This is a genomic window from Halobacillus aidingensis (assembly GCF_900104185.1).
GTDB classification, from domain to species: Bacteria; Bacillota; Bacilli; order Bacillales; family Halobacillaceae; genus Halobacillus; species Halobacillus aidingensis.
In genome coordinates this window covers 1-51,005 of sequence record NZ_FNIZ01000027.1, presented here as the reverse complement: position 1 = coordinate 51,005, position 51,005 = coordinate 1, and the positions used below count along the sequence as shown (strand labels likewise).

General features: G+C 44.8%; 50 protein-coding genes, 2 tRNA genes and 3 rRNA genes. 52 read left to right on the top strand and 3 right to left on the bottom strand.

From position 1 onward, the window contains the following. The 13 genes from BLS23_RS19160 to rsmI form a co-directional block, all read left to right on the top strand. A 23S ribosomal RNA gene (locus BLS23_RS19160) occupies positions 1 to 132 on the top strand; the annotation flags it as partial. A gap of 91 nt (positions 133 to 223) precedes the next feature. After that, positions 224 to 337 (top strand): 5S ribosomal RNA (gene rrf, locus BLS23_RS19155). A 176-nt stretch (positions 338 to 513) separates the two neighbouring features. After that, the gene (locus BLS23_RS19150; protein ID WP_089654619.1) at positions 514 to 696 is read left to right on the top strand and encodes a sigma factor G inhibitor Gin; all 183 of its coding nucleotides are present in this window, start codon (positions 514 to 516) and stop codon (positions 694 to 696) included. Positions 697 to 967: 271 nt separating this feature from the next. After that, positions 968 to 2,383 carry an aminotransferase class I/II-fold pyridoxal phosphate-dependent enzyme gene (locus tag BLS23_RS19145; protein WP_089654618.1) on the top strand — a complete coding sequence of 472 codons (1,416 nt, stop codon included), beginning with the start codon at positions 968 to 970 and terminating at the stop codon, positions 2,381 to 2,383. Between the two features lie 2 nt (positions 2,384 to 2,385). Continuing rightward, complete coding sequence (gene tmk / locus BLS23_RS19140) at positions 2,386 to 3,015, top strand: dTMP kinase (protein WP_089654617.1); 630 nt, start codon at positions 2,386 to 2,388, stop codon at positions 3,013 to 3,015. Between the two features lie 54 nt (positions 3,016 to 3,069). Then, positions 3,070 to 3,399: a cyclic-di-AMP receptor gene (locus BLS23_RS19135; RefSeq protein ID WP_089654616.1), complete on the top strand. Its 330-nt coding sequence runs from the start codon at positions 3,070 to 3,072 to the stop codon at positions 3,397 to 3,399. Between the two features lie 18 nt (positions 3,400 to 3,417). Further along, the gene (locus BLS23_RS19130) at positions 3,418 to 3,858 is read left to right on the top strand and encodes a YaaR family protein (protein WP_089654615.1); all 441 of its coding nucleotides are present in this window, start codon (positions 3,418 to 3,420) and stop codon (positions 3,856 to 3,858) included. 13 nt (positions 3,859 to 3,871) lie between these two features. Next, positions 3,872 to 4,858: a DNA polymerase III subunit delta' gene (gene holB, locus BLS23_RS19125; RefSeq protein WP_089654614.1), complete on the top strand. Its 987-nt coding sequence runs from the start codon at positions 3,872 to 3,874 to the stop codon at positions 4,856 to 4,858. A gap of 7 nt (positions 4,859 to 4,865) precedes the next feature. After that, positions 4,866 to 5,693: a PSP1 domain-containing protein gene (locus BLS23_RS19120; RefSeq protein WP_089654613.1), complete on the top strand. Its 828-nt coding sequence runs from the start codon at positions 4,866 to 4,868 to the stop codon at positions 5,691 to 5,693. Positions 5,694 to 5,708: 15 nt separating this feature from the next. Further along, a complete protein-coding gene (yabA, locus tag BLS23_RS19115) occupies positions 5,709 to 6,053 on the top strand; it encodes a DNA replication initiation control protein YabA (protein ID WP_089654612.1) in 345 nt (114 codons plus the stop codon). A gap of 673 nt (positions 6,054 to 6,726) precedes the next feature. After that, positions 6,727 to 7,470, top strand: coding sequence for a tRNA1(Val) (adenine(37)-N6)-methyltransferase (locus BLS23_RS19110; protein ID WP_089654611.1), 744 nt, complete (start codon positions 6,727 to 6,729; stop codon positions 7,468 to 7,470). Next, on the top strand, positions 7,460 to 7,717 hold the full coding sequence (locus BLS23_RS19105) for a GIY-YIG nuclease family protein (protein WP_089654610.1): 258 nt from the start codon (positions 7,460 to 7,462) through the stop codon (positions 7,715 to 7,717). The genes BLS23_RS19110 and BLS23_RS19105 overlap by 11 nt, the downstream gene beginning before the upstream one ends. 6 nt (positions 7,718 to 7,723) lie before the next feature. After that, positions 7,724 to 8,599 (top strand): 16S rRNA (cytidine(1402)-2'-O)-methyltransferase, encoded by an 876-nt coding sequence (gene rsmI / locus BLS23_RS19100; protein WP_089654609.1) that lies wholly within the window; start codon positions 7,724 to 7,726, stop codon positions 8,597 to 8,599. Positions 8,600 to 8,721: 122 nt separating this feature from the next. Here the strand turns inward: rsmI and BLS23_RS19095 are convergent, their stop codons facing one another. Further along, the gene (locus BLS23_RS19095) at positions 8,722 to 8,997 is read right to left on the bottom strand and encodes an AbrB/MazE/SpoVT family DNA-binding domain-containing protein (protein WP_075038313.1); all 276 of its coding nucleotides are present in this window, start codon (positions 8,995 to 8,997) and stop codon (positions 8,722 to 8,724) included. Positions 8,998 to 9,412: 415 nt separating this feature from the next. Here BLS23_RS19095 and metG point away from each other — a divergent pair, with 415 nt between their 5' ends. From metG to BLS23_RS18970, 25 genes are all read left to right on the top strand, one after another. After that, positions 9,413 to 11,368, top strand: coding sequence for a methionine--tRNA ligase (metG, locus tag BLS23_RS19090; protein ID WP_089654608.1), 1,956 nt, complete (start codon positions 9,413 to 9,415; stop codon positions 11,366 to 11,368). Between the two features lie 81 nt (positions 11,369 to 11,449). Continuing rightward, a complete protein-coding gene (locus BLS23_RS19085; RefSeq protein ID WP_089654607.1) occupies positions 11,450 to 12,223 on the top strand; it encodes a TatD family hydrolase in 774 nt (257 codons plus the stop codon). 210 nt (positions 12,224 to 12,433) lie between these two features. Further along, positions 12,434 to 13,693 carry a G5 and 3D domain-containing protein gene (locus BLS23_RS19080; protein ID WP_089654606.1) on the top strand — a complete coding sequence of 420 codons (1,260 nt, stop codon included), beginning with the start codon at positions 12,434 to 12,436 and terminating at the stop codon, positions 13,691 to 13,693. A 99-nt stretch (positions 13,694 to 13,792) separates the two neighbouring features. Further along, the gene (rnmV, locus tag BLS23_RS19075; RefSeq protein WP_089654605.1) at positions 13,793 to 14,356 is read left to right on the top strand and encodes a ribonuclease M5; all 564 of its coding nucleotides are present in this window, start codon (positions 13,793 to 13,795) and stop codon (positions 14,354 to 14,356) included. Then, positions 14,346 to 15,215 carry a 16S rRNA (adenine(1518)-N(6)/adenine(1519)-N(6))-dimethyltransferase RsmA gene (rsmA, locus tag BLS23_RS19070; protein WP_089654604.1) on the top strand — a complete coding sequence of 290 codons (870 nt, stop codon included), beginning with the start codon at positions 14,346 to 14,348 and terminating at the stop codon, positions 15,213 to 15,215. The genes rnmV and rsmA overlap by 11 nt, the downstream gene beginning before the upstream one ends. A gap of 69 nt (positions 15,216 to 15,284) precedes the next feature. Then, on the top strand, positions 15,285 to 16,169 hold the full coding sequence (gene yabG, locus BLS23_RS19065; RefSeq protein ID WP_208599195.1) for a sporulation peptidase YabG: 885 nt from the start codon (positions 15,285 to 15,287) through the stop codon (positions 16,167 to 16,169). Positions 16,170 to 16,841: 672 nt separating this feature from the next. Further along, a complete protein-coding gene (veg, locus tag BLS23_RS19060; protein WP_035511778.1) occupies positions 16,842 to 17,102 on the top strand; it encodes a biofilm formation stimulator Veg in 261 nt (86 codons plus the stop codon). 168 nt (positions 17,103 to 17,270) lie between these two features. Continuing rightward, positions 17,271 to 17,450, top strand: coding sequence for a small, acid-soluble spore protein, alpha/beta type (locus BLS23_RS19055; RefSeq protein WP_089654602.1), 180 nt, complete (start codon positions 17,271 to 17,273; stop codon positions 17,448 to 17,450). A 113-nt stretch (positions 17,451 to 17,563) separates the two neighbouring features. Next, a complete protein-coding gene (ispE, locus tag BLS23_RS19050; protein ID WP_089654601.1) occupies positions 17,564 to 18,436 on the top strand; it encodes a 4-(cytidine 5'-diphospho)-2-C-methyl-D-erythritol kinase in 873 nt (290 codons plus the stop codon). Between the two features lie 53 nt (positions 18,437 to 18,489). Further along, positions 18,490 to 19,308: a pur operon repressor gene (purR, locus tag BLS23_RS19045; RefSeq protein ID WP_089654600.1), complete on the top strand. Its 819-nt coding sequence runs from the start codon at positions 18,490 to 18,492 to the stop codon at positions 19,306 to 19,308. 169 nt (positions 19,309 to 19,477) lie between these two features. Then, the gene (gene spoVG, locus BLS23_RS19040) at positions 19,478 to 19,777 is read left to right on the top strand and encodes a septation regulator SpoVG (protein WP_075038302.1); all 300 of its coding nucleotides are present in this window, start codon (positions 19,478 to 19,480) and stop codon (positions 19,775 to 19,777) included. A gap of 157 nt (positions 19,778 to 19,934) precedes the next feature. After that, positions 19,935 to 21,314, top strand: coding sequence for a bifunctional UDP-N-acetylglucosamine diphosphorylase/glucosamine-1-phosphate N-acetyltransferase GlmU (glmU, locus tag BLS23_RS19035; protein ID WP_089654599.1), 1,380 nt, complete (start codon positions 19,935 to 19,937; stop codon positions 21,312 to 21,314). 15 nt (positions 21,315 to 21,329) lie between these two features. Continuing rightward, the gene (locus BLS23_RS19030; RefSeq protein ID WP_089654598.1) at positions 21,330 to 22,283 is read left to right on the top strand and encodes a ribose-phosphate diphosphokinase; all 954 of its coding nucleotides are present in this window, start codon (positions 21,330 to 21,332) and stop codon (positions 22,281 to 22,283) included. A gap of 79 nt (positions 22,284 to 22,362) precedes the next feature. After that, entirely contained in the window at positions 22,363 to 23,016 is a 654-nt protein-coding gene (locus tag BLS23_RS19025) for a 50S ribosomal protein L25/general stress protein Ctc (RefSeq protein ID WP_089654597.1), read from the top strand. 305 nt (positions 23,017 to 23,321) lie between these two features. After that, on the top strand, positions 23,322 to 23,885 hold the full coding sequence (gene pth / locus BLS23_RS19020; protein WP_089654596.1) for an aminoacyl-tRNA hydrolase: 564 nt from the start codon (positions 23,322 to 23,324) through the stop codon (positions 23,883 to 23,885). A gap of 76 nt (positions 23,886 to 23,961) precedes the next feature. Then, entirely contained in the window at positions 23,962 to 24,192 is a 231-nt protein-coding gene (fin, locus tag BLS23_RS19015) for an anti-sigma-F factor Fin (RefSeq protein WP_089654595.1), read from the top strand. Positions 24,193 to 24,241: 49 nt separating this feature from the next. Beyond that, positions 24,242 to 27,778 carry a transcription-repair coupling factor gene (gene mfd / locus BLS23_RS19010; RefSeq protein ID WP_089654594.1) on the top strand — a complete coding sequence of 1,179 codons (3,537 nt, stop codon included), beginning with the start codon at positions 24,242 to 24,244 and terminating at the stop codon, positions 27,776 to 27,778. Between the two features lie 808 nt (positions 27,779 to 28,586). After that, on the top strand, positions 28,587 to 29,123 hold the full coding sequence (spoVT, locus tag BLS23_RS19005) for a stage V sporulation protein T (protein ID WP_089654593.1): 537 nt from the start codon (positions 28,587 to 28,589) through the stop codon (positions 29,121 to 29,123). Between the two features lie 93 nt (positions 29,124 to 29,216). Beyond that, positions 29,217 to 30,803: a putative polysaccharide biosynthesis protein gene (locus tag BLS23_RS19000; protein ID WP_089654592.1), complete on the top strand. Its 1,587-nt coding sequence runs from the start codon at positions 29,217 to 29,219 to the stop codon at positions 30,801 to 30,803. Continuing rightward, positions 30,800 to 32,266: a bifunctional methyltransferase/pyrophosphohydrolase YabN gene (gene yabN / locus BLS23_RS18995; RefSeq protein WP_089654591.1), complete on the top strand. Its 1,467-nt coding sequence runs from the start codon at positions 30,800 to 30,802 to the stop codon at positions 32,264 to 32,266. The genes BLS23_RS19000 and yabN overlap by 4 nt, the downstream gene beginning before the upstream one ends. A 3-nt stretch (positions 32,267 to 32,269) precedes the next feature. Continuing rightward, positions 32,270 to 32,533, top strand: coding sequence for an RNA-binding S4 domain-containing protein (locus BLS23_RS18990; protein ID WP_089654590.1), 264 nt, complete (start codon positions 32,270 to 32,272; stop codon positions 32,531 to 32,533). Between the two features lie 277 nt (positions 32,534 to 32,810). After that, on the top strand, positions 32,811 to 33,116 hold the full coding sequence (gene yabP, locus BLS23_RS18985; protein WP_089654589.1) for a sporulation protein YabP: 306 nt from the start codon (positions 32,811 to 32,813) through the stop codon (positions 33,114 to 33,116). Further along, positions 33,113 to 33,700, top strand: coding sequence for a spore cortex biosynthesis protein YabQ (gene yabQ, locus BLS23_RS18980; protein WP_089654588.1), 588 nt, complete (start codon positions 33,113 to 33,115; stop codon positions 33,698 to 33,700). The genes yabP and yabQ overlap by 4 nt, the downstream gene beginning before the upstream one ends. 15 nt (positions 33,701 to 33,715) lie before the next feature. Next, on the top strand, positions 33,716 to 34,099 hold the full coding sequence (locus tag BLS23_RS18975) for an FtsB family cell division protein (RefSeq protein WP_089654587.1): 384 nt from the start codon (positions 33,716 to 33,718) through the stop codon (positions 34,097 to 34,099). 78 nt (positions 34,100 to 34,177) lie between these two features. Continuing rightward, on the top strand, positions 34,178 to 34,564 hold the full coding sequence (locus BLS23_RS18970; protein ID WP_089654586.1) for a S1 domain-containing RNA-binding protein: 387 nt from the start codon (positions 34,178 to 34,180) through the stop codon (positions 34,562 to 34,564). 743 nt (positions 34,565 to 35,307) lie between these two features. Here the strand turns inward: BLS23_RS18970 and BLS23_RS18965 are convergent. Both BLS23_RS18965 and BLS23_RS18960 read right to left on the bottom strand, forming a co-directional pair. Then, positions 35,308 to 35,379 (bottom strand) — tRNA-Glu (locus BLS23_RS18965). A gap of 21 nt (positions 35,380 to 35,400) precedes the next feature. Beyond that, positions 35,401 to 35,477: transfer RNA gene (locus BLS23_RS18960), tRNA-Met, on the bottom strand. 277 nt (positions 35,478 to 35,754) lie between these two features. Between BLS23_RS18960 and spoIIE the strand changes: the two genes are divergently transcribed. The 14 genes from spoIIE to BLS23_RS18890 all read left to right on the top strand — a co-directional run. Continuing rightward, on the top strand, positions 35,755 to 38,202 hold the full coding sequence (gene spoIIE, locus BLS23_RS18955) for a stage II sporulation protein E (protein ID WP_089654585.1): 2,448 nt from the start codon (positions 35,755 to 35,757) through the stop codon (positions 38,200 to 38,202). Between the two features lie 64 nt (positions 38,203 to 38,266). Next, on the top strand, positions 38,267 to 39,004 hold the full coding sequence (locus BLS23_RS18950; protein WP_089654584.1) for a vWA domain-containing protein: 738 nt from the start codon (positions 38,267 to 38,269) through the stop codon (positions 39,002 to 39,004). Further along, the gene (locus BLS23_RS18945) at positions 38,985 to 39,905 is read left to right on the top strand and encodes a protein kinase domain-containing protein (RefSeq protein WP_089654583.1); all 921 of its coding nucleotides are present in this window, start codon (positions 38,985 to 38,987) and stop codon (positions 39,903 to 39,905) included. The genes BLS23_RS18950 and BLS23_RS18945 overlap by 20 nt, the downstream gene beginning before the upstream one ends. Before the next feature lie 158 nt (positions 39,906 to 40,063). Continuing rightward, a complete protein-coding gene (gene tilS, locus BLS23_RS18940) occupies positions 40,064 to 41,458 on the top strand; it encodes a tRNA lysidine(34) synthetase TilS (RefSeq protein ID WP_089654582.1) in 1,395 nt (464 codons plus the stop codon). 11 nt (positions 41,459 to 41,469) lie between these two features. Continuing rightward, a complete protein-coding gene (hpt, locus tag BLS23_RS18935; RefSeq protein ID WP_089654581.1) occupies positions 41,470 to 42,009 on the top strand; it encodes a hypoxanthine phosphoribosyltransferase in 540 nt (179 codons plus the stop codon). Between the two features lie 117 nt (positions 42,010 to 42,126). Next, the gene (gene ftsH, locus BLS23_RS18930; protein ID WP_089654580.1) at positions 42,127 to 44,151 is read left to right on the top strand and encodes an ATP-dependent zinc metalloprotease FtsH; all 2,025 of its coding nucleotides are present in this window, start codon (positions 42,127 to 42,129) and stop codon (positions 44,149 to 44,151) included. 129 nt (positions 44,152 to 44,280) lie between these two features. Further along, on the top strand, positions 44,281 to 45,072 hold the full coding sequence (locus tag BLS23_RS18925) for a type III pantothenate kinase (RefSeq protein ID WP_089654579.1): 792 nt from the start codon (positions 44,281 to 44,283) through the stop codon (positions 45,070 to 45,072). Between the two features lie 5 nt (positions 45,073 to 45,077). Beyond that, the gene (gene hslO / locus BLS23_RS18920) at positions 45,078 to 45,968 is read left to right on the top strand and encodes an Hsp33 family molecular chaperone HslO (protein WP_089654578.1); all 891 of its coding nucleotides are present in this window, start codon (positions 45,078 to 45,080) and stop codon (positions 45,966 to 45,968) included. A gap of 150 nt (positions 45,969 to 46,118) precedes the next feature. Continuing rightward, positions 46,119 to 47,045 (top strand): cysteine synthase A, encoded by a 927-nt coding sequence (gene cysK, locus BLS23_RS18915; RefSeq protein ID WP_181898744.1) that lies wholly within the window; start codon positions 46,119 to 46,121, stop codon positions 47,043 to 47,045. A 122-nt stretch (positions 47,046 to 47,167) separates the two neighbouring features. Then, positions 47,168 to 48,001, top strand: a complete 834-nt coding sequence (folP, locus tag BLS23_RS18910) for a dihydropteroate synthase (RefSeq protein ID WP_089654577.1) — start codon at positions 47,168 to 47,170, stop codon at positions 47,999 to 48,001. Next, entirely contained in the window at positions 47,994 to 48,359 is a 366-nt protein-coding gene (gene folB / locus BLS23_RS18905) for a dihydroneopterin aldolase (RefSeq protein ID WP_089654576.1), read from the top strand. The genes folP and folB overlap by 8 nt, the downstream gene beginning before the upstream one ends. Continuing rightward, complete coding sequence (folK, locus tag BLS23_RS18900; protein ID WP_089654575.1) at positions 48,356 to 48,853, top strand: 2-amino-4-hydroxy-6-hydroxymethyldihydropteridine diphosphokinase; 498 nt, start codon at positions 48,356 to 48,358, stop codon at positions 48,851 to 48,853. The genes folB and folK overlap by 4 nt, the downstream gene beginning before the upstream one ends. A 211-nt stretch (positions 48,854 to 49,064) precedes the next feature. Beyond that, on the top strand, positions 49,065 to 50,555 hold the full coding sequence (gene lysS / locus BLS23_RS18895; protein ID WP_089654574.1) for a lysine--tRNA ligase: 1,491 nt from the start codon (positions 49,065 to 49,067) through the stop codon (positions 50,553 to 50,555). Positions 50,556 to 50,930: 375 nt separating this feature from the next. Further along, positions 50,931 to 51,005 (top strand): 16S ribosomal RNA (locus tag BLS23_RS18890); the annotation flags it as partial.

Genomic DNA, 51,005 nt, shown 5'->3' with positions numbered 1-51,005 from the left:
CCCCTTGAGATGAGATTTCCCTTTGCTTTAAGCAAATAAGATCCCTCAGAGACGATGAGGTTGATAGGTCCGAGGTGGAAGCGTGGTGACACGTGGAGCTGACGGATACTAATGGATCGATGACTTATCTATCTGATGAAAATCATTCGTGAAAAGATCGTACTTTTTCAAACAAGATGTTTCCTTATCCAGTTTTGAGGGTTCACCTCAAACTTTATATTGATGTGGTGGTGAAGGCGAAGAGGTCACACCTGTTCCCATGCCGAACACAGCAGTTAAGCTCTTCAGCGCCGATGGTAGTCGGGTTTACCCCCGTGAGAGTAGGACGCCGCCACGTCATTTAGAAAACCTTCAGGATTGATTCCTGAAGGTTTTTTTGTACTTTAATATTAAAACTCATCCATTCTCTTCTGTTCCATGAAAATCTACTTTCTTTAAATTTAATGTATAAGGTTGATAGATTCGGAGATACTAAGTGTAAAGACGTAGTGATTAAAGGGAGGGGGAGAACGAGTGAGTCGTAAAGATCATTGCAGTATATGTGAAAAAGAAACAGAAAAGGGAATTTATCTATTAAGGGTTTTTATTTGTGAAGATTGTGAGGAAGAAATGATCGACACACCTGCCGATGACCCAAAGTATGATTACTTTGTGAAGCGTATGGCCAAAGCCCATCGGTCTATGATTCCGTCTTAATATAAATGAGCGTAGCAGCTATGAAGAAGAATACACATCCATCCTTGTATGTAGGATGGATTTTTTTATTGGCGCGGGAACCCGTATACGGATATCCAACGTCAGACACTAGCGCCAAAAGCTATGCGTCTTGCGGAAGGGCACCTATATCCAGCCGTTATATATACATTTCGTATCTACCAGGGGCTCTGAGCCTTTGTTCTATGCCGAAGGGTGTATTGCTTGTCTGAGGCTATTTATGTAAGCTTGAACATGGAAGAAGGTGATTCATATGGATTCTACATATATACCGCTGTACGAAGCGCTTAAACGGAATATAGAACAAAAACCTTTATCTTTCCATGTGCCTGGCCATAAGTATGGAAAAGTGTTTGAGAAGCAGGCCTATGAAAAGTTTCAATCAATCCTGCAGTTGGATGCTACTGAAGTAGAAGGACTAGATGATCTGCATGCTCCAGAAGGTGTGATCCAAGAAGCTCAGCAGTTAGCGAGTGAATTTTTTCATAGTGATCATACCTTTTTCTTGATAAATGGTACGACGGTCGGCAATATGGCTATGATCTTATCTGTTTGTCATCCTGGGGATGAAATTATTGTACAGAGAAATTGTCATAAGTCCGTACTGAATGCTCTCGAACTTTCGGGTGCATCTCCTGTATTTATCTCTCCAAGGTATGAAAGGGAAACAGGGCGACATAGTCACGTTTCTGCAGAGGACGTCGAGCAAGCTTTGAAGGACCACGCTGACAGTAAAGCCGTATTTTTGACTTACCCGGATTACTTCGGAAGGACGTATGATTTGAAAAAAATCGCAGAAGTCGTTCATCGCTACCGTGTACCCTTACTGATTGATGAGGCCCATGGGGTTCACTTTCAACTCGGCCCCCCCTTCCCGCAGGCTGCCTTAACTGCAGGCGCAGATGGTGTGGCCCAGTCTGCGCACAAAATGGCTCCTGCGATGACCATGGCTTCGTTCCTTCACGTACAAGGAAACAGAATTGACCTGAACCGGGTCCGTCATTATTTGCAAATGCTGCAGTCGAGCAGTCCTTCCTATCCACTGATGGCGAGTTTAGATGTGGCAAGGGCTTATTTAGCTTCATGGAATGCCTCTGATAAGGAGTATCTATTTTCTTTCTTAGAACAAGTGAAGTCCTTGTTCAGGTCGTATAATTATTGGGATGTGAAAGCTACGGATGATCCGTTGAAGCTTACGTTGGAGGTTCTAAGCGGTACAGGGTTTGAATGGGCGGATGCCCTGGATGCCGTGGGAATCGTACCGGAACTTGCAACAACGAATCAAGTTTTACTCGTGTTTGGACTCGCTCCGAGTGTGGATTTGCTGCTATTGGAAGAACGGCTCAAGACCTTGGATTCCCAATTAAAAAAGCAAACAAACCGTGCTACAATAATAGAGAATCAAATCCAATTTCCAGCGGTTCAAAAGCTGGAATACAGCTATTCGCTCATGCAAAGAATGGACGTGGTGAGAGTGGGTTGGCAGGAAGCTGCAGGGTATGTCGCAGCAGAAGCGATTATCCCCTATCCACCCGGCATTCCTTTAGTCATGAAGGGGGAGCGGTTGGATGAGCAACACATAGCTCAGGTGCATGCCTTGCTAAGTCAGGGTGCACGCTTTCAAAATACAGGTATGGAACAAGGCGTTCTTGTTTTTAAAGGAGAATAGATGTGAAAGGATTGTTTGTAACATTCGAAGGTGGCGATGGGGCTGGTAAAACTTCCATCCTGCGTGAGATTGGAAAAGAATTGAGAGAGCAAGGGTATTCCGTGCTCGAAACGAGAGAGCCTGGCGGGATCCGCATCGCAGAAAAGATAAGAGAAGTGATCCTTGATCCTTCTCACACAGAAATGGATGGTCGTACAGAAGCTCTGCTTTATGCAGCTGCGCGCAGGCAGCATCTCGTGGAAAAAGTCATACCAGCATTAAACGAAGGGAGAATTGTGCTTTGTGACCGGTTTGTGGATTCCAGTCTTGCCTATCAGGGAGTGGCCCGAGACCTGGGTATGGATGAAGTTTTTAAAATTAACGAATTCGCAATCGATGATCATATGCCGGACTTGACTTTGTTGTTTGATATTAAGCCTGAACGAGGGTTGGAGAGGATTGCTGCAAACCAGGGAAGAGAGAAAAACCGTCTTGACCTTGAACATATCGATTTTCACGAAAAAGTTTATGATGCCTACCAACGACTGGCTGCGCAAAGTAAGGACCGCATCAAGGTGATTGATGCTGATCAGCAGTTCGAGTCGGTGAAAAAAGATGCGTACCACGTTTTAAGTGGTCACTTGCCATCATAATTTCCAGCCATTTGTTATAATAGGAGAAAACACCCAACAGGAGGGTATGATTGCATGAAGATGATCATTGCGGTCGTTCAGGACAAGGATAGCAATCGTTTGACGGATGCCTTAGCGGAGAATGATTTTAAAACGACCAAACTATCAACGACAGGTGGATTTTTACGAGAGGGAAATACAACGTTCATGATCGGTTGTAATGATGATGAAGTGGATGATGCTTTAGATATTATTAAAGATAATTGCAGCCAGCGTGAACAGATGGTTGCACCGATTTCACCGATGGGGGGGAATGCGGACTCTTACATTCCAAAACCAGTAAAGGTCGAGGTAGGAGGAGCCACTGTATTTATTTTGCCGGTCGATTCCTTTTTTCAGTTTTAACTTAGAAGGGGTACAAGAATGAAGATCAATCAAGAGATACGGACACAGATGGATGCGGCAAAAAAACATTCCTCTCATCAGACGAACGGGAAGCCTAGTTTTGATGCGATGGTGCAGTCCCAATCACGGCAGCTTCAAGAAGCCCAATTGAACCGGCTGATGAATAGTATAACGGCACAGGGGGAACGGGTGGCAAGGGCTCGGTCCTTTCGTGATTTGGCTAAATATAAGCGTCTCATCAAAGAATTCATGAAAGAATCCGTTCAATATGGGATGAATCTGAAGCATTCTCACAGTTGGAATGCACATGGGCAGACCCGTAAGTTGACGATTGTAGAATCAGTCGATGAGAAGCTTTCTGAACTGACAGAGGCAGTCATGGATCAAGAAAAGCGTACGGTTGATCTGCTTGGGCTGATCGGTGAAATCAAAGGTTTGCTCATTAATTTATATACGTAAGGACGGAAGTAGTATGCAGACTTGGACACAAATGAAAGACATCCAGCCTCTAGCTGCCCAAATGCTTATGAACAGTTTCAAAAAGGATCGGATTTCACATGCTTACTTATTCCAGGGGAATCGCGGAACCGGTAAACGGGAGTTAAGCATCCTTTTTGCGAAAAGCATTTTTTGCAAAAACAGAGAAGGGGCGGAACCTTGCCAGAGTTGTCGGGACTGCCACCGAATCGATTCAGGGAACCATCCTGACTTACATTGGATAGAGCCTGAGGGGCAATCCATTAAAAAAGAACAAATTCTTCACTTGCAAAAAGAATTTACGTACACAGGTCTGGAATCAAATCGGAAAGTCTATATCATCGTCGATGCAGAAAAAATGACGGTCAACGCTTCGAACCGGTTATTGAAATTTTTAGAGGAACCGAACCAGCAGACGACAGCGATGCTACTCACAGAGAGCGGCCCGACCATTCTCGATACCATCAGGTCCCGCTGTCAATTGCTCGCCTTTCAGCCTCTGAATCCCTTGCTTGTTCGGGAGAAACTGGTCGAAGAAGGCGTCTCTGAATCGAATGCGAGACTTTTGTCATCGTTAACGAATAACTTGACAGAAGCCCTCGAGATGAATGAAGATGAGTGGTTTGCGAATGTGCGAAAACTAGTGATACAATTAATTGAAGTGCTTCAAAATAAACCAAATGAAGGACTTTTGTTTATCAACCATCAGTGGATGCCTCATTTCAAAGAGCGAACGCAGCTGCAGCGTGGTCTGGATGTATTGATGCTCTGGTTCCAAGATGTGATCAACCAACTTTTGGACCGGGAAGAATCGATCATTTTTACGACAGAGAGAGAAAATTTGAACCAGGCAGCGATGCGTTGGTCACGTCAGTCAGCAGCGCGGAGCTTAACGGATATTCTTGAGGCGAAACGAAAGATAAATCAAAATGTCCATCCTAATTTAGTGATGGAACAACTTACCCTTCAACTACAGAGGTGATGATCGAATGATCGAAGTTGTAGGTGTCCGATTTAAGCAGGCGGGTAAGGTATATTATTTCGATCCGGGGGGACTGCGGATGACGACGGATGATTATGTCATCGTCGAAACCGTACGCGGTATCGAATTCGGAAAAGTTGTCATTGCTAATAAATCCATAGATGAAGAAGACGTTGTTTTACCTCTTAAAAAAGTCATCCGTATGGCAGATGATAAAGATAAAGTGACGGTGGATGAAAACAAAGACAACGCCGCAGAAGCTTACCGGGTTTGCGAAAAGAAAATCCGTGAACATAAATTGGACATGAATCTTGTGGATGTCGAATACACGTTTGATCGTAACAAAGTCATTTTTTACTTTACGGCTGATGGCCGTGTGGACTTCCGTACATTAGTCAAAGATCTTGCGTCGGTCTTCAAGACGAGGATCGAACTGCGCCAAATCGGTGTCAGGGATGAAGCGAAAATGCTCGGAGGGATCGGTCCATGTGGACGGATGCTTTGTTGCTCAACGTTTTTAGGTGATTTCGAACCTGTTTCTATAAAAATGGCCAAGGACCAGAATTTATCCTTGAATCCAGCGAAAATTTCTGGGCTTTGCGGCCGCTTGATGTGTTGTCTCAAGTACGAAAATGATGATTACGAAAATGCGAAGAAAGAGCTTCCTGACCTCGGTGAAAGCATTGCGACTTCCTTCGGTAAAGGAAAAGTCGTCGGGCTTAATATGCTGGAGCGTATGGTGCAGATTGAATTCCGCGACAAAGAGCGCGTCCTTGAATACTCTCTGCAAGAGCTGATCGATGAAGGAGTTCTTCAAACCGAAGCCTCAGAATAAAGGGTGGAGTCGAGCGTGAAGAAGAAAGCCATATTTGAACAAGTATCCCATTTTGAAAGTCAAATCGGTGAGCTCTATGAACAGCTCGGCGATTTAAAAAAACAGCTGGCCTATCTCTTAGAAGAAAACCAGCATTTATCGCTTGAAAATCATCACTTGCGACAACGGTTAGAGAAAGAGAATGAAAAAGAACAATCTTCCTCAGGATTCAAACAGGACAAGGGTGCGGTCGTCGGGGAAGGCTATGATAACCTCGCGAGGCTATACGAAGAAGGCTTTCATATTTGTAATCTTCATTTTGGCAGCCCGAGAGACGAAGATTGTCTGTTTTGCTTATCTTTCTTGAACAAAAAGAAATAATTCCAGGTCCAAGCCTTTCCTTGCTCGTTCGAGGAAGGGCTCTCTTTATATCATGGCTGAGTTCGGTTGATTTTTTCATAAGAGCATTATTAAATAATCTGGCAGGATTGTGGAAGACTCAGTTTCGAGACTTTTGTTGAGTGGAGGGGGGCTGCGGGGAATGGCTCGCTTTCCGCGGGAGCGCGGTGAGCCTCCTCGGACTTCGTCCTGCGGGGTCTCACCATGCACTTTTTTCCCGCAGGAGTCTCTCCCTTCCCCTCCGCCCCTTTGCCATGTAATTGTCTCGAAACGATTTCTGGAAACGCTGCAAGCAAATATAATACTCTACCCAGTAGTCATTCCAAGTTCGAAAGCCTGATATAGAGCCCCTTATGCCTGCTTCTGAGTAGGGTGTGGAAGACGCATCATCTTAGTATAGGGGTTCGTTTCTCTTCCACATGGAATGGGGTTGTTGGGAAGCTGCGAGACTCCCGTGGGAGAAGGAGATAGACGAGATCCCGCAGGACGAAGTCCGAGGAAGCTCGGCGCTCCCCCACAGGAAAGCGAGTAGCTTCCCAACCACCCCTGCCTCCTAATACGGCTAACGAACCCCGGTTATCTTGAAACTGAGTCTTCCAGAATAGGGAGCTAATAGTGATAGAAAATAAAGCGAGAAATAGAAAGGAAAGCGGAAATGGTTCAATTATATGGAGATGAAAGAATTGACTTTTTATTAGCAAAAGAAAACATGCGGATTATACAAAGCCCGAGCGTATTCGCTTTTTCGTTGGATGCGGTGTTACTCGCTGACTTTACTTACGTACCAAAAACGCGCGGGAAAATCCTTGATTTATGTACAGGGAATGGGGTCGTTCCTCTTTTTCTTTCCACCCGCTCAAATGTTCCGATTACCGGGGTGGAAATTCAGGAGCGGCTCTATGACATGGCCCTCCGTAATATAGAGCTGAATGACCTCGGAGATCAACTTGATATGATTCATGGGGATTTAAAGGACATGCCCGGCCATTACGGCAATGACAAATTCGATCTTGTCACATGCAATCCTCCTTATTTTCCTACTCCAAAAGCAGATGAACAGAACTTGAATGAGCATTTGGCGATTGCCAGGCATGAAATCCATTGCAGTTTAGAAGACGTTGTAGAGGCTTGCAGCAGGCTTGCCAAGTCCGGGGGAAAAGTATCTATGGTTCATCGCCCTGAGCGCATGGTAGAAATTATTCAACTATTCAAGAAGTACAAGTTGGAACCGAAACGGATGCGGCTCGTATATCCGAAAGAAGGAAAAGAGGCGAACATTCTGCTGGTTGAAGGAGTCCGGGACGGAAAGCCAGGACTGAAATTTTTACCTCCATTGTACGCCCTTACGAATGATGACGAATATACCCAGGAACTAAGGGAAATTCTTTATGGAGAATAGTCATTTCGTCTATATGCTCAAATGTAAAGATGGGACCCTTTATACCGGTTACACCAACAATTTGGAAGCTAGACTAGATAAGCATCAGAGAGGCAAAGGAGCCAAGTACACGAGAGGAAGGGGCCCACTAGTATTAGAAGCGTATGAGGTGTATGAAACGAAGTCAGAAGCCTTACAACAAGAATATCGGCTGAAACGGATGACAAGGAAAGAGAAAGAATACTGGATTGAACAAAGAAAGGGGTGAGCGTGGATGAATGTACAAAAAAGTTTCATGGATCATGAACAAGGGACGCTTTATATTGTCCCCACTCCCATTGGGAACCTGGAAGATATGACCTTCCGTGCCGTCCACACTTTAAAAGAAGTGGATATGATTGGCGCTGAGGATACGAGAAATTCTAGAAAATTGCTCAATCACTTTGAGATCTCTACAACACTTGTTAGTTACCATGAACATAACAAACATACGAAAGGGCCGGAGTTGATGGAGAGACTTCGCGATGGCCAAAATATCGCCATCGTCAGTGATGCCGGCATGCCGGGAATATCAGATCCTGGAACAGACCTCGTCCAAAGAGCAGTGGAAGCAGATGTGCCAGTTGTTGTTCTACCTGGAGCGAATGCCGCCTTGCCTGCCCTCGCCGGATCAGGGCTTTCCACAGAAGGATTTTATTTTCATGGATTTCTTCCTAGGAAAAAGAAAGATCGCGCTGCCGTTTTAGAGCAGCTTCAATCCATTCAAGCTACTCTGATCTTTTATGAATCCCCCCACCGATTAAAAGAGATGTTGAGCCATGTCCATGAAGTGCTTGGGGATAGAAAGGCCTCGTTAGTCCGGGAACTGACGAAACGGTATGAAGAATATGTCCGTGGGGATTTGGGAGAATTAGTCGATTGGTCTCATTCTGAACAAGTTCGTGGGGAATTTTGTGTAGTGATTGAAGGGGCCGACGATGTAGAACCTGCGGATGGCCAGTGGTGGGCCAGCTTATCGGTCGTCGATCACGTCGAGCACTATATCAAAAACGATGGAATGAGGAATAAAGAAGCGATCAAGCAGACGGCTTTAGACCGGAAGCTCCCGAAACGGGAGGTCTATCAGGCTTATCATGTAGAAGAAAAATAAAAAAAGCATCAAAAAACCCCTTACTGTCAGGCCTGTGAACAGTAAGGGGTTGCTTTAACATATGTCTTTTTTCTCTCTGTTACCAGTCAATCGTCTCTTTTCTATTTATCTCTAAATCTAATTTATTTTAGGTTGTCTTGTAGTTCTGAAAGGAGCATTTGCGCGCCTTCCTTGCTTAGGACTAGGTTGCCGTTTGCCAGTTTCATATTTTCATCTGAAACTTCCCCTGTGACATGGCAAGTCATGTTGGGCTTATATTTTTTTAGAACGATGCGGTCATCGTCCACATAAATCTCCAACGCGTCCTTTTCGTTAATTCCTAGTGTGCGGCGAAGTTCGATCGGAATAACCACGCGACCGAGCTCGTCGACTTTACGTACAATACCTGTAGATTTCATATTTCTGTCTCCCCTCAATCAAAAGTTTAGCTGTCATGTTTCGACATATGTCTCGACAATATAGTACCAACCATTCCCAGACGTGTCAATTACTTAAAAAGGGATAAGAATTTCCAACTCCAAATACTGGTGAAGGTATTGAAAATGGGTGAGTGTAGCGTTTCATCCAGGCCTCTTTCCAACTCAACCCATCCCTTTCATCCCATATCTGGTTGGTTTATCCAACCTGTCTATATACATTTTATTTTACCAGAGTATTTACAGATGTGAAATTATAATGTTTGGTTCTTTTGACAGTTTTACGTAAAATTCGGTATATTTTAATGTTAGGAATGGAAATAAAGGAGATAAATCGATAGAATGATACCATGACCTTTTATGACTTATGGTATGAAGATTTTGAGGAGGGAACAGGATGCCTGAGGAAAACAAGACGTTTTATATAACGACACCTATTTATTACCCTAGTGGTAATTTGCATATTGGACATGCCTACACGACCGTAGCGGGTGATGCTATGGCACGCTACAAACGTTTGCGGGGCTATGATGTCATGTATTTGACCGGAACGGATGAGCATGGACAGAAGATCCAGCGGAAGGCAGAGGAAAAAGGAGTGTCCCCACAAGCTTACGTTGATGATATTGTGAGCGGAATTAAGCAATTATGGGATAAACTCGATATTTCCTATGATGACTTCATTCGTACAACGCAGGATCGCCACAAAGTAGTGGTAGAGAAAATTTTCGATTACTTAATGAAAAAGGGCGACATTTATTTGGATGAGTACGAAGGTTGGTATTGTACTCCTTGTGAATCCTTTTTCACAGAGCGTCAGCTGGAAGACGGCCGCTGCCCGGATTGTGGCGGGGAGGTAGAAAAAGTAAAAGAAGAATCCTACTTTTTCAAGATGAGCAACTATGTGGATCAATTGCTTGAGTTCTACGATAAGAACCCTACATTCATCCAGCCGGAAAGCCGGAAGAATGAAATGATCAACAACTTTATTAAGCCAGGCCTTGAAGACTTGGCGGTATCCCGGACCACATTCGATTGGGGAGTTGGTGTACCAGGAAATGAAAAGCACGTCATTTACGTTTGGATCGATGCTTTGAGTAACTACATTTCAGCGCTCGGTTACGATAGTGGTGATGATTCTAAATACCGAAAATACTGGCCGGCAGATGTCCAGCTTGTCGGGAAGGAAATTGTACGTTTCCATACGATCTATTGGCCGATCATGCTGATGGCTCTGGATCTCCCTTTACCAAAGCAGGTATTTGCCCATGGTTGGATTTTGATGAAAGACGGAAAAATGTCCAAATCCAAGGGAAACGTCGTGGATCCGGTCCAACTGAGTGATCGTTATGGTCTGGATGCGCTGCGTTACTACTTGCTTCGTGAAGTACCGTTCGGTTCTGATGGAGTCTTTACACCAGAAGCATTCGTTGAGCGCACGAACTATGACCTTGCGAATGATCTAGGGAACCTGTTGAACCGTACGGTCGCGATGATCAGTAAATATTTCGATGGTGAAATTCCAGCACTGACATTAGGTGAAGATGAATTTGACCAAAGTCTTGAAAAACTTGCCCAGGAGACGAGAATATCTGTAGAAGATTCTCTCGAAAACATGGAGTTTTCTGTGGCTCTTGCAGATCTTTGGAAATTCGTCAGCCGTACGAATAAATATATTGATGAAACACAGCCTTGGGTGCTGGCTAAAGATGAAAACCACAAAGAACGCCTTGGTAATGTGATGGCTCACCTGGCTGAATCTCTTCGTCAAATCGCCGTCATGCTTCAGCCGTTCTTGACGCAGACGCCTGAGCGCATCTTCCAGCAGCTTGGTGTCACAGCAGATGAGCATAAAGCATGGGAGAGCCTCAGCGAATTCGGCATCCTGCCAGCAGGAACGAAGGTTCAAAAAGACCAGCCGATCTTCCCGCGTCTTGATGCGGAAGAAGAGACTCAAATCATTAAAGACATGATGAAAAAATCAGGTCCTCAAAAAGAAGAGAAGAAAGAGGAGAAAAAGGATGAAGCGGAAGAAGTAACGATTGATGATTTCATGAAGCTTGATTTCCGTGTCGCAGAAGTCCTGAAAGTCGACAAGGTGAAAAAAGCAGATAAGCTGCTGAAAATCCAACTGGATCTCGGATATGAGCAGCGCCAAGTCGTTTCTGGCATCGCTGAACATTACACTCCGGAAGATCTTGTGGGAAGAAAAGTCATTTGTGTAGCCAACTTGAAGCCGGTCAAACTCCGTGGAGAATTGTCTGAAGGGATGATTCTTGCGGGTGAAGATGACAATGGCCTATCTTTAGCATCCGTGGACCAGACGTTGAAGAATGGCACGAAAGTGAAATAACACACCAATAAAAAGGGAAAGCTCTCCATAGTGCTTTCCCTTTTTTTACATGATGATTACTTGATGAAGGTGGGAGAATGAATGTTGTTTGATACGCACGTCCATTTGAATGCAGATCAGTTCGAGGAGGACATGGAAGAAACAATTGAAAGAGCACAAGAAGCTGGTGTCCAGTATATGACCGTTGTAGGCTTCGACAGGAAAACGATTCCGAAAGCTATGGAAATTGCCGAGCGGTATGAGAACATCTATGCCGCTGTAGGCTGGCATCCAGTCGATGCCATTGATATGACGGATGAGGATCTTCAATGGATCGAGGAATTGTCTCAGCACCCTAAAGTCGTCGCGATCGGGGAAATGGGACTGGATTATCATTGGGATAAATCACCGAAAGACGTCCAAAAAGAAGTGTTCCGTAAACAGATCCGTCTGGCAAAGAAAGTGAAGATGCCGATTGTCATCCACAATCGTGAGGCAACCGATGATATCGTTGAAATTCTTAAGGAAGAGAATGCGGCGGAAGTCGGCGGCATCATGCACTGTTACAGTGGGCCTGTCGAAACGGCGCAGGAATGCATTGATATGAACTTTATGATTTCCTTAGGAGGTCCTGTCACTTTCAAGAATGCAAAATTACCAAAAGAAGTGGCCAAAGCGGTGAACCTTGAGCATTTGTTAGTAGAAACGGACTGCCCGTTCCTTGCTCCGCATCCGAACCGCGGGAAGCGAAATGAACCTGCATATGTGAAGCTCGTTGCGGAACAAATCGCTGAATTGAAGGGGATTTCCTATGAAGAGGTCAGCGAAACCACGACCTCGAATGCCCTCGAATTCTTTGGAATCCAGTCGCAATAAAGGGGACCTTGGAAGGTATATTACAAAACTCATCCAATTGTATGGGAACTGTAACATGTTTGTTATGTTAATCGTCTAGGTAAAATAGCATAATAGAGGAGTCAGTGATGGTCACGCTGGCTCCTCTATTTTTGTGTAAAGAGGGTCCGTTTGACATGTGTTTGTCACTTGACTACAATAAAACGCGTGCTTTAGAAAGGAGGCCAAAGGATGAAAATAGGAAACCTGTTAAAATCAGCCATTAGTCACATGATGGTATGGGCAACTGTGATTGCCGTCCTATGCATCGCCTTTTTAGTAACCGTTTCGTATGAAGCTACTAAAGCTTCTGTTCAAGTGACACAAAATGGGCAAAAAGAACTGATACGCACTCATGCTGATACAATCGATGAATTATTATCAGAGCTCGATGTCACTGTCCAACCACATGATGAATTATCGCATAACTTATCCGATCCGGTTGAATATGGAATGGATGTCACGTACATAGCATCTAAGTCTATCAATCTAGCCATCGATCGTAATCATACAGAAGAATACTATACAACAGCCTCGACGGTGGAGGAATTCTTTGAGCAGGAGGGTCTGGAGTTCAACAAGCGGGATGAAGTTTCCCATAATCCTGATGCTCTCATTAAAGAAGGCATGAACATCGAAGTCCAGCAGGCCTTCCAAGTGACCGTCAATGATGGCGGGGAATCCGGAAGAATCTGGACGACCGCATCCACGGTTGACGAATTGCTTCAAGAAGAGGGAATCACCCTGAACGAACTGGATGAGTTGAATCTAAGTGAAGAAGAAGATCTCTCCTCTGATAAAAAGGTCATGATTACCAGAGTTGAAAAAGTGACCGACATTGTGGAAGAGGAAGTGGACTTTACAGTGGAAACGAAGAAAGACGACTCCCTTCCAAAAGGAGAAAAGAAAGTCGTTTCCAGTGGTGAAAAAGGGTTGATTACGAAGGAATACGAAGTGATTTTGAAAAACGGCGAGGAAGCAAGCCGTGAACTGATCAAAGAAACGGTGGAACAAGAGAGTAAGACAGAAGTGGTTGCTCTTGGAACGAAAGTAGAGAAAAAAGCGACAGCTGCTGCTTCAAGTTCATCCAACTCGTCCAGCTCTTCCCGTTCTACTTCCAGTCAAGCTTCTACGACGGTTTCGCGTAACGATACAAGTGAAGCGAAGACTTTATATATGCATGCCACGGCCTACACCGCTAACTGCGCAGGATGTTCCGGTATTACGGCTACAGGCATCAACTTGAAAGCGAATCCTAATCAAAAAGTCGTAGCGGTCGACCCGAGCGTCATTCCACTTGGAAGTCGCGTCTGGGTAGAGGGATATGGGTATGCCGTTGCCGGAGACACAGGCGGAGCCATAAACGGAAACCGAATCGATCTATTCGTTCCTTCCAGGAGTGAGGCTCTTAAATTCGGGTCTCGTAATGTAAAAGTAAAAATATTAGATTAATGGAGATAGCAGAGGAATCGTTCCTCTGCTTTTTTCCGTGTATAGACTCATGGTATGCTATGGAAAGATGATGAAGGGAATGCAACAGGAGGAAAGACAGTGAAAATTAAAGAAGTGATTGTTGTGGAAGGGAAAGATGATACCGCCCGAATTAAATCGGCCGTGGATGCAGATACCATTGAGACGAATGGGTCTGCGATTGATGAGAGCGTTCTTGAGCAAATCCAACATGCCCAGGATAAAAGAGGGGTCATCATTTTTACTGATCCAGATTATCCCGGAGAACGGATCAGGCATATCGTAAGCCAACACATTCCTGCGTGCAAGCATGCCTTCTTACCAAAACATCGTGCGCGAGCTAAGCATGACAAGGGGATTGGGATCGAGCATGCGACGATTGCTGATATCCAGGAGGCACTTTCTGCGGTTTATGAATTAGTGGATATCCAAGAAGGCGAAATAGCAAAAGCTGATCTCGTCAACTACGGGCTCATCGGAGGGCCAAAAGCTGCCAAGCGCCGAGAAAAATTGGGACTCGCCCTCAGAATAGGCAAGACGAACGGAAAACAGTTGCTGAAGCGATTGAATATGTTCCACATTACATCCCACCAGCTAAATGAAGTGATGGATCAGATCATACAGGAGGAAAGAGATGAACAGTAAAGCAGTAGCCACACCGACAAGAACGAAAGAAATTTTACAGACCTACGGGTTCTCATTTAAGAAAAGCTTGGGGCAGAACTTCTTAATTGATGTCAATATCTTAAAAAATATCATTGCAGAGGCGGGAATCGACCGTTCAGCGAATGCGATAGAGATTGGACCAGGAATCGGGGCTTTAACAGAGCAGCTGGCTCAGCACGCTGACCGTGTGGTTGCCTTTGAAATCGACCAGCGCCTCCTTCCGATTTTGGAAGAAACCCTTGGGAGCTACGACAATGTCGAAGTCATCAACCAGGATATTCTCAAAGCGGATGTCGCGCGTGTCATCGCTGACCATTTCAAGCCTGGTCAACCGGTTCGTGTCGTAGCTAACCTTCCTTATTATATTACGACGCCTATTCTGATGAAACTTCTGATGGACCAATTACCTATCGACAGCATTACGGTCATGATCCAGAAAGAAGTAGCGGATCGTATGGCTGCTGAACCCAATACAAAAAGTTATGGTTCCCTTTCCATTGCCGTCCAGTATTATACAGAAGCAAGTGTCGTCTTGAATGTACCTAAGACCGTCTTTATGCCCCAACCAAACGTTGATTCTTCCGTTCTGCATTTAGAAATGAGGGAAAAACCACCCGTGGAAGTTGAGGATGAAGAGTTCTTCTTCGACGTCGTAAAAGCGACGTTCGGTCAACGCAGAAAAACGTTAATGAACAACTTAGCCCGTCATTTTAAAGGGGAAATGGATAAGGAAGAGCTCAGAAGCCGTCTGGAAAAGATCAATATCGAACCGTCTCGGCGTGGGGAATCTTTGTCGATGAAGGAATTTGCTGACCTAGCCAACGTTTTATATAAGTAGCGGTAAAGAGACACAAAGCCCATGCTCACACATACACTACAGTAGTGTATAGAGTGAGGTGGGGAAGTGATGATATCAAGTGGAGACCTTGTAACACGGAAATCCTATCAGCACGACATCATTTTTCGAGTAAAGTCAGAGAAGGGACCGCTCTTAAAATTGATGGGCGAGCATGTACGACTCGAGGCCGACGCCCCTCTCGATGATCTTGAAAAAGTAACCGGAGCTGAGTATCACCGTAGAAAAAGTGAAGTCGATGAGAAAGAAGCCTATTCCTACCGATTGTTTCGTCAGGATTACAGGCTCCTCAAAGAAAAAAGAGAAGCAGAAGCGGGGAGCGGGTATGCAGAAAAGAAAGAAACCAATTACTTTCAAATACCACCCCGCATTCTTCATATAGATGGAGATCCATTGTTTTTGAAGAAATGTATTGCTTTATATGAACAACTTGGTTTGCAAGTCCATGGGCAATACCTTCATGAAAAAGAAATGCCGAACCAAGTCCTGTCTCTAATCGAAAAAGTGCACCCGGAAATTGTCGTTTTGACGGGACACGACTCTTACTCCAAAGCGAAAGGAACCGTCAGGGAGTTAGAGTCCTATCGTCATTCCAAATACTTTGTAGAAGCTGTCCGGAACATAAGGAGGAAATATCCGAACTTCGATCAAATGGTCGTCTTTGCGGGTGCCTGCCAATCCCATTTTGAGTCAATCATACGGGCAGGAGCGAACTTTGCGAGCTCCCCCGCCCGAGTTAACATTCACGCCATCGACCCGGTCTACGTCGCTGCTCGTGTGGCGTACACTTCGTTTATGGACCATATCAACATATGGGAAGTCATTCGTAATACCATCAGTGGAGAAGATGGCCTTGGCGGGATTGAAACTAAAGGATTGCTCCGGATCGGTATGCCCTACACTGAAAACCAAACAGAAGAGACTGAAGAACCATAAAAAAGCCGTCATCTCCCCATGACGGCTTTTTTATATTCATCTTCAACTAACTGGCAGGTTTGTGGAAGACTCAGTTTCGAGATGTTTATTGAGTGAATGGGGCTGCGGGGAATAGCTCGCTTTCCGCGGGAGCGCGGTGAGCCTCCTCGGACTGCGTCCTGCGGGGTCTCACCATGCACTTTTTTCCCGCAGGAGTCTCCCCATTCCCCTCCGCCCCTTTACCATATCAGTGTCTCGAAACCACTCCTTGGATAAGTTAGCTATCCAGCTTGATGGGAGTGTAAGATTAAACTCCCATGTTCAGGTCCATGAAAGCTTGATACAGAGCGAATTATGCTTCTAAACAGCGGGGTAGTGGAAGACAATCCAACTTGGCAAAGGGGTTCGTTTTCTCATATTCAACCACCCCTGACTCTCAATATGGCAAACGTCCCCCGGTTATTTTGAAACTGAGTCTTCCACAATAGGGAGCTTTAGTGGAAGTAGTATATGTAAGGGAACTGGAGAAAATGAAAAAAGGTTACATACTTTTCCTTGAAATGGATAAGCTAACCAGGACCGATTATTTATATCATTCTGTTGCATTGTGAATGCTCAGTTGGTATAATTAATAATTTTATTTGACTTTGTCCCAAGTCTGTGATAAACTAATTTACAGTGAGGTGGAGTGCAGTGGCTAAAACGTTAGTAGAAATCAAGCAATCCCTTGAAGGGCAAATTGGTAAACGCCTAACTTTGAAAGCAAACGGCGGACGCCGTAAAACAATCGAGCGATCCGGTGTATTGGCAGAGACATATCCTGCTGTTTTCATTGTAGAGCTGGATCAAGAAGAAAATGCTTTTGAACGTGTATCTTACAGCTATGCAGATGTACTTACAGAGACAGTCGAATTGAACTTCGACGACCTACAGACTATGGCACTTGAGCAGTGAACCAACCGTTTGCTGCTTTTTTATTTTGTCTGCAAAATGGAATATCATTCACAAAGATAAAGAAGGAATCATTACCATCCTTACATACAACTCCCTTGCTTGTCCGTTACATGTTCCGCACATACTAACATTGTCGTAGCTGAGTGAAAGCGAAAGGAGCTGAAGACGATGGGACGTAAGCGTAGCATGATGTCCGATTCGTTGAAAGAAGAGATCGCGAAAGAACTTGGGTTTTACGACAAGGTAGAAAAAGACGGATGGGGCGGCATTTCTGGGCGGGATGCCGGCAATATGGTAAAACGAGCAATTCAAATGGCAGAAGAACAAATGGTGAACAACCAACAGTAAGCTTTTCCCCTGGCGCTTGATGCTCCAGGGGCTTTTTCCTTTCTCGTGCCCCTCACCAACCCATCAAGTATGGTACAATGCTTTCAGAATCAAATGGAAGATGAGGTGTTTGCATGCAAATACTTGAAAAAGCTCCTGCGAAAATTAATTTGTCTCTTGATGCTTTACATAAACGTGCAGACGGGTTTCATGAAGTAGAGATGGTCATGACAACTGTCGATCTTGCGGATCGCATTGAATTGACCCTCCTCTCTGACGATGAAATCAAAGTGGAATCGGAAAGCCGTTTTGTCCCGAATGATGAGCGTAACTTAGCCTACCGTGCGGCCCAATTGTTGAAAGATCGTTTCCGCGTGACTCAGGGGGTAAAAATCTTTATTGAAAAGAACATCCCTGTAGCTGCTGGGCTTGCAGGAGGCAGCAGTGATGCTGCAGCTGTCCTACGAGGTGTGAACCGGATGTGGGGGTTAGGTTTGAGCATGGATGAATTAGCTGAACTAGGATCGGAAATTGGTTCAGATGTGTCCTTCTGTGTGTATGGAGGAACGGCACTTGCGACCGGCCGCGGAGAAAAAATCCAACACCTTCCTGCCCCTCCTCCATGTTGGGTGGTCCTTTCCAAACCTACGCTTGGTGTATCGACCCAGTCGGTCTATAAGAACCTTGATTTGAGTGCTGCTCAGCATCCGAATACGGAAGCCATGGTAGAAGCTTTGAAAAAAGGAGACTACTACGGCATTTGTAAGAACGTCGGCAATACACTTGAGGGTGTGACGCTTCAGATGCATGAGGAAGTCGGTCAAATCAAAGAGCAGATGAAACAAGCAGGAGCTGATGCGGTTCTCATGAGTGGAAGTGGCCCCACCGTCTTTTCCCTCGTTGAACACGATGCACGGGCCCAAAGGATCTATAACAGTTTAAAGGGCTTTTGTACGGAAGTTTTCATGGTTCGTATGCTCGGATACAGAGAACCACTTGATAAATAACGTACGAATTTGTTATATTTAATGAAAACATTCGGATTTAGAGGTGTCTTTGTATGAAAAGAAGCGAAAGACTTGTCGCTATGACTCATTATATTCTAGATCGACCACGAGAGCTTATTTCTCTTCCTTTTTTCTCAGAAAAGTATGATGCTGCGAAATCATCTATCAGTGAAGATTTAGGAATCGTCAACAAAATGTTCCAACATGAGGGAATCGGCTATTTAGAGACGGTTTCTGGAGCAGCAGGGGGAGTGAAATATATCCCTGCTTTCTCAAAAGAAGAAAGCCAACGTTTCGTTGAAGAGTTATGTGAGAAGCTGGAGGATCCTGCGAGACTCCTCCCGGGTGGCTATTTATTTATGAGTGACTTGCTCGGTGATCCGGAAACGACGCGTAACATCGGCAAACTGTTCGCTTCTGCTTTTCGTGATAAAGACATCGATGTGGTGATGACGGTAGCAACGAAAGGGATTCCTCTCGCTTACGCTGTCGCTTCCTACTTGAACGTTCCCGTAGTGATTGCGAGAAGAGATCCGAAAATTTCCGAAGGATCAACGGTGAGCATTAATTACGTTTCCGGTTCGACACGGAAGATCCAAACGATGGTTTTAACGAAGAGATCTCTTCCTCAAGGATCAAGGGTATGCATCATTGATGATTTCATGAAAGCTGGTGGAACCATTAATGGAATGCGGAACTTATTAATGGAATTTGATGCTGAATTGGCAGGAATCGGTGTACTTGCTGAAGCAGAAGACGAAGAGGAAGATCGTGTTGTGGATGATTATTTATCGGTTGTGCAGATCATTAATGCAGATGAACGTAAATCCTCCATCGAAGTCCGACCAGGAAACTTGTTAGAAAATATATAAAAAATATGTTTTGAAAAGAGCCCTCATCCTTTTGTATGAGGGCTTTTTTCATGGTTTCACACTCGAATATACAGAATCAAAAAATTTTTTAGAAAAATTAGCAGGATTTTTTCCCGTTTTGTGGAATTTGTCTTACATAAGTTCTTTTGTATAAAAGGTGGTGAATCTAATGGAAGTAACTGACGTAAGACTGCGACGCGTGAATACTGATGGAAGAATGCGAGCAATTGCTTCTATTACCTTGGACCAGGAGTTTGTTGTCCATGACATACGGGTGATTGATGGCAACAATGGACTGTTCGTGGCGATGCCGAGCAAACGCACTCCGGATGGGGAGTTTCGTGACATTGCACACCCGATTAATTCAGGTACTCGTGGAAAGATCCAGGACGCTGTACTTGAAGCTTATCACCGTGCTGGTGATGAGGAAGAAGCTGAGGTGGAATTCGAAGAAGCCGGCGCTTCCTAATACTTACGCACAACACGAGTCTAACCGAACCAGGTTAGACTCTTTTTTTGATGCTAGAGCTTGGTGGGATTTCCGTCCGTGTTCCTCCTCTAAATGTTGAAATACGTGTTGTATTGAGATATGATTCAAAGTGGATATTTAGGATGGAGGTACGTTCATGACTAATAGATATGCTGTCGTTCTAGCCGCTGGCCAAGGTACACGTATGAAGTCTAAACTTTATAAGGTTTTGCATCCCGTATGTGGAAAGCCGATGGTTCAGCACGTTGTCGACCAGTTGAATACATTAGATTTGCAAGAGTTGATCACCGTTGTAGGTTTTGGCGCTGAAAAAGTCCAGGAACAGCTTGGTGAGGATAGTCATTATGTCATCCAGGAGGAGCAGTTGGGAACAGGCCACGCTGTTTTGCAAGCGGATGATATTTTGGCTGATAAAGAAGGGACGACCGTGGTTGTCTGTGGCGATACGCCGTTATTGACAGGGGAAACGCTTCAAAAGCTCCTGGATCATCATGATGCAGAAGGAGCGAAGGCGACGGTTCTGACGGCACATGCCGAAGATCCGCATGGGTACGGACGTGTCATCCGTGGCGGAAATGGCCAGGTGGAACGAATCGTTGAGCAAAAAGATGCCTCTGATGAAGAACAGGCGATTCAAGAAATCAATACAGGTACGTATTGTTTTGATAATGCTATGTTGTTTGATGCACTTAAAAACGTCTCCAATGATAATGTTCAGGGCGAATATTACCTGCCAGATGTCATTGAAATCCTGAAAGGTCAGGGCGAAACAATCAGTGCTTATCAAACACCGGAGTTTTCGGAATCTCTTGGCGTTAACGATCGTGTGGCGTTGTCAAAAGCAGAAAAGCTAATGAAACAACGGATTAACGAGCAACATATGAGAAATGGGGTTACGCTTGTCGATCCTGAACAAACGTATATCGGTCCAGATGTGACCATAGGAAGAGATGTTGTCATCTATCCTGGAAGCGTTTTGGAAGGGGCAACGACTATTGAAGATGATGCTCTTATCGGGCCACATACGACGATTACAAACAGTTACGTAGGTAGTGAGACGACCATTAAACAGAGTGTCGCTGCTGATAGTAAAATCGGCTCCCGTGTCCAGATTGGGCCTTTTGCTCACATTCGTCCGCAATCTTCTTTAGGCGATGATGTGAAAGTCGGAAACTTTGTGGAAGTGAAAAAAGCCTCCTTCGGCGATGGAAGCAAAGCTTCTCACTTAAGTTATATCGGGGATGCTGAGGTTGGAAGTGGTGTCAACATCGGTTGTGGAACCATCACGGTGAACTACGATGGAGAGAACAAGCATCTGACGACGATTGAAGATGATGCATTCATCGGATGCAATTCCAACTTGATTGCTCCTGTCACCGTAGGAAAAGGTGCTTATGTAGCTGCGGGCTCTACAATTAACCAGGATGTCCCGTCCGAGGCTTTGTCGATTGCCCGTTCCCGTCAGACGAACAAAGAAGGCTATGCAAGTAAAATGAAATCGATCAAAAAAGATTAACGGAGGGTTCCATCCATGGCAACTGGATATAAGGATTCAAAACTGAAAGTATTCTCACTCAACTCAAATCCTGAGTTAGCGAAAGAGATTGCTGATAACATCGGAGTCGAGCTAGGTAAATGTACAGTCACGAGCTTTAGTGACGGAGAGATTCAAATCAACATTGAAGAAAGTATCCGTGGGTGTGATGTATATGTTGTCCAATCCACATGTGAGCCTGTCAACCAACACATCATGGAACTCCTAATCATGATCGATGCTTTGAAACGTGCGTCAGCAAAATCAATCAATATTGTCATGCCTTATTATGGCTATGCACGACAAGACAGAAAAGCGCGTGCCCGTGAGCCGATTACAGCGAAATTGATTGCTGATCTGCTTGAAACGGCAGGAGCTTCCCGCGTATTGATGCTTGATCTGCACGCACCGCAAATTCAAGGATTCTTCAACTTGCCGATCGATCACCTTGTCGGTGTTCCAATTCTATCCGACTATTTTGAGGAGAAGAACTTTGAGGATGTTGTCATCGTTTCTCCTGACCATGGAGGCGTAACACGTGCGCGTAAGATGGCGGATCGTCTAAAAGCCCCTATAGCTATCATTGATAAGCGCCGTCCACGTCCAAACGTTGCCGAAGTCATGAACATCGTCGGTAACATCGAAGGCAAGACCGCGATTTTAATCGATGATATTATTGATACGGCGGGTACCATTACACTGGCGGCCAACGCTCTTGTCGAGAACGGCGCCAAAGAAGTGTTTGCTTGTTGTACGCACCCTGTCTTATCTGGACCTGCTATCGAGCGTATCGATAATTCAAAAATTAAAGAGCTTGTGGTTACAAACACGATTCCACTTGGCGAAGAGAAATCAAGCGAGAAAATTACAGAGTTGTCTGTAGCTGGCTTGATCAGTGAAGCCATTGTCCGTGTCCATGAACGTCAATCCATTAGTATTTTATTTGATTAATTTTGAATAATTAGGTTTAACTCTTGTTTTTAACGGGAAACTGGAATAATGATTGGTAAATTACTGGAGGTTGATTAATTTGGCTATTACATTAAAAGCAAATCAAAGACAAAATCTCAAGCAATCTGTAACCCGTGAACTTCGCCTGGAAGGTAACATTCCTAGTGTCGTATACGGGAAGGATAAAGAACCGATCACGGTTGCTGTTAACAGCATAGAGTTACTTAAAACCGTTCGTGATGAAGGTAAGAACGCAATTATCTCCCTTGATATTGATGGAAAAGACACCGTAGATGTCATGTTGCATGAATATCAAGTCGATCCATTGAAAGATGAATTGATCCACGCAGACTTCTATGTTGTAAACATGTCTGAGGAAATGGATGTCGAAGTTCCTGTCCATTTAGAAGGTGAAGCGGCAGGAAGTAAAGAGGGCGGCGTCGTCCAGCAGCCGCTTTACGATTTGGCTGTCCGTGCGAAGCCACGCGATATTCCTGAGGAAATCGTTGTTGACATTTCAGAATTGAATATCGGTGACAGCATCATGGTTGGTGACTTGAAAGAGTCCCGAAACTATGAGATTACCGAAGATGAAAATACGACGATTGTATCCGTTACTCCTCCGGAAGAAATGCCGGAAGACGAGCCGGATACAGATTCTGATGCTGAACCTGAAGTCATTAATGAGAAATCAGAGGATGCAGAAGAAGATTCCGAAGAAAAAGAACAGTAATGGAAAACACACAAAGGGCGTGGCCGAGCAGGCGCGCCCTTTTTAATCGTTCATTCTTTATATTCCTTTCCTGTAGGCATAAGCCAATCAATGGTGTTAAAGAAGCTTTAAACTGTTGATGGGCTTATGCTATTGTTGTACCAGTTTCGCTGTCCTGCGGTTAAGAATCCGGGTTATGGGGATTGTATAAACGGACGACAGATTAGGAGTAAGTTTTTGCATGGATGGAACGCATTTTGACATCTTTCCGCGTTTCCTTTTGATATAATGAATCAATAGTATAAAGACAGAAAAGGAAGTTATGTATGAAGTGTATTGTAGGACTTGGAAATCCAGGGAAAAAGTACGAAGAGACCCGTCACAATATCGGGTTTATGATTATAGATGAATTGGCTTCACGAAATCAGTGGTCCTTGAGTCAGAAAAAATTTAACGGTTTATTCACGATGGAGCGTTTCAACGGGGAGAAAATTATTCTTTTGAAACCCCAAACGTACATGAATTTATCCGGTGAAGCACTACGGCCTTTGATGGAATTTTATGATATCGATATTGAAGATGTATTGGTGATCTATGATGACTTGGATTTGCCACCAGGGAAGATTCGTTTACGGAAAAAAGGCGGCCATGGCGGGCATAATGGCATTCGCAATATTATCGACCAGCTGGGAACAAAAGAATTCAAACGGCTGCGTGTCGGTGTTGGTCGTCCGGAAGATTCAAAAACGGTCATCGATCATGTGTTAGGTGGCTTCTCTAAAGAAGAACATGGGCCAGTAGAAGAAAGCATTGATCATGCGGTAAAAGCTTGTGAAGCATGGATAGAGAAACCGTTTAACGAAGTGATGAATGATTTTAATGTGAAGTGACGGGATTACTGTGTTCGTATAACAGTCCCGAATGACGGTAAAACTATCTACCATCAACCCCTCAAGGAGGATGGAAATGAAAATACGTTATTTTTGCCGTCATTGTGAAAATCAGGTCGGAGAATTAGATGCGGAACATGTGGATGTGTCCCAGTTGGGCTTTGATATCTTAAATGATCAGGACCAAGAGCAAATGGTTCATATGACAGCGAGCGGCGACATGGACATTCGAACCATTTGTGACTCGTGCAAAGAATCATTAGACGACAATCCACATTACCATGAGCTAGACTTTTTTATACAGTAAATCTTGGTTTCTGAATCGATCGGAAATCTGGGTGGTGGAGGAATTCGTTATGCAAGGTATTAAGGATTATTTATTTCCGCAGGATGATGTTCATTCTGTTGTCGAAGGCTTTAAATCGGGGATGAAAGAACAGATGGTGGCCGGATTGTCCGGGGCTTCAAGAAGTTTAATGGTTTCCATGCTTCAAGAGTCCTTGGAACGACCGGTCATCATCGTGACTCATCAACTGATTCAAGCGCAACAATTGTATGAGGATATGCAAGAATTGACCGATGCCGAACATGTTCACCTTTATCCGGTCAATGAACTGATCGCATCGGAGATCGCTGTTGCGAGCCCTGAACTGAGAAGTCAGCGTATCGACGCATTAAGTCAGTGGCTGTCTCAGGAAAAAGGGATTCTGATTGCGCCTGTGGCAGCACTAAAACGAATGATGCCACCGAAATCTTACTGGGAGCAGAGTCAGCTCCCTTTTCGTGTTGGGGAAGAAATCAACCTCGACGAATACTTAGAACGCTTGGTGAACATGGGGTATGACCGTACAGAGATGGTGGCCACACCAGGGGAGTTCTCTCTGCGCGGTGGAATCATGGATGTGTATCCACTGACCGCTGAGTTTCCGTATCGAATTGAGTTGTTCGACACTGAAGTGGATTCAATACGAACGTTTGATTCCGAGACGCAACGCTCTCATGACAAACTAGACGCGATCCAAATCGGTCCGGCAACGGAACTGCTGCTCAAGGATGAAGATTTTGCCAGAGCCCATGACCGCCTGGAGAACGCCCTGAGCCATTCCTTGAAGAAACTGACCAAACAGGATGCGAAAGAGACGCTCGCTCAAGTAGTCGAGCATGATTTGGATCTTTTGAAAGCCAAAGAGCATTTCCAGGAAATTTATAAGTACATTGGATACTTCTATGAAGAACCTGTAAGTCTACTAGACTACCTGCCCGAAACGGGTCTTGTCATTCTGGATGAAATGAGCCGGATCCAGGAAACGGCCAATCGTCTCGACCAGGAAGAAGCAGAATGGCACAACAGTATGCTGGAAGCTAACCAGACCGTACGAGAGCTTCATCTATCATTCGACTGGCAGGATGCCTGGATGAAGATCGAGCATCCTCGTCTCTATCTGTCTGTTTTTATGAGGCATATCCCTAATACGCAGCCACAGAATATCGTGAATATCTCTAGTCGTCAGATGCAGCAATTTCACGGGCAGATGAATTTATTAAAAAATGAAATGGATCGCTGGGAAAAGCAGGATTACTCTGTCGTAATTCTAGCTCCCGATGAAAATCGGAAGACCAAGATCGAAGGTGTGCTTCGTGACTATGATATGGAAGCGGTTATTGCGGAAGGAGACGTCCAGCTTCCATTGGTGAAACCGACCATTATCACAGGCAACATCAGTCATGGGTTCGAATGGCCGATGCATAAGCTTGCGGTCATGACCGAAAATGAGCTGTTCAAAAAAAGGACCGCTAAACCGAAACGTAAACAAAAAATGTCGAATGCTGAGCGGATTAAAAATTATCAGGAATTGAAGGTCGGCGATTATGTCGTCCACGCCAGCCACGGAATCGGGAAATATTTAGGAATTGAAACGCTGAAAATGGGCGGAAACCATAAAGATTTTCTTATGGTCAATTATTCTGGAAATGACAAGTTGTATGTGCCGATCGACCAAATCGATCTGATTCAAAAATACGTGGGTTCGGAAGGGAAAGAGCCGAAAGTTTATAAGCTTGGCGGCAGTGAGTGGAAAAAGGTGAAGAGCCGAGTCCAATCCTCGGTAGAAGATATTGCCGATGATTTGATTCAACTCTATGCCGAACGCGAAGCTTCCAAAGGATTTGCCTTCAGTGAAGATGGAGAAATGCAAAAAGACTTTGAAGCGGCCTTCCCATACGAAGAAACGGAAGATCAAATCCGTTGTATCGAAGAAATCAAATCGGATATGGAACGTGTGCGTCCGATGGATCGTCTGCTTTGTGGAGACGTTGGTTATGGGAAGACAGAAGTCGCGATTCGTGCCGCTTTCAAAGCAATTGTCGATGGGAAACAGGTGGCTTTGCTTGTCCCTACGACGATTCTTGCTCAGCAGCACTATGAGACCCTTCAAGAGCGCTTCCAAGGTTTTGGGATTAACATTGGTCTTATGAGCCGCTTCCGTACGAAAAAGCAGCAGAAGGAAACAACAGATCGTCTGAGGAAAGGCCTTGTCGATGTGGTCGTAGGGACACACCGGATTTTATCCAAAGATATGCAGTTCAAGGACTTAGGATTGTTGATCGTCGATGAAGAACAGCGCTTCGGAGTTAAACACAAAGAGAAGATCAAGCAGTTGAAAAACAATGTGGATGTGCTGACGTTGACGGCGACCCCGATCCCGAGAACGTTACACATGTCCATGCTTGGGGTGAGGGACTTGTCTGTCATCGAAACACCTCCTGCCAACCGTTTTCCTATTCAGACGTATGTGCTTGAATACAATCCGATATTCCTTCGGGAAGCGGTGGAACGGGAGATGGCCCGGGGTGGACAGGTATTTTTCCTGTTCAATCGTGTGGAAAACATTGAACGGATGGCTCAGCAAATTGCTGAACTCGTACCTGAGGCGAGAGTTACTTCTGCCCATGGACAGATGAATGAGACCGAGCTTGAGAATGTCATGTTCTCCTTCCTTGAAGGTGAATTTGATGTGCTCGTCAGTACGACAATCATTGAAACGGGTGTCGACATTCCGAATGTGAACACACTGATCGTTTATGATGCAGATCGTATGGGATTAAGTCAGCTGTATCAACTGCGTGGTCGTGTCGGAAGGTCGAATCGAGTGGCGTATGCGTACTTTACTTATCAAAAGGATAAAGTGCTCACAGAAGTTGCCGAGAAACGATTGCAGGCCATTAAGGAATTCACGGAACTTGGATCCGGATTTAAAATCGCTATGCGTGATTTGTCCATCCGGGGAGCGGGAAACCTCCTCGGAGCGCAGCAACACGGATATATCGACTCTGTCGGATTCGATATGTATTCACAGATGCTGAAAGACGCCATCGAAGCGAAAAGACAAGGAAAAGAACCGGAGAATGTACAGCCATTCCAACCGGAGCTTGATATGATGCTGGATGCGTATATTCCGGATGAATACATCGCTGATGAAAAGCAGAAAATCGACATGTACAAAGTGTTCCAGGCGATTGAAACGGTCGAGGATATCCATGACTTGCGAGATGAATTGATTGACCGCTTCGGGGACTATCCGCAAGAGGTTGATAACTTATTCCGCGTTTCCTCTATTCGTCTGCAGGCAAAATGCTCAAGAATTGAGAACGTGACAGAGAAGAAAAAGAAAATCGAAATGTTGATGGAAGCCGAGCAAAGTCAGCAAATTGATGGAACCAAACTGTTCGAATTTGCTAATAAGTATGGCCGTATGGTTCAACTGGGAACGGAAGATTCCCGGTTGAAAGTGACCTTTACATGGGACCGTAAGACAGAATTTAAACGATATGAACTTGTTGAAGAGTTTATCAGTAAACTGCCTGAAATGATGAGAGAAGTATCAACCGCTTGATTGTACCTCACCCCTGCATAGGGGTGAGGTTTTTCTTATCTATTCAATTAAAATTCAGCATTCATACCTGGTACAAGGTCCATGTCGGCCGGTACCAGGTACAGATAAGGAAGAATGTCATACCTGGTACCATGCTTTTACTTTCCTGTACCAGGTACAGCTTTTTACTTTGCCGTACCTGGTACAGGGAAAAGCAATGGAGAGGGTATCAGTCCGCTTCGTAGGTGATGATCCAGCGTGTTTTGACTTATGCTTGTCGTGTTTAACCAGTCGCCTCCACATCCGGTGAGATCCAGTTCCGGTGCCTAGCTTCTCGAGGTCATATGCAAAGCATCTTTGTGAGGAAAAAGCACCTCACAAAAGATGCTTCGCATATGCTTGTCGAAGCTGCCCAAGGCACCTCCACATTTCAAATCGTCCAGTTCCGGCTCCCAGACACTCGAGACATAAGTCAATCCACTACGTGGAGAAAGTTCGCTCCACTGCGTGTTTTGACTTATGCTTGTCGTGTCTAATCAGTCGCCTCCACATCCGGTGAGATCCAGTTCCGGTGCCTAGCTTCTCGAGGTCATATGCAAATCATCTTTGTGAGGAAAAAGCACCTCACAAAAGATGCTTCGCATATGCTTGTCGAAGCTGCCCAAGGCACCTCCACATTTCAAGTTTACATTTTTTATGAGAAAATCCATCCAAAGGGTGTATAGGTTTTTATTGCTGTATCATACTATCTTTAATCACCCGCTTGTTCTGCTTGCGCTTCAACAGGTATAGATAGGCAGTCATCACAGAAAAGGAGGCAGCATAAAGAATGAAAGCAACTGGTATTGTACGCCGTATTGATGATTTAGGACGTGTTGTTATCCCGAAAGAGATCCGCCGTACGCTGAGGATCCGTGAAGGTGATCCTTTAGAGATTTTTGTAGACCGTGAAGGTGAAGTCATACTTAAAAAGTATTCACCTATCAGCGAGTTGGGTGATTTTGCAAAAGAGTACGCAGAAGCGCTCAGTGAGTCTTTAGAAGCTCCTGTGTTGATTTGCGATCGTGATGAGTATATAGCTGTGGCGGGAAGTGCGAAAAAGGATTATATGAACCGATCGATCGGGTCTAAGATTGAAGAAGTCATGGATTCTAGAACAATGTCTTTTGAGAAGCATCCGGAGCCGGTTGAATTGACTCGGGGTCAGGAAGAAGATGTGATATCATATCTTATTTATCCTATCATTGCGCAAGGAGATCCCATCGGCTGCGTCGTCGCCTTCAACAAAGAAGGTTCTCCATTGGAAGACGGGGTCAGTAAAGCTGTACAGACAGCCGCTAGTTTTTTAGCCAAACAAATGGAGTAGCAAGTAAGGTCAGATCCGGGCGGGTACGGGGTCTGACCTTTTCCTATGATATAATGAATGTTCTATATACATATAAATTAGAAAGGGTCCAAAATGACCAAATTACGTTCACGCTCTGTTTTACAAGGAGCATTCATTCTAACACTAGCCGGATTGATCAGTAAGGTGATTAGTGCGGGATATCGAGTCCCGCTTCAAAACTTAACCGGAGATCTTGGCTTTTATGTCTACCAACAAGTGTATCCCATTCTCGGCATCGCTCTGATCCTTGCCTTATATGGGTTTCCAGCAGCCATTTCAAAAATCGTTTCTGATATCGGCGATGAATCATCCCCTTTATCCATCCCGTCGTTTTACCTACCTGTTTTCTGGTGGGTGATGATGGCATCTGGACTGATTTTTGCTGCTGGATTTCTATCTTCCCCGTGGATTTCTTCTGTCATGGGGGATGAAAAATTAACAGCTTCACTAAAGACGGCATTTTCTGTCTTCCTGCTTGTTCCTTTTGTTTCGGTCGTCCGAGGCGTGTTCCAAGGACAAAATGATATGGGCCCTACAGCTGTATCACAAATCATCGAACAAGTCTTCAGGGTCGGAATCATTATAGGTTCTGCTGTTTTGGTCATGCGGGGAACAGATGTTTATACAATAGGAATAGGGGCGTCACTAGGTTCAATAGCAGGTGCAGTCGCTGCGTTCTCCGTTCTTTTTTATTGGTTGATGAAAAAGGGGGACATGTGGACATGGCGCAGGTGGGACAAGCACGTTTCATACAAACGGACAATTTTTCTGCACGGCATCCTTATCTGTTTAAACTACATGCTGCTTTTATCTTTGCAGCTCGTTGATGCCTTGACATTGGTCCCGAATCTTCAAAAAGCAGGGATAGTGCTTGAAGATGCGCGTATGTGGAAAGGGGTATTCGACAGGGGGCAGCCCCTTATTCAATTAGGGACGGTTCTTGCTTCTTCGCTTGCTCTCGCTCTCATTCCTTCTGTCACTAGATCAAGAATGAATCAGAATCCTGGTAAAGTGAAAAAGTCAGTGGTGAGCGCCGTGAAAATGACTGTCTTCCTTTGTGTTGGAGCGACGGCGGGGCTGATTTTCTTATTTCCCGCCATCAATCAATCCTTTTTTCAGGACGATCAAGGAACGAGTGCATTAAGAATTCTGATGCTCGTCATCCTTGGCAGTTCCCTGTCTATTACGCTCTCTTCCATTTTGCAGGGACTTGGTTATATGAAACAAACAGCCATGATGATTGCAGGGGGGCTGATCGTTAAATGGGCTGGAAATACGCTCTTGATTCCTTTTTTGGATTTACACGGAGCAGCAATCGCCTCAGTGATGGCTGTCGCTTTTGTTTTGATCGGAAATATCGTAACCTTAAGACATGAAGTTCCTTGGGAAAAATGGACCAGTCTCCCCTGGAAAGGGATCCTAATCTCTCTTTTAGGAATGTTGTTCGGACTATGGCTGGCTAAAATGCTTGCCTTTCTGGTTTTTGACTTAGATGCAAGATTACCTTTGTTCCTATATACGTTGTCTGTCACAGGATTTGGTGCTTTGGTTTATGCCGTCCTTCTCCTGAGAACGGGCAGCTTCACAAATGAAGAATTACATGTCATACCTTTTCGTAAGGTCGTATGGAAACTTTCGCCGAAAGGAATGGATCAATGAACACCATAACAATCATCGGACTTGGGGCTGCGGATTTAGAGCAGCTTCCGCTCGGGATCTACCGTGAATTGACACAAAACCAACCCCATCTCTATGCACGAACTCTTGACCACCCAGTCATTCAAGCATTGCAAAAAGAAGGGATCACATTTGAAAGTTTTGATTCCGTATATGAATCCCATGATCAATTTGGAGATGTATACCCAGAAATCGTCTCTCGTCTCCTTACCTTTTCTGGTGGACAGGATTTAACCTATGTCGTACCTGGGCATCCTATGCTTGCTGAACGAACGGTTCAATTGCTGATTCAAGCGAGGGACAGAGGAGAAGTTTCCCTTGATATCAAAGGCGGCCAAAGTTTTCTTGATGCCACGTTCACCGCACTTGAAATTGACCCGATTGAGGGGTTTCAATTTGTAGACGCTACAGATTTGAAACGAGAAGAGCTTCAGTTTTTGAACCATCTCATCCTCTGCCAGGTATACGATTCTTTAGTCGCATCGGAAGTGAAATTGACATTGCTGGAAGATTTACCAGCCGATTATCCTGTAACCATAGTCACAGCTGCAGGAAGTGAACATGAAAAGATTACGACGGTCCCTCTGGAAGAGCTGGACCGCCGTGTGGAAGTGAATAATTTAACGAGTGTTTATATCCCGCCTGTTAAAAAAGAGGCTCTCAATCACCAATTCTTCCGCCTGAGAGAAGTCATCAAGATTTTGAGGAGTCCGGAAGGCTGTCCTTGGGATCGCAAACAGACGCACGAATCACTAAGGAAATACATGATTGAAGAAGCGTATGAGTTTATTGATGCCGTCAACCGTATGGACGACGACCATATGGTAGAAGAGCTTGGCGATGTGCTGCTTCAAGTCATGCTGCACAGCCAAATTGGGGAAGATGAAGGATATTTTACAATCGACGACGTAATAGTATCCATAACGGAAAAAATGATTCGCAGGCATCCTCATGTGTTCGGTGAGATCACAGTGGATTCCTCAGATGAAGTGGTTACCAACTGGGAGGCCATTAAAGCAGAGGAAAAAGGGGAACAGTCTGCTTCCATTCTTGATTCGGTTCCCGAAAGTTTCCCCGCCCTCCTTCAAGCGGAAGAGTTGCAGAAAAAAGCGGCTAAAGTGGGATTCGACTGGGAGACCGTTGCTCCTGTCATTGAAAAAGTGGAAGAAGAGTGGCAGGAATTTAAGGAAGCACGCGACTCCGGAGACCGTGAAGAGATGGAAAAAGAATTCGGAGATTGGCTGTTTGCGATCGCTAATCTTGCAAGGCACTACAAGATCAGTAGTGAAAATGCGCTTCAGCGGACGAACCGTAAATTCAGGACCCGTCTTTCATCCATGGAAAAGGATGCCCTCGCAGAAGGACGCCAATTAAGAGATTATGATTTAGATTCATTAGAGGAATTGTGGGTAAAAGCGAAAGCAAAACATAAAGGAGCGGAATGACACATGCGTTTGGATAAATTTTTGAAAATCTCCCGTTTAATCAAAAGACGTACGCTGGCGAAAGAAGTAGCAGATCAAGGGCGCATCAGCATCAATGGTGCTCAAAGTAAAGCGGCAAGTAATGTAGCGGTCGGGGATGAACTGACGATTCAATTCGGGCAGAAAGTGCTGACGATTGAAGTGAAATCATTAAAAGAGAATGTCACGAAAAATGAAGCGGCGACTCTTTATGAAATCAAAAAAGAAGAGCCTGTCAATCAATCCTGACAAAAACCACTGCCAGCTTCGGCAGTGGTTTTTTCTGCTTTTCTGTATTTCTTTTATATGCCGGACCCTGGCGTAGCTCTCATTGGTGCCAGGCACCGCCCGTGTATAAAAGGGTGCCTGGCACTGAAAAGCTTTTAGTCGGTGCCAGGCACGGTACACATTGGTTGGTAATTATAATTTATGGTTGTCGGGGCTGCCCCCAGGCGCTTCCGCATTCTAGAGTTCTAATCTCTTCTTTTTTCTCATAGCTTGTACTAGAGAAGGGGGCTGTGATGAGATGGAAGGTTATGAAAAGAATCAAGGGATACGCAGTCAGCAACCAGTGGAACATAATGTGAAAGTATGGAATAGAAGAAATATAGAAATCTCAGGTGTGAAAGAGGTGGATAGTTTCGATAGTGAAGAATTCCTCCTCCAGACATCGATGGGGTATCTTGTTGTCCGTGGACAAAACCTGCAAATGAAAAACCTGGACTTGGATTCTGGAGTCGTATCAATCAAAGGGAAAATGTATGAAATGACCTACTTGGACGAGCATCAAGGGGAGAAAGCTAAAGGCCTGTTTAGCAAGCTGTTCAAATGACCCTTACCACTCAGTTCATAACGATTCTTGCCATGATTGGGGGAGGGGTGTTTGTCGGCGCTTCACTGGATACGTTTGAGCGCTTTTTCGGAAAAAGAAAGAGGGGCTGGCTTGAAATCATTTATCAACTGGGCTTTTGGCTCCTTCAAGCCTCTTTTCTCTTCTATTTGTTGTACCTCGCTAATTATGGAGAGCTGCGGGTTTATGTTTTCGTGGCGATCGTTTGTGGCTTTGCCGCGTATCGTGCGATGTTTCAGAACCTTTACTTAAAAACACTTGAAATGTGGATACGGATCAGCATGGCTGTTTTCCGTTTTTTGAAAAAGACCGTGTATTATTTAATTTTTATACCCTCGAAATCCATCATTTTCCTTATAATTTCTTTACTTCTTGGCGTTTATAAGATACTTTTAAAGGGTACCATTATATTGTTTCTTGTCGTATTTTATCCGATCCGGCTAATTTTTCGAATCATTTGGCGACTCTTGCCGAAAAACATGAAAAATTACTTAAGGGATTTAGCAGGGTTTCTGGATAAAATGAAGAATACAATGAACAATTGGATGAAACGAATCAAGAAGTAAAGGAGGCCTACTTTCATGGCAAAGAGACAAACGGAGTCTGTGGCACGTCTGGATTCTACATACATGAAGCACTACGATGCCTATATGGACAGACACCAACGTAAGAAAAAGCGATTAGTCCGCCGTCTCGTTATGTTTGCCCTGTTAGTGTCGATCGTTGCTGGCTCCATGGTGTTTTATTCTATGAAACAACAGTCTTTGTATGCAGATAAGCAGGAGAAATACGAACAGTTGCAACAAGAGATGACCGCTTTGAAAAAAGAGGAAAAAGGTTTAGAGCAGGAAATTGAACTTCTTAAGGATGAAGAGTATGTGCTGCAGATTGCGCGGACGAACTATTTCTTCTCAAAAGAAGGAGAAATTATATTTAAAATGCCTAATGAGGACCCGTCATATTGACACTCTTTTCAAAGCTTATATATAATATATAAGAAGGATAATTTTTTTATCGAAAATTTAAGGAGGAGCATTTTTTTTATGTCAATTGAAGTAGGCAGCAAGCTGCAGGGTAAGGTAACGGGTATCACTAATTTCGGAGCGTTCGTCGAGCTTCCAGATGGTAAGACGGGGTTGGTTCACATTAGTGAAGTTGCCGATAACTACGTAAAGGATATTAATGAGCACTTAAGCCAGGGAGACCAGGTGGATGTGAAAGTCATTAATGTCGGAGATGATGGGAAGATTGGTCTTTCCATTAAGAAAGCAAAAGAGAATTACGGTCGTCGCCCACAGAAACCTCGTAAGCCGGCTGAATCATTCGAACAGAAAATGAACCGATTTATCAAGGATAGTGACGAGCGACTGGCATCACTGAAGAAGCACACGGAATCCAAACGTGGAGGTCGAGGTGCTAAAAGAGGATAGCTTGCTGTCTAGGACAATGAGTAAAAGGTGCACGTCTTCATAAATAAAAAGCAGATCCATAACGGATCTGCTTTTTTGTATGCCATCATTTCCTCCACTAAAGCTCCCTTTAGTTGAAGACTCAGTTTCGAGACTTCTGTTGGGTGGATGGGGGCTGCGGGGGCGACTCGCTTTCCGCGGGAGTGCAAGGTGCACATACCGCGCATCGTTAAAGGAAGCCTTGTCTAGTTGAAATAATTAATGATAGTTCCTGACCATGGATACGGGGTCAGGGAAACGACGATTTGCAGTGCTTTGAATCAGTCAGTAGAAAAACACCCACGTTCGTGCCCCCATTCGCTTTTCATGCGGACGTTTCCCAGACCCTGTTCCCATGCCTTATTCGTGAAGGATCTATGATTAAAACGACTCTATAACGGCGTAGGTGAACAGGGCTGTATTACAGAGCTCGGCAGGTTACTAGTAGAGGGATTTCGAGAACCTCATATGGCAAAGGGGCGGAGGGAAACGGTGAGACTCCTGTGGGAAGTGCGTGGGAGATGAGACCCCACAGAGCGTTAGCTCGAGGAGGCTCATCACTCGCCCACGGAAAGCGAACCTTTTCCCGGAGCCCCTAAACTCTCACAGAAGTCTCGAAATCAAATCTTCAAAAATCCTGCCATTTAGCTGAATAAGTAAAGTAAATAAAAAAAGTCGCGTCTCTATATAGAGACGCGACTTTTTTAGGACAAGAATGTTTCTGATGACCCGTACGGGATTCGAACCCGTGTTACCGCCGTGAAAGGGCGGTGTCTTAACCACTTGACCAACGGGCCAATATGTATGGCAAAAAATAATGGTAGCGGCGGAGGGGATCGAACCCCCGACCTCACGGGTATGAACCGTACGCTCTAGCCAGCTGAGCTACACCGCCATTTAATTGAATGCTCTCTCGGAAGCACAAAAAATATATTACACCATGATAAATAAACTGTCAACAAGAAATAAAAATATCAGATAACTCTGTCTATTTCGCTAGGGAATGAGGAAGATTTTTGGAACGTAGAGGGATGCGGTTGGGGAGATTTTGTAGAAACGACCTTTCTTCTTGTGAAAACCATCGAAGTTTTTGTTTCTGCTCTCCTGTTGTTTTGACAAAATGCTTGTTCTGGGTGTGGTTTAATAGGTTTCACAAAGAAGGAGTGATGAAAATGTTAGGAACTGTATCAAAACGAGAAAGTCGTCCATCGGCCGTCAGAGGATCCGGGATCGTGAGAGGGTTACAAAAGGCTTCATTCGGTACGTTTTCCTTTATGGCAAACAAAGGGGTTTTCCACATGGTGCTGGCGTTATTATTAGGACGAGCCATCATTCTATCGTCCATGGCCCCTTTTGGCGTAGCATTTTTAGCGGTGATCTGGTGGCTAAAGCGTCCGCTTGTCATACCCGTCACAATTATGATGGCCGCCGGGGCTTCTACATACAGCTACGGTCATGCGGGTTTTATTGTAGGGGCGTCGACGACTTTTTTGCTCTTAAGTCTGGCATTGCGCAAAACAAGTCACCCCCAGAAATGGCTGCCGATGATTGCGTTGATGGCAAGCTTGATTCCGAGAACCGTGAGTCTCGCTCTGCTGGATCGTTGGCAGCTCTACGAACTTACTTTGATGGTGGCGGAAGGAGTACTAGCTTTTATCCTTGTACTCATCTTTATGCAAAGCATTCCGCTTTTAACACCACAAAGATATCAACCATCGTTAACAAATGAAGAAATTGTTTGTTTAATCATATTATTGGCCTCTGTTTTAACGGGAATGATCGGCTGGCAGGTACAGGGCGTTGCCGTGGTCGATATTTTTGCTCGATACTTAGTTATTTTGATGGCCTATACTGCCGGGGCTGCGATTGGATCAACGGTCGGTGTAGTGACCGGACTGGTTTTAAGCCTATCCAATATGGATCATATCTATCAAATGAGCCTGCTCGCTTTCTCAGGCTTATTAGGGGGGTTATTAAAAGAAGGGAAAAAGGCCGGGGTGAGCGTAGGACTCATCGTCGGTACTTTATTGATTGGTTTCTATGTGAGCAGTGGAGCTGATCTTCCATCTTCGCTGTGGGCTTCGGCCTGTGCGGTGGTTTTGTTCATGCTGACCCCGAATTCGTGGGTCAAGCAATTATCACGATATGTTCCGGGGACGGATGAACACCATTCGGAACAGCAAAAATACTTACAAAAAGTGCGAGACGTCACGGCTGTCAGGGTCGGGAAGTTTTCGGACGTTTTTCAGGCTTTATCAAAAAGTTTTACTCATTTAGAGTCTCCAAAGGAGGATAACGGGGAAGCAGAGGAAGTGGACTATTTTTTAAGTCATGTCACGGAAAAAACCTGCCAATCATGTTTTAAGAAAGAAAAATGTTGGGTCAATCAATTCGACGACACCCATAACTTAATGACCGATCTTATGCATGAATTGGATGAAAGAGGGGAGCCCAGCCGTGTCATGCGAAAGAACGTCGATCAGCATTGCGTCAAACCGCAAAAGTTGATTGATACGATGAATCATGAATTGTCTTTTTATCATGCCAACAAAGAATTGAAGCGCCAGGTGCACGAAAGCCGGAAGTTTGTAGCCGAGCAGCTCCAGGGCGTATCTGATGTGATGAATAATTTTGCAAAGGAAATTGTGAAAGAGCGTGAGCACCATGAGCATAAAGAACAGGTGATCTACCATGCACTTGAACGAATGGGGATGGTCATTCAAAAATTAGAAATCTATTCCTTGGATGCGGGAAACATGGATCTCGAATTAATTGTTGAGATTGATAATTATAGAGGGGAAGGAGCGAAAATCATTGCACCTGTCCTTTCGGATATTCTGGGAGAAACCATTGTTGTCACAATGGAAGAAATCTCTCCATATCCAAACGGAAGGTGTTATTTATCATTTGGATCAGCGAAGCATTATTCAATCGAATCGGGAGTTGCACACGCCGCTAAAGGAGGGGGGTTCGTTTCAGGAGACAGCTTTACAATGATGGAGTTAGGAAGGGGGAAATATGCATTAGCGATCAGTGATGGAATGGGTAACGGGGAACGTGCTCATGAGGAAAGTATGGAAACGCTGAGGCTGTTGAAACAGATTCTTCAATCGGGCATCCAGGAGTCCGTAGCCATTCAGTCGATTAATTCCATATTGTCTTTACGGACGAATGATGAAATTTTTTCAACGTTGGACTTAGCGGTGATTGACCTGCATCAGGCGACGTCCAAGTTCATTAAGGTCGGCAGCACGCCGAGCTATATAAAACGAGGCGATAAAATTTTCACCGTCGAGGCCGGAAACCTGCCGATGGGAATCATCCCGGATGTCGACGTGGATATGAGGAGTGAACAATTGAAGGCAGGAGATTTCCTCATCATGATGAGCGACGGGATTTTGGAAGGTCCGAAGCAAATCGGTAATGTAGACATGTGGCTTAAGCGGAAGATCAGGGAAATATCAGATGAAGATCCCCAAGCGATGGCTGATCTTTTATTAGAAGAGGTGATACGGACCCAATCTGGAACGATCATGGATGATATGACGATTATCGTAGCGCGGATTGATCGTTATATGCCGGAGTGGACGTCGATTCCTTCGGTGAAAAAAGAGGCCTGATTGTAGTATAGAATTTCTCCTTTTCGGCGATGATGGAAGCAACGAATCAGGAGGGATATGCACAATGAAACCAGGCCGATTAAAGCAGATTCTTTTATTGACGGATGGATGCTCGAACCATGGAGAAGACCCTGTCGTCGTCGCAGCGCTTGCGAGGAATCAGGGAATAACGGTCAATGTGATTGGCGTTCTTGACGATCGGCAAAGTGGCAAGCCACAAGGGCTTGAAGAAGTAGAATCGATTGCTGAGGCAGGTGGAGGCGTCAGTCAAATTGTATATCAGAAAAGTTTGTCCCAAACCGTGCAAATGGTGACGAGACAAGCCATGACCCAGACGATTCAAGGGGTTGTTAATAAAGAATTACAAGAGATCTTAGGGAAAAAACAGACCATTGAAGAACTTCCTCCAGAGCAGCGGGGAGAAGTGGTTGAAGTGGTGGACGAACTCGGAGAGAGCTGCGACCTTGAGGTGCTTGTGCTCGTGGATACAAGTGCAAGCATGCACCATAAGCTGCCGACCGTGAAGGAGGCTCTTTTCGATTTGTCCCTTAGCTTGAATGCGAGATCAGGATCTAACCAATTCAGTGTATATGCCTTCCCGGATCCGAAGAAAACCATTACGAAAATGGTGGGTTGGACACCGGAATTGGGTGAAATACATGGGATCTTCTCCAAATTAAACAGTGGAGGATACACGCCAACGGGACCTGCGTTGAAAGAGGCGCTTTATGCGTTTGCAGGGAAACCTCTCGATGAGCGGTTGAGAAATGAGGAAGATCCATATGAAGAAACAGGTTTTTGACTTATCCCCTGGAAGTCGAGTAACCGGTAAATGGAGCGGTTGTACTTATACCATCATCAAAAAAGTGGGTGCTGGAGCCTGCGGAACTGTTTTTTTATGCCGTTCCCATCAAGGGGATACGTATGCCCTTAAGCTTGGGGAAGATAGTTCGCGAATGATGTTGGAAGTGAATATGCTCAAAAAATTCAGTAAGGTCCAAGGGGTGAAACTTGGGCCTTCTTTTGTTGATGTGGATGATTGGGTGGATGTGTCTGGCCGGACGCACCCTTTTTATGTGATGGAATACGTAGAAGGAACCCCCGTGACAGAATTTTTGAAAGGGAAGACGAAGGATTGGATCGGCATTCTAGCTATCCAATTACTCGCGGACCTTGAGAATCTTCACAAAGCGGGATTTGTATTCGGTGATTTGAAGACAGACAACTTGTTAGTATCCGGTTCAAAAGTCCGCTGGATCGATGTGGGCGGAGTAACGGCTATAGGTCGTGCCATTAAAGAATACACTGAATTTTATGATCGGGGCTATTGGAACATGGGCTCTCGAAAAGCAGAACCGACGTATGATTTATTTGCCGTCACGATGATCATGATGGAAATGGGCCACCCGAAGAGGTTTGAAAAAGGAAGTCACCCTCAAAAGGCGCTGGAAAATAAACTGGCTTCATCACCGATCCTGAAACCCTATAGACGGGTGATTCAACAATGTTGGAAAGGGAATATACAAAATGCGACACAAATGAAAGACCACCTTTCCGGTGTACTGATGAAACGCAAAAGCCCACCGGCTTCGTCCCGTCAGAGGCGTGTGCACAATAAAAAATCTGAGAATGTCGAACTTGCTGCTTTAACGGTGGCATCGGGGGTGTTTTTTGCGGTGTCGATTGTAAGTTTCTTCTTCTAATCAGACCACCTTGTGAAGATGAGAACAGGTGGATAGGGGAGGGGATGTCTTCTCCTCTATAAAAATAACGAGGAAATGGAAGCTTATCTTTTGAAGTGCTTACGAATAGTGATACGATAGGAAGAGATATACAGACAGAGACAGGGGGAAAACACCTGATGGATCATGCTGTCCATACCTTCATTTCGAAACACCATATGATCCAGCCGCATGAGACCATATTGGTCGCTGTGTCCGGAGGGCCGGATTCGGTCGCTCTTTTGCATTTTCTTTGTGCGATGAAAGAAAAGCTTTCCCTTCATTTGATTGCCCTTTCTGTCGATCATCAATTAAGAGGAGAAGAATCTCAAGCAGATCTTCGTTTTGTTGAGACGATGTGCGAAGAATGGGGAGTCGAATTTGTCGGAACCTCTGTGGATGTCCAGGCGTATAAGAAAGATACGGGGAAAGGCACGCAGGAAGCGGCCAGGGAATTGAGGTATGCGTTTTTTGAAAAGATGATGTATGCCTATGAAGCGGATGCTCTCGCTATGGGGCATCACGGTGACGATCAGGCAGAAACAATTCTGATGCAGCTTATGCGCAGTGCACGACCGGAAGCGGTTCAGGGGATGCCCGCCACAAGACGTTTTGCTTGCGGAAGAATCATTCGTCCATTCCTTACAGCCTCTAAAGACCAAATCGCTTCTTATCTGGAAGATCGAGCCTTAAAGGTAAGGATGGATCCATCCAATGAGGAAACCGAGTACACTCGGAATGCGGTCAGGCAGTACCTCTTGCCTTTTATGAAAGAGAGCAATCCGCAATTTCATAAGCATATGCAGGTGTGGAGCGAGAGAGCTAGAGAAGAAAGGTCATACATAAATGAGCAGGCCCAAAAAGTCTTGGAAACTGTCCATTTTTCTTCAAATGTTGAGAAATTCGTACAATTATCAAAACAAACTTTCAAAACATTCCCGCTTGCTTTACAAAGGACAGCCTTTCATCTAATATTGAACTATCTGTATGTGAACCAAAACGAAGACATTTCTTACTTGCATGAAGAAATGTTCATGAACCTTTTGAATGATGAAAAACCAAATGCTTCCCTGGACTTTCCGGAAGGGTTAAAAATCATCCGTGCCTATGATGACATCTCCTTTTCTTTTTCGAAAGAACAAGAATGGAAAGGGTACTCCTACATTCTCGAAATGGGAGAGGAGCTTCAACTTCCTGATGGGTCGCAAATCAGGGCGGATTGGTTCAGCGGGGACGGAACAGAAGATGCTCATACGTACCTATGTGATTCGCATCACGTAAATCTTCCTCTTGTCGTCCGCACGAGGCAGGAGGGGGACCGAATGCGTCTGAGAGGGATGAACGGATCGAAAAAAGTAAAAGATATTTTTATCGACCAAAAGATCCCGGCCCGTCTGCGCCCTACCTGGCCGATCGTTACAGATCATGCAGGAAAGATTCTTTGGGTCGTCGGTTTGAAAAAAGGCGGGGAGCGTACCAGCCTTTCATCAGGTCCATGGCTTCGGTTACATTATAAAAACAAAGCAGACACGTAGGAGGAGCAATCATGCATAACGAAATTGAAAAGGTCTTGATTTCTGAAGAGGAAATTCAGGCGAAGTGTAAAGAGCTGGGAGCGGAACTTTCGAAAGAATATGAGGATCGTTTTCCTTTGGCGATCGGGGTACTGAAAGGCGCCCTTCCGTTTATGACTGATTTGCTGAAACGCATGGGAACTCATTTGGAAATGGATTTCATGGATGTTTCCAGCTATCACGGAGGTATGGAATCTTCAGGAGAAGTCAAAATTGTTAAAGACCTTGATACGAAGGTTGAGGGTCGAGACATTTTGATCATTGAAGATATTATCGATAGTGGTCGAACACTTGCCTATCTTGTCGACTTGTTCAAGTACCGTAAAGCTAAGTCGATCAAAATCGTTACACTGCTTGATAAACCGACAGGACGAAGCGCGGATATCAAAGCAGATACAGTCGGGTTCGAAGTTCCTGATGAATTCGTTGTAGGGTATGGCTTAGACTATGAAGAAAAGTATCGTAATCTTCCGTACGTCGGAGTCTTGAAGCCTGAGGTTTATGGAGGCTGAGGGTCAACCTGCGATGGCAAGTTTGAAAGTGTCCATGTCAAGGGTAATTAGTTGTGTCGGCCGTTTTTGGTATGGTAGTATTTACTATAGTTTTTCTCGTTTGGGAGGAGGTAGGCAATGAACCGGATCTTTCGTAATACCATATTTTACTTACTTATCTTCCTCGTGGTTATCGGCGTGGTCGGTCTATTCCGAGGTCAAGGTGATCCGCAAACAGAATATAATGTCAATGAATTCTACAATAAATTGAATAATGGTGAAATCCAGGAAATGACGATTCAGCCTGTCAATGGGGTGATTCGTGTAACTGGTACAGAACAGGGAGCGGAAGAGGGCGAAACTTTCGTCGCGCAACTTCCAGCTAATGATGAAGTGATTGCTCAAATCACACAGACAGCTCAAGAACAGAGTAATCTGACTGTTGAACAAGAAGAGCAGCCTAGCGCATGGGTGACTTTTCTAACGTCCATCATCCCGTTCGTCATTATCTTTATTTTGTTCTTCTTCTTGCTTAATCAGGCGCAGGGCGGCGGAAGTCGTGTCATGAACTTTGGTAAGAGTAAGGCGAAGATGTATTCAGAAGAGAAGAAGAAAGTGCGCTTCAAAGATGTTGCTGGAGCAGATGAAGAGAAGCAGGAGCTTGTCGAAGTCGTTGACTTCCTTAAAGACCCTCGTAAATTCTCTGCTGTTGGTGCCCGTATTCCTAAGGGTGTCTTATTAGTTGGACCTCCGGGTACAGGTAAAACATTACTTGCACGTGCTGTAGCTGGTGAGGCAGGAGTACCATTCTTCTCCATCAGTGGTTCTGACTTCGTTGAAATGTTCGTCGGTGTCGGTGCATCCCGTGTCCGTGACTTGTTTGAAAATGCGAAAAAGAACGCACCGGGCATCATCTTCATTGATGAAATTGATGCCGTAGGTCGTCAACGTGGAGCTGGTCTTGGCGGAGGTCACGATGAGCGCGAGCAAACGTTGAACCAATTGCTTGTTGAAATGGATGGTTTTGGTGTCAATGAAGGAATCATCATCATCGCTGCGACCAACCGTCCGGATATCCTGGACCCAGCCCTTCTACGTCCGGGTCGTTTTGACCGTCAAATTACAGTTGATCGTCCAGATGTTAAAGGCCGTGAAGCAGTACTTGCTGTACACGCGAAGAACAAGCCGTTGTCTGAGAACGTCGACTTGAAGACGATTGCGCTCCGTACACCAGGCTTTTCTGGTGCCGACCTGGAAAACTTATTGAACGAAGCTGCTCTAGTAGCTGCGCGTGGAGATAAGAAGAAAGTCGATATGGATGACGTAGATGAAGCGATTGACCGCGTGATTGCAGGGCCTGCCAAGAAGAGTCGTGTGATTTCTAAGAAAGAACGCGATATTGTTGCCCACCACGAAAGTGGACACACAGTAATCGGTATGGTGCTTGATGATGCGGACATGGTCCATAAAGTTACGATTGTTCCTCGTGGGCAGGCGGGAGGATATGCCGTCATGCTTCCTAAAGAAGATCGTTACTTTATGACGAAACCGGAATTGTTCGATAAGATTACAGGATTACTCGGTGGTCGTGTAGCCGAAGAAATCATCTTTGGTGAAGTAAGTACTGGAGCTCACAATGACTTCCAGCGTGCAACCAGCATCGCACGCAAAATGGTCACAGAGTATGGCATGAGTGAAAAACTCGGTCCACTTCAGTTCGGCTCTAATTCTGGCGGACAGGTCTTCCTTGGACGTGATATCCAGAATGAACAGAACTACAGTGATCAAATTGCCTATGAAATCGATCAGGAAGTGAAGAACTTCATTCAGTACTGTTATGACCGTGCGAAAACGATCCTTACTGAAAATAAAGACAAGCTTGAGTTGATTGCGAAGACACTATTAGATGTCGAAACACTTGATGCAACTCAAATTCGTTCTCTATTTGATAAAGGTCGTCTTCCGACGGATGAAGAGCTTGAAGAAATCGCACGTGAACACAATGCGAAAATCAAGAACAACACGTCTTCCAACAATGAGGATGTCCGTGTGACTATTCAATCCAAAGAAGATGAACAAGAAGAAGAGACAGAAACTCATGAAGAAACGAAGAAAGATTCAAAAGATGAAGATTCATCTGATTCAGAGGATCGTCGTTCTTAAAGGTTCATGAGCAAAGCCACATCAGCCCGGAAATGGGTGGTGTGGCTTTTTCTGTGTGCTAAAAGAGCGTAACGGCGGGTTCATGTGATATGATGGTAGCCGAAGGAAATGACACGGGAGGCTTCATGTATGAATTTTGTCCTTGATGTGGGAAATACCAATACTGTACTAGGCGTATTTGAAAATGACTCTTTGAAATATCAGTGGAGGATCAAAACCGATCGTCATAAAACAGAAGATGAGTTCGGAATGTTGATTAAATCACTCTTCGATCACGAAGGGTTGCGTTTCGAAGATATGGACGGCGTAATAATTTCGTCCGTCGTACCTCCGATTATGTTTGCACTTGATCGTATGTCTCGATATTATTTTAAAAAGCAACCGATGATCATAGGTGAGGGGATGGTGGACCACGGATTGCCGATGAAATATCCAAACCCGAATGAAATCGGAGCAGATCGAGTGGTCAATGCGGTAGGTGCCATTGATGAGTATCCACTTCCTTTAGTCATCATCGACTTTGGAACAGCGACAACTTATTGTTATATTAATGCTGAAGGGGAATACCTTGGAGGTGCCATTGCCCCAGGGGTTAATATCTCGATGGAAGCTCTTTACGCGAAAGCAGCCAAACTTCCAAAAATCGAAATTAAGAGTCCGGAACATGTGATTGGTCAAAGCACTGTTGAAGCCATGCAGTCCGGCGTCTACTATGGATATGTAGGTCAGGTCGATGAAGTCGTTCGTCGTATGAAGGAAACATCCGATCAGACACCGACGGTTATCGCTACAGGCGGTCTTGCCAATTTAATTGCCGGTCAGTCAAGGACGATCGATCATGTCGATCCTTACTTGACGTTGAAAGGTCTTCATAAGATATATCAAAGGAACAAAGAGAAAAAAGCGTTTAAAGGAGAATGAATAGCATGTCAGATTATTTAGTGCGTGCCATAGGTTTCGACGGCCAGGTGAGGGCTTATGCCATTCAATCAACAGAAACAGTCGAAGAGGCAAGACGCAGACAAGATACGTGGGCAACGACATCAGCAGCACTAGGACGTACGTTAACCATCAGCGGCATGATGGGAGCGATGCTTAAGGGAAATGATAAGCTCACAGTGAAGGTCGAAGGGGACGGCCCTGCTGGCGCCATTATCGCAGATGCAAACTCTAAAGGGGAAGTTCGTGGATATATCAAAAACCCTCATGTGGATTTCGAATCAAATGCCCAAGGGAAATTGGATGTGGCCCGAGCTGTTGGAACGTCAGGAACGTTAAGTATCGTGAAGGACTTGGGTATGAAAGACCACTTTACAGGTCAAGTCCCCCTCGTGTCCGGCGAGATCAGTGAAGACTTCACTTATTACTTTGCAAACTCTGAGCAAGTGCCTTCAGCTGTTGGAGCTGGAGTGCTTGTAGATACGGACTATTCCATTCTTGCTGCCGGGGGGTTCATTGTCCAAATGATGCCGGGAGCTGACGAAGAGACGACCAGCCAAATTGAAAAGAGACTTTCAGAAATGCCTGCGATTTCTTCTCTCGTACGCGACGGCAAAACCCCAGAAGAAATTCTGCACACGGTTCTTGGAGAAGAAAATGTGCGTGTACTGGATACGGTGCCAGTGAAGTTTCAGTGCCACTGTTCACGTGAACGGGTGGAAATGGCCATTGCGAGCCTAGGGGATGAAGAAATTGAACGCATGATCAACGAGGATCAGGGAGCAGAAGCGAAGTGCCACTTCTGTAACGAAGATTACCAGTTCAATGTAGAAGACCTAAAAGAGCTGCAATCTCAAGATACGGATTCCACATCATAAACGAAAACCAAAAATGATATAATAAAAGGCGAAACCGCGGTTTCGCCTTTTCCTTTAATAATGCATGATTGAAATGTTTGACAATTGTCTTCTTATTCAGTACATTAGGTTTAAATCCTATTAAAATACTTGGTTTTGGGAGTGAGTGTATTGAGAATCGTAAATAACGTAAGCGAATTAGTTGGGCAAACTCCATTGGTCAAACTGAACGGAAGCGCGGAGGAAGACAGTGCAGATATTTATCTTAAACTGGAATACATGAATCCGGGCAGTTCCGTTAAAGACCGTATTGCTCTTTCCATGATTGAAGAAGCTGAAAAAGATGGAAGTCTCAAAGAGGGAGATACTATTGTTGAACCGACGAGCGGGAATACGGGGATTGGTCTGGCTATGATTGCAGCGGCCAAAGGTTACAAAGCCATACTCGTTATGCCAGACACGATGAGTCAAGAACGTCGTAACCTTCTGCGTGCCTATGGAGCAGAACTCGTTCTTACTCCAGGTAGTGAAGGGATGAAAGGCGCCATTAAAAAGGCAGCTGAACTCCAAGAACAGAAGGGCTACTTCCTGCCTCAACAGTTCAACAATGAAGCAAACCCACTCATTCACGAAAAAACGACCGGACCGGAAATTGTCGAGCAAATGGGTGACCAATTGGACGCATTCGTTGCGGGTATCGGAACAGGTGGAACCATTACGGGCGCGGGTAAAGTGTTGAAGGAGAAATACCCGGACATCAAAATTTATGCGATCGAACCGGAAGAATCTCCGGTCTTATCCGGCGGAGACCCTGGTCCACATAAGATCCAAGGAATCGGGGCAGGCTTTGTACCTGGTATCCTGAATACGGAAATCTATGATGAAGTCATTAAAGTAACGAAAGAAGATTCATTCGAAGCTGCGAGGGAAGCCGCTAGAAAAGATGGAATTCTGGGAGGAATCTCTTCCGGATCCGCTATCCACGTTGCGAAGCAGGTAGCCAAAAAGCTTGGCAAAGGGAAGAAGGTTGTAGCGATCATCCCTAGTAATGGTGAGCGTTATCTATCTACTCCTCTTTATCAGTTCGACGAAGAATAAGGTTAGGCAACTGCACCTCTATGGGGTGCAGTTTTTATTTGTGTTTCCAACCGTGCACGTGTGATAGAAATTTTGAAATGATGTAAGATAGGGGAAGAGAATGATGGAAACGAGGGAAACATATGAACACCCAATTAAAAACTTCTGAAAAAACGTTCGACCTAACAAAGGAAACTCTTGTGATGGGGATTCTTAATATTACGCCAGATTCTTTTTCTGATGGAGGGCTTTATTTTGATCTCGATCACGCTGTCAAACAAGCGAAGATGATGGAAGAAGAAGGAGCGCATATCATTGATATCGGCGGTGAATCCACACGTCCCGGCCATCAACCCGTAACAGCTGAGGAGGAACTGGAACGAGTCATCCCTGCGATCCAGGCGGTCAAAAAGGCAGTTCCCCTTCCTCTTTCCATTGATACTTATAAAGCAGAAGTGGCTGAGAAGGCGGTCGAGGCAGGTGCGTCGATCATTAATGATGTATGGGGTGCGATTAAAGAACCCGCTATTGCTGAAGTCGCTGCCCGTTATGGTGTACCTATCATCCTTACCCATAACCGGTCAGACAGAAATTACGAATCTTTAATGGATGACATGAAAAATGATCTCCGAAAAAGCATTAAGATAGCCAAGGATGCGGGTGTTAAAGATGAGAACATCATCCTCGATCCAGGTATCGGTTTTGCCAAAACTCAAGCACAAAACTTGGAGGTCATGCGAAATTTAGCAGAATTAAAGGAACTTGGTTACCCGATTTTATTAGGAACCTCCAGGAAATCATTTATCGGTACAGCCCTGGATCTTCCGAAAGAGGAACGGATGGAAGGGACAGGTGCAACTGTCTGTTATGGAGTGGCACAAGGCATGGATATTGTAAGGGTGCATGATGTAAAGCCCATTGTACGAATGACGAAAATGATGGATGCTATGCTCGGGAAGGGTGAAGGAATTGGATAAAATATATGTGAATCAAATGGAGTTCTGGGGTTATCATGGTCTCTTTCCCGAAGAGAACAAACTCGGACAACGGTTCTATGTGGATCTTGAGCTTGAGTTGGACTTGAGACCAGCAGCAGAATCTGATGATATGACAAAATCGATTGATTACGGTGCCATTTACGAGGTCACTAAAAAAACAGTGGAAGGAAAACACCATAAACTCGTCGAAACAGTGGCGGAAAAACTAGCCAATGAGCTTTTCGGAGAGTTTCCCCTGTTGGAAGGATGCCTCATAAAAGTATATAAGCCTGACCCTCCAATTCCTGGTCATTATAAATCGGTTGCGATCGAGATCTACCGGAGACGGGAAACATGAATATCGCGTATATTGCGTTAGGGTCGAATATTTCACCACGGGAAGCATTTTTGAAAGATGCGATCTCGCTGCTAGAGGAGCATGAGGATATAACGGTCCGAAAAAAGTCAGCGGTCTATGAAACGGCCCCTGTCGGATACACAGAACAAAACGACTTTTTAAATATGGCCATTCAAGTGGAAACGGTTTTGTCCCCTCCCTTATTGCTGGAGTACTGCCAGGGCATTGAACAGGAACTTGGGAGAAAGCGCGTGATAAAGTGGGGGCCGCGTACGATCGACCTCGATATATTACTTTATAACCAGGATGATATGAAAACAGAGCAATTAACGATCCCCCATCCTCATATGCACGAACGGGCGTTTGTGATGGTCCCTTTAGCAGATTTGGATGCTCAAGCTTTCCTTCCTCATTTACAACAAACAGCGGGAGAAGTTCTTGGGTTGCTTCCATCAGAAGAAGTGAGAAGCATGAAGAAGTGGGGAAGAATATAGTGATATCGTGCAAGGTCAAATAGAAGGGGCTTGGTATTCGTTGGCTGTTGAAATAGGGGAGTAAATGCAAGAATCCTTACCCTTTCAACATTGACACGCTCATAGTACTTTTTTATACTAAACGATAGTTAGATGCTGCCAGTCCCATGCTGGCAGTTTTTGTTATTGTAACGGTAAGTACCCAAAAACATCAGGGAATGGAGTGATAGCAATGACGGAAGAACTTAATGAACATATGCGGGTGCGTCGCGATAAGATGAATACTCACCGCGAACAGGGCATCGACCCATTCGGTGACAAATTCGACCGCACAGACTACGCCCAAGACTTAATAGAGAAGTACGATCAATATACGAAAGAGGAACTGGAGGAAAAGCAGTTCCCAGCAACCATTGCTGGACGAATCATGACGAAGCGTGGAAAAGGAAAAGCAGGTTTTGCACATATTCAGGATCTGACCGGCCAAATCCAACTTTATGTTCGTAAAGATGAAATTGGAGAAGAAGCTTACGACAATCTGTTCAAATCTGCTGATTTAGGAGATATCGTAGGAGTTTCCGGCGTGATGTTCAAGACAAACGTTGGAGAACTTTCCGTGAAAGCAGCAGACTACCAATTGCTTACGAAGTCTCTACGCCCACTTCCTGAAAAATTCCATGGCTTGCAAGATGTCGAACAACGTTATCGCCAGCGTTACTTAGACCTTATTACAAACCCTGATAGTAGAGACACGTTTGTACTGCGTAGTAAGATCATTCAGTCTATGCGCCGTTATCTAGATGGTTTAGGTTTCTTAGAAGTAGAAACTCCATTGATGCACGGGATCGCAGGTGGAGCTTCCGCCCGTCCTTTCATTACACACCACAATGCACTGGACATGCAGTTGTATATGCGTATCGCTATCGAGCTGCACCTGAAGCGTTTGATCGTAGGTGGTTTGGAAAAAGTATATGAAATCGGACGTGTATTCCGTAATGAAGGAATCTCAACTCGTCACAACCCTGAGTTTACGATGATTGAGCTTTATGAAGCCTATGCCGATTACCATGACATCATGAACCTGACAGAAAACATGGTTGCTCATATCGCTAAAGAGGTTCTTGGTACAACGAAAGTCACTTACAATGAACAAGAAATCGATTTAGAGCCAGAGTGGACACGTCTTCATATGGTAGATGCCATCAAAGAACACACAGGGGTGGACTTCTGGGAGCAAATGACTGATGATCGTGCCAAAGAGCTTGCTAAAGAGCACGGCGTTGAAATTAAAGATACGATGACATTTGGTCATATTGTGAATGAATTCTTTGAACAGCGCGTAGAAGAAAAATTACTTCAGCCTACCTTTATTTATGGCCATCCGACAGAGATCTCTCCTCTTGCGAAGAAGAATCCAGAGGATGGAAGATTTACGGATCGTTTCGAATTGTTCATTGTTGGACGTGAACATGCGAATGCTTTCTCTGAGTTGAATGATCCGATTGATCAAAGAGAACGTTTCGAAGCTCAACTGAAAGAAAGAGAAGAAGGAAATGATGAAGCACATATGATGGATGAAGACTTCCTTGAGTCCCTTGAATATGGAATGCCTCCAACGGGTGGTCTAGGAATCGGGATCGATCGTCTAGTCATGCTGCTGACAGATTCCCCTTCTATTCGTGACGTTCTACTGTTCCCGCAAATGAGAAATCGTGAATCATAAGGTTATCAATCCCCCCGGATTCTTCTGGGGGATTGTTTTTTTATCTATAGGACTACTCACTATATGAAGGGCAATAATCTGAATTATCTTTTTACGAAAAACCTATTGCGTGGTTTTGGATCCCGTGATATATTATTACTTGTCGCATTAACAGAGCGGCCAGCCGCAAACGGCTTAACAAAATAAATCATAAAAAGTTGTTGACGAAAACAACTGCACATGATATATTAATTAAGTCGCTGTTTTGAAGCGGCAAACAAACATTTGATCTTTGAAAACTGAACGAACCAACCAGTACGTCAAAACATTTCTTCTTTATAGAAGAGATTTGAAACAAGCACATTCGGTGTGCAAATGAGCAAGTCAAACTTAACTTTTATGGAGAGTTTGATCCTGGCTCAGGACGAACGCTGGCGGCGTGCCTAATACATGCAAGTCGAGCGCGGGAAG

Bases quoted from the DNA above. Each gene is read 5' to 3' on its own strand.
- BLS23_RS19145 (WP_089654618.1), top strand. From the start codon at position 968: ATGGATTCTACATATATACCGCTGTACGAAGCGCTTAAACGGAATATA.
- BLS23_RS19135 (WP_089654616.1), top strand. From the start codon at position 3,070: ATGAAGATGATCATTGCGGTCGTTCAGGACAAGGATAGCAATCGTTTG.
- BLS23_RS19130 (WP_089654615.1), top strand. From the start codon at position 3,418: ATGAAGATCAATCAAGAGATACGGACACAGATGGATGCGGCAAAAAAA.
- holB (WP_089654614.1), top strand. From the start codon at position 3,872: ATGCAGACTTGGACACAAATGAAAGACATCCAGCCTCTAGCTGCCCAA.
- BLS23_RS19120 (WP_089654613.1), top strand. From the start codon at position 4,866: ATGATCGAAGTTGTAGGTGTCCGATTTAAGCAGGCGGGTAAGGTATAT.
- BLS23_RS19110 (WP_089654611.1), top strand. From the start codon at position 6,727: ATGGTTCAATTATATGGAGATGAAAGAATTGACTTTTTATTAGCAAAA.
- BLS23_RS19105 (WP_089654610.1), top strand. From the start codon at position 7,460: ATGGAGAATAGTCATTTCGTCTATATGCTCAAATGTAAAGATGGGACC.
- rsmI (WP_089654609.1), top strand. From the start codon at position 7,724: ATGAATGTACAAAAAAGTTTCATGGATCATGAACAAGGGACGCTTTAT.
- BLS23_RS19095 (WP_075038313.1), bottom strand. From the start codon at position 8,997: ATGAAATCTACAGGTATTGTACGTAAAGTCGACGAGCTCGGTCGCGTG.
- metG (WP_089654608.1), top strand. From the start codon at position 9,413: ATGCCTGAGGAAAACAAGACGTTTTATATAACGACACCTATTTATTAC.
- BLS23_RS19085 (WP_089654607.1), top strand. From the start codon at position 11,450: ATGTTGTTTGATACGCACGTCCATTTGAATGCAGATCAGTTCGAGGAG.
- BLS23_RS19080 (WP_089654606.1), top strand. From the start codon at position 12,434: ATGAAAATAGGAAACCTGTTAAAATCAGCCATTAGTCACATGATGGTA.
- rsmA (WP_089654604.1), top strand. From the start codon at position 14,346: ATGAACAGTAAAGCAGTAGCCACACCGACAAGAACGAAAGAAATTTTA.
- yabG (WP_208599195.1), top strand. From the start codon at position 15,285: ATGATATCAAGTGGAGACCTTGTAACACGGAAATCCTATCAGCACGAC.
- BLS23_RS19055 (WP_089654602.1), top strand. From the start codon at position 17,271: ATGGGACGTAAGCGTAGCATGATGTCCGATTCGTTGAAAGAAGAGATC.
- ispE (WP_089654601.1), top strand. From the start codon at position 17,564: ATGCAAATACTTGAAAAAGCTCCTGCGAAAATTAATTTGTCTCTTGAT.
- purR (WP_089654600.1), top strand. From the start codon at position 18,490: ATGAAAAGAAGCGAAAGACTTGTCGCTATGACTCATTATATTCTAGAT.
- spoVG (WP_075038302.1), top strand. From the start codon at position 19,478: ATGGAAGTAACTGACGTAAGACTGCGACGCGTGAATACTGATGGAAGA.
- glmU (WP_089654599.1), top strand. From the start codon at position 19,935: ATGACTAATAGATATGCTGTCGTTCTAGCCGCTGGCCAAGGTACACGT.
- BLS23_RS19030 (WP_089654598.1), top strand. From the start codon at position 21,330: ATGGCAACTGGATATAAGGATTCAAAACTGAAAGTATTCTCACTCAAC.
- pth (WP_089654596.1), top strand. From the start codon at position 23,322: ATGAAGTGTATTGTAGGACTTGGAAATCCAGGGAAAAAGTACGAAGAG.
- fin (WP_089654595.1), top strand. From the start codon at position 23,962: ATGAAAATACGTTATTTTTGCCGTCATTGTGAAAATCAGGTCGGAGAA.
- mfd (WP_089654594.1), top strand. From the start codon at position 24,242: ATGCAAGGTATTAAGGATTATTTATTTCCGCAGGATGATGTTCATTCT.
- spoVT (WP_089654593.1), top strand. From the start codon at position 28,587: ATGAAAGCAACTGGTATTGTACGCCGTATTGATGATTTAGGACGTGTT.
- BLS23_RS19000 (WP_089654592.1), top strand. From the start codon at position 29,217: ATGACCAAATTACGTTCACGCTCTGTTTTACAAGGAGCATTCATTCTA.
- yabN (WP_089654591.1), top strand. From the start codon at position 30,800: ATGAACACCATAACAATCATCGGACTTGGGGCTGCGGATTTAGAGCAG.
- BLS23_RS18990 (WP_089654590.1), top strand. From the start codon at position 32,270: ATGCGTTTGGATAAATTTTTGAAAATCTCCCGTTTAATCAAAAGACGT.
- yabP (WP_089654589.1), top strand. From the start codon at position 32,811: ATGGAAGGTTATGAAAAGAATCAAGGGATACGCAGTCAGCAACCAGTG.
- yabQ (WP_089654588.1), top strand. From the start codon at position 33,113: ATGACCCTTACCACTCAGTTCATAACGATTCTTGCCATGATTGGGGGA.
- BLS23_RS18975 (WP_089654587.1), top strand. From the start codon at position 33,716: ATGGCAAAGAGACAAACGGAGTCTGTGGCACGTCTGGATTCTACATAC.
- BLS23_RS18970 (WP_089654586.1), top strand. From the start codon at position 34,178: ATGTCAATTGAAGTAGGCAGCAAGCTGCAGGGTAAGGTAACGGGTATC.
- spoIIE (WP_089654585.1), top strand. From the start codon at position 35,755: ATGTTAGGAACTGTATCAAAACGAGAAAGTCGTCCATCGGCCGTCAGA.
- BLS23_RS18950 (WP_089654584.1), top strand. From the start codon at position 38,267: ATGAAACCAGGCCGATTAAAGCAGATTCTTTTATTGACGGATGGATGC.
- BLS23_RS18945 (WP_089654583.1), top strand. From the start codon at position 38,985: ATGAAGAAACAGGTTTTTGACTTATCCCCTGGAAGTCGAGTAACCGGT.
- tilS (WP_089654582.1), top strand. From the start codon at position 40,064: ATGGATCATGCTGTCCATACCTTCATTTCGAAACACCATATGATCCAG.
- hpt (WP_089654581.1), top strand. From the start codon at position 41,470: ATGCATAACGAAATTGAAAAGGTCTTGATTTCTGAAGAGGAAATTCAG.
- ftsH (WP_089654580.1), top strand. From the start codon at position 42,127: ATGAACCGGATCTTTCGTAATACCATATTTTACTTACTTATCTTCCTC.
- BLS23_RS18925 (WP_089654579.1), top strand. From the start codon at position 44,281: ATGAATTTTGTCCTTGATGTGGGAAATACCAATACTGTACTAGGCGTA.
- hslO (WP_089654578.1), top strand. From the start codon at position 45,078: ATGTCAGATTATTTAGTGCGTGCCATAGGTTTCGACGGCCAGGTGAGG.
- folP (WP_089654577.1), top strand. From the start codon at position 47,168: ATGAACACCCAATTAAAAACTTCTGAAAAAACGTTCGACCTAACAAAG.
- folK (WP_089654575.1), top strand. From the start codon at position 48,356: ATGAATATCGCGTATATTGCGTTAGGGTCGAATATTTCACCACGGGAA.
- lysS (WP_089654574.1), top strand. From the start codon at position 49,065: ATGACGGAAGAACTTAATGAACATATGCGGGTGCGTCGCGATAAGATG.